Genomic DNA, 57671 nt, shown 5'->3' on the forward strand with positions numbered 1-57671 from the left:
GTAGATTTCCTCTACCGACTTACTGTAAACGGCCATGTTCAAACCAAACAGTCTCAAGTGAGTACCGGTCAGCATGATGCGTGCACGCAATGGTTGCCATCTGATGGCATGGTTGAATACTTTATTGAATGTTGCTAAAAAATCCACTGCCCGAAATCCGTCCCCCCCGTCGTGCAGATCGCCGAAACTCAGGTAACGTTCAACATCGCCAATGGTTTGTGGAAGTGCCAATCCGGCTGCTTCATACTTTCTAAGATCAATGATCTGTTTTTTGGTGAGCAACAACCCTGCCGGGCGAATAACCTCACTCGACGAGCCGCTCGACAAGGACAGCATGCCCTTGGGAACCGCCGCGGCAAAACTGGCAATTTCTTCCGTGGTTTTATCTTTTAACGAGGCTTCCCACAACTGCACGTCCATAACAACTCCTTTTGATATGAAAAACCAATCACTGGCTTAATTGTGCCCATCAAGTGAAGTAACGACTCCACTTAGCAGACACCATATTCAAAAGATTAGACAGCCAACACGACACTAAGCAAGCCAGAAAAAAAGCGCTTTGTATGCACATATTCCAGAAGCGCTAGCACAAACAAAATCTTAATATTCACACCAACTTAAACCGACATAAGTGGAATGCAGCAGGCTGGACAACAACCTGGCTAGCTCAGGTCGAGTCGAGCCTACTGCTTGTCCTTATACGCTGGCCGGCTCCAGCACCAGTTCGGTCGCCTCTGGACGCTTGAGCAGCGCATACACCACTGCCGTCAACAGGCTACCCGCGACAATTGCCAGCAAGTACAACAGGGCATGGTTGATCGCGTTGGGGATCAGCATCACGAACAGCCCGCCGTGGGGCGCCATCAGTTTGCAGCCGAAGTACATCGACAGCGCACCGGTCAGGGCGCCCCCGGCGATGCTCGCCGGGATCACCCGCAGCGGGTCCTTGGCGGCGAACGGGATCGCCCCTTCGGAAATGAAACACAGCCCCAGCACCAAAGCCGCTTTACCCGCCTCGCGCTCAGCCTGGGCGAACTTGCGCCGGGCGATGAAGGTGGCGATACCCAAGCCGATTGGCGGCACCATGCCGGCGGCCATGGTGGCGGCCATCGGTGCATAACTCTGCGAGGCCAACAGCCCCACCGAGAACGCATAGGCCGCTTTGTTGATCGGCCCACCGAGGTCAACACACATCATCCCACCCAGTAGTACCCCCAGCAGGATCGCATTGGTGGTACCCATGCTATCGAGGAAGTGGGTGAGTCCGGTGAGCATCCCGGCCACCGGCTTGCCCACCACGTAGATCATCACCAACCCGGTGAACAGGCTCGCCAGCAGTGGAATGATCAGGATCGGTTTCAGCGCTTCCAGGCTTTGCGGCAAACGAGCATAACGATTGATCGCCTGCGCGGCGTACCCGGCGATAAAGCCGGCAATGATCCCGCCGATGAAACCGGCGCCCAGAGTGCTCGCCAGTAAGCCGCCGATCATCCCCGGCGCCAGGCCCGGACGGTCGGCAATCGAATAGGCGATGTAACCCGCCAGCAAAGGCACCATCAACTTGAACGCGGTTTCGCCGCCGATCTGCATCAAGGCCGCCGCCAGGCTGCCCTGCTCCTTGAACGCCTCGATGCCGAACACGAAGGACAAGGCGATCATCAGGCCACCCGCCACCACCATCGGCAGCATGAACGAGACGCCAGTCAGCAAGTGTTTGTAGACGCCAGTCTTCTGCGTCTTGACCGGGCTACCCGCCGCGGCCGCTGCACTTTCCAGCTTGCCTTCGGCCAGCGCCTTGTTCAGGGTCGCCTCGGCTTGCTTGAGGGCGATGCTGGTGCCACAACGGTAGATTTTCTTACCGGCAAAACGCTCGGTTGGCACTTCAATATCTGCCGCCAGCAGCACCACGTCGGCCTCACTGATCGCCTGGGCGCTCAACGGATTGCGCGCTCCCACCGAGCCCTGGGTTTCCACTTGCAATTCGTAGCCCAGGCGCTTGGCCGCTTGCTGCAAGGCCTCGGCCGCCATGAACGTGTGGGCCACGCCCGTCGGGCAGGCCGTGACCGCTACCAGGCGCGGCGCTGACTGACTGGCGCTGACTGGCTCGGCAATGGTCAGCGGCGCGCTGTAGACCTGAGCCTCCTCGGCGCCCCGGCGCAGCACCCCATCGACATCCTGCAGGGCCTGGGACGGCGTGCTCTGGAACAGGCGCTTGCCGACGAACCGCGACAGGTCTACCGCACCGGTGCTGACCAGCAACACCCATTCGGCATCATCGATGACGGCAGCCGACAGCTGACGCTCCGGGTGCGCCCCATCGTGCACTTCGACACTGGTGCTCCAGCCCTGGCGCTGCGCCGCAGCGTCCAGCAGCCGGGCGCACAGCACACTGGTGACCATGCCATTGGGGCAGGCAGTAACAATGGCTAACTTCATGACCAACCCTCTTATTGTTCTGTCAGGGGGCGAACACGCACCGCCTGTTCAAGCTGCGCCAACTGCGCCGTGTCGTGGATGCCAAAACCGATCTGGGTCACCGCCTGCGCCGCAATCGCGGTGGCGGTTCGCAGTGTCTGCTCCGGGGTGTCGGCACTGAGCAGGCCGTGCAACATGCCCGCCAGCAAGGAATCGCCGGCCCCCACCGTGCTGGCCACGCTGACCCTGGGCGGTGTGGCATGCAGCGCCGAGCCGACACTGAACCAGTTGACCCCATCGGCGCCGTGGGAAATCACCACGTGCTCGATACCTTGCGCGTGCAAGCGGCTCGCCGCCTCGGCCTGGGCCGCCAGCGACAGCTCCGCGCAATCGAGCACCTCAGCCAGCTCTTCGCTGTTGGGCTTGATCAACCATGGTCCGGCTGCCAGCCCTGCGCGCAGCGCTTCGCCGCTGGTGTCCAGGGCGACTTTCAAGCCCTTGGCCTTGAGCCGGCGCAACAGTGCCTGCAACCACTGGGCGCTGACGCCACGAGGCAGGCTGCCGGCAACCACCACCGCAGCATGCCCGGGGGCAATCTGCTCCAGCCGATCAAGCAACGCTTGCTGCGCCACCGCACTGATCACCGGGCCTGGACCATTGAGGTCGGTGATGCGTCCGTCGTCTTCGGCCACCTTGATATTGCTGCGGGTTTCCCCTGGAACGCGGACAAAGGCATCGACAAAACCACGACGGGCGAACAACGCCTCGAACGCCTGCAGGTTGTCCTCGCCGAGAAAGCCGCTGACGGTCACTTGGTGCCCCAGGTCGGCCAGCACCTGCGCCACGTTCACGCCTTTACCGGCAGCGTGGGTGTGCATGGCGGTGCTGCGATTGACCTGGCCGGGCGCCAGCAGCGGCAACTGCACCGTGAGGTCCAGGGCCGGATTGAGGGTCAGGGTTAAGATGCGGGCCATTACAGCGTCTCCACTAATTCACGCACTTGCTGTGCGCTGCCCACGGCCAATGCCTGTTGGGCCAATTGTTGTACCTGCGCCAGGCTCAGTTCACGCACCCGCGCCTTGACCTCGGCGATGCTGCGCGCGCCGACGCTCAATTCGTCCACCCCCAGGCCGACCAGCACCGGTACCGCCAGCGGATCCGCCGCCAGCTCGCCGCACACCCCCACCCATTTGCCATGGGCATGGGCGGCACGCACGGTGATGTCGATCAGTTGCAGGACCGCCGGGTGCAGGCCATCAGCCTGGGCCGACAAGGTCGGGTGACCGCGGTCGATGGCCAGGGTGTATTGGGTCAGGTCGTTGGTGCCGATGCTGAAGAAGTCGACTTCGCGGGCCAGGACCGGCGCCAGCAACGCAGCCGACGGCACCTCGATCATGATCCCCAGTTGCAGGTCGGCTACCGGGATTTCCAGGCGCAGGCGCTCGGTCATGTCCCGCGCCTGCCGCCATTCGTCGACGCTGCCGACCATGGGGAACATGATCCGCAGCGGGCGGTTGTCGGCGGCGCGCAACAAGGCGCGCAACTGCCCCTCCATGATTTGCGGACGCTGCAGAGTCAGGCGAATGCCGCGCACGCCGAGGAAGGGGTTTTCTTCCTTGGCGATCGGCCAGTAAGGCAGCGGCTTGTCACCGCCGACATCGAGGGTGCGCACCACCAGCGGACGTGCGCCCAAACCATCGAGCACCCGCCGGTATTCTGCTTCCTGGGTGGCTTCATCAGGGGCTTGCGGGTGGGCCATGAAAATCAGTTCGGTGCGCAGCAAGCCGATACCTTCGGCGCCCTGCTCCACCGCGCTGGCCACTCCGGCGCTTTCGCCAATGTTGGCGAACACTTCCACGGCATGCCCGTCGCGGGTCAGTGCCGGTTGATGGCGTTGTTCGGCGGCAGCCTTGAGGCGTTGCTCACGGGTATCGCGCTCCTGGCTGGCGCGCTGCAAGGTTGCGGCATCGGCGTCGACATGCAATCGCCCACGCTGGCCATCGAGCAGCAACGGTGTGCCCGGGGCCAGCAGCAACACCGCCGCGCCGGCACCGACCAGCGCCGGGATTCCCAGTGCACGGGCGACAATGGCGCTGTGGGCGGTGGCGCCACCACGGGCGGTGAGAATGCCGGCCACGCGGGCCGGGTCCAGGCGGGCCACATCCGAGGGACCGACTTCATCCATTACCAGGATGTAGGGTTGCTCTGGCTCGCTTGGGGTCGGGATGCCACACAGTTGCGCCAGCACCCGGCGCCCGATGTCGCGCAAGTCCGCGGCCCGCTCGGCGAGCAAGGCATCCTGCAACGACTCCTGCTGCCGGGCCGCAGCCTCGATCACGGCCATCCAGGCCGCTTCGGCGCTTTCGCCCTGCTTCAGACGCGTATCGACTTCGTCCGTCAGCTCCGGGTCGTCGAGCATTTCCTGATGGGTAATGAAAATCTCGCGAATGGCCTTGGCCTTGCTGCGCTGGATCAGGCCTTCGATGTCGCGGCGCACCTCGGCCAGGGCGGCGTGCAGACGCTCGCGCTCTGTCGCCGTGGACTCGCCGCGCAACGGGTATTCGATGGTTTGCTGGACCTGGATATGGGCAGGACCGATGGCGATTCCGGGGGCGGCGGCGATCGCTTGGATCAGGCTGCCGGAAGCCGGTGCGACCAGCACCTCGGTGATATCGGCGATGACTTGCGGCTGTGCGCTGATGGCGGGCAAGGGTTCAACCTCTTCACCCAGGCCCTCTTCGATCGCCGCCAACAAGGCCGGTAGCGCGTCGCTGGCAATGCTCGGCTCGGCGATCAGCTCCAGCACCTGGCCACGACGGGCACCCAGGCTCAGCAACTTGCTCAGGCTTTTCACCGAGACGGCACTGTCCTGGCCATCGACGATGCGCACGCGAATCTCACCCTCAAAACTCTTCGCCAACTGCGCCAGGATCTTCGCCGGGCGGGCATGCAGGCCGTGGGCGTTGGCCAAGGCGATCCGAGCGCTCGGCCAATCGGCCGGCAGCTCGCCGCCCAGCACTTCCAGCACCGCGCGCCGGCTGGTAGCGCGGCCCAACTCGTGGCCACGACCTTCAATCAGCAACGCGCACAAGCGTTCCAGCAAGGCCTGGTGGGCCTCGCCGAGGCTGGCCAGGCAAAACAGCCCGCTCAGCGGTTGGCCCAGATAACGAATCGGCTTGTCCGGGGTGACAAACGCCAGGCCCGGACGCTTGACCGTTTGCTCACTGTGCAACCACCACAACCCATCGCCCAGCGGCAACGCCTCGACCTGTTGCAAGACCGCCGAGAAGCCGTTGCTCACGCAGTCGGCCTGGCGCAACAAGCGCGCGCCGCGCCATACCAGCTCTTCAAAATCGTCGGCGGACACGCCCAGGCCGATCATTTGCGCATCCAGCGCCAGTTCCTGCGGCGCCCCCTGCAGCAGTTTGAGCAACGCTTCGGCGCTACTGGCGCGGCGCAGGGCCTGGCCCAGGTCGGTTTCGCCGAGGGCGCGGGTGAGCAATTGCAACAGGCGCAGGTGCTCATCGGACTTGGCCGCAATACCGATCGCCAGGTACACGATCTGCCCATCGCCCCAGTCCACGCCTTCAGGGAACTGCAACAGGCGCACGCCGGTGGTGTGCACCAGCTCGCGGGTATCCGGGGTGCCGTGGGGGATGGCAATACCTTGACCGAGAAAGGTCGAGCCCTGGGCTTCTCGCGCCTGCAACCCGCTGAGGTAACCCTCGGCCACCAGGCCATCGGCGACCAGTTTGTCGGCCAGCAGGTGCAATGCAGCGGCTTTATCCACAGCGCTCTGGGCCATGGATATCTGCTCTATGGTGAGCTCGAGCATCGGGTCTCCTTTTTGGTGCCTTGGGGCACCAGGTATTGTTTTGAATGAATCAGCTTAGGCTTTTATCCGTGCACTTTTTCAGGGCATTGTTTGGCAGTTACGCGGCAGTCCGGACAAAAGAGCCAATAGTGCAGAAAATACGCCTGCTGAAACGTTTAATCTAGATTGGATGGCACGTTACTCGATAATCTCTCAGGCTTGAAGTCCAACCGGTCGGTTGCGTGCGACATTGGTCGGCTGCCTTATTCAGGTAGGATTGGCGAAAATGTCGGGGCACGCTCGAAAAAACAAGGAACTCCCGAGTTGAAACTCAGTGATATCGCCCAGCTCGCCGGTGTGTCCGTGACCACCGCCAGCTACGTCATCAATGGCAAGGCCGAACAGCAGCGCATCAGCAGTGCCACCGTCGAGCGCGTGCGCGCGGTGGTCGAACAGCACGGCTTCACCCCCAATCCGCAAGCGGCCGGGTTGCGCAGTCGACATACCCGCACCCTGGGTTTCATTCTGCCGGACCTGGAAAACCCCAGTTATGCACGCATCGCCAAGCTCCTGGAGCAAGGCGCGCGGGCCCGTGGCTACCAGCTGCTGATTGCCAGCTCCGACGACGCCCCGGACAGCGAGCGCCAGTTGCTCCAGCTGTTTCGCGCACGCCGCTGTGATGCGTTGTTTGTCGCCAGTTGCCTGCCGGCCAGCGACGACAGCTATCGCCAGTTGCAGGCCAAGGGTTTGCCGATCATTGCCATCGACCGGGTGATGGAGCCAGAGCATTTCTGTTCGGTGATCAGCGATGATCGCGAAGCCAGTCTGCAGCTCACCCGCAGTCTGCTGACACCGGCGCCCCGGCAGATCGTACTGATCGGCGCACGGCCCGAACTGAGCATCAGCCAGGAGCGTGCCGCCGGGTTCAAACAGGCGCTGGTCGACTTCCAGGGCCAGGTGCTGATCGAGCACAGCGAGTCGTTCAGCCGTGATGGCGGCCGGCAGTTGATGGAGGAGTTGCTGCAACGCCTCGGGCATTTGCCGGATGCACTGGTGACCACCTCCTACGTCCTGCTGCAAGGCGTGTTTGATGCCCTGCATGACTTCCCGCTGAAAAGCCGCCCGCTGCGCCTGGGCACCTTTGGTGACACCCAGTTGCTGGACTTCCTGCCCCTGCCGGTCAACGCCATGGCGCAGCAGCATCAACTGATTGCCGAAAAGGCCCTGCAACTGGCCCTCGCGGCCATCGAGGAAGCCCACTACCAACCCGGCGTCCAGGCCATCGCGCGGACTTTCAAGCAGCGTATTCATCAGGACTGAGCCGTGGAGCTGATCGACAGCCACACCCATCTGGACTTTGCCGACTTCGACGCCGACCGCCTGGCGCTCCTGGCGCAAAGCCGTGCGCTGGGGGTCAGGCGCATGGTGGTGCTGGGGGTGTACCAGGCTAATTGGCAGCGCGTCTGGGACCTGGTGCAAAGTGACCCGGACCTGCACGCCGCATTCGGCCTGCACCCGGTCTATCTCGATCAGCATCGTCCCACCGACCTCAACGAACTGGCGGACTGGCTGACCCGCCTCGCCGGTCATCGGCAACTGTGCGCAGTGGGCGAGATTGGCCTGGATTTTTTTCTGCCAAGCCTGGATCGCCAGCGCCAGCAAGTGCTGTTTGAAGCACAACTGCAACTGGCCAAGGATTTTGCGCTACCGGCGCTGCTGCACGTGCGCCGTAGTCACGCTGCGGTCATCGCCACCTTGAAGCGCTTCAAGTTACCCCGCGGCGGGATCATCCATGCCTTTGCCGGCAGCCGGGAAGAGGCCCGCGAATACCTGAAGCTCGGCTTCAAGCTCGGCCTGGGCGGGGCCGCCACCTGGCCACAAGCCCTGCGCATGCACAAGGTGATCGCCGGGTTGCCGCTGGATTCGGTGGTACTGGAAACCGATTCGCCGGACATGGCGCCCGCCATGTACCCCGGCCAACGCAATAGCCCGGCTCACTTGCCGGCGATTTGCGCGGCGCTGGCCGCAATCATGGCCATCAGCCCCGAACAACTGGCCGCGGCCAGCACCGCCAATGCCTGCCAACTCTTCAACTGGTAACCGGCTAAGCGTGTGCCCTGGCGGCCTGCAGCACCAACTTCAAGTGTTGCCGTTGCCGCGCATAACGCATCGCCACGAAATAGATGAACAGCGCCAGTAGCGACACATTCAGTTGCTCGATTCCCGTCAACAGCCCCAGCCATTCCATCACCAGGGCCACCAGCAAGGCGCTGGCGATCATCACCCGCAGACTCGCGCGCAGCATGGTCAGTGAATCCAGGGCCTTGAGGCGCTTGAGCTCGGCAGGACCGCTGAGCTGCAGGCTTTTCTGGCAGTGATGACAGGTAAACGTCTCGTTGATCGCCATGGCATTCAGTTGCCAAGGCTTGAGCATCAGGGTGACCTGGCAATGAACACATTGCCCGGTGATTCCCTGGGAGGTGGCCGTCATGAGTTTGATCCTCGAGGCAGTGGCACATTCGCGGGTGCCAGTAAGCGCGCGAGCCACTGCTTATTGAAGACTAAAACCGCAGGCGCGCATTGGTTTCGGACCGAAGCCACAGGCGGAAGGAACTTGTACTACAGAGCATTCGAAGTCAGGCCGCCCCAGTCGACCTGACTCTGAGCATCACACGCGAAAGGCACTGATCAGATGTTTCAACTGCACCACCTGGGCCGACAACGCACGGCTGGCGTCCTCGGTCTGGTGCGCCCCTTCGGCGGTGCGCTCGCCGGCGCGGTTGATCTCGACGATGTTGCGGTCGATATCGTGGGCCACCGCCGTCTGCTGCTCGACCGCCGCGGCAATCTGCTGGTTCTGATCGACAATCATACCCACCGCCCCAAGGATGTTGGCCAGGGCCTTCTGCACCTTGTCCGACTGCCCCACCGTGCCACTGGCCATCTGGTGACTGATCCCCATGGCCTTGACCGCCGCGCCCACGCCACTGTGCAACCTGGCGATCATCTGCTCGATTTCTTCGGTCGATTGCTGGGTACGCTTGGCCAGGGTGCGCACCTCATCGGCCACCACCGCGAACCCACGCCCCTGCTCCCCGGCACGAGCGGCCTCGATGGCCGCATTGAGGGCCAGCAGGTTGGTCTGCTCGGCGATGCTCTTGATCACTTCCAGCACCCGACTGATGGATTGGCTGTCACTCGCCAACTGGTTGATCACCAGCACCGACGCGTCGATCTCATGGGCCAGTTGCGCAATGCTGCCCTGCTGGGACTCCACCAGCCCACGGCCACTGATGGTTTCGTCGTTGACACTTTGCGCGCTGTTCACCGCTGTCGCGGCACTGCGGGCGACTTCCTGGGCGGTGGCTGACATCTGGTTCATCGCCGTGGCCACCTGCTCGATCTGCGAGCGCTGCCCGGCCACTGCCTGATTGCTGCGGGCCGAGACCGTCTCCACTTGGCCGGCCTGACGCTCGACTTCGTTGACGGTTTGCCCCACCAGCTGGATCAGGTCGTGAATTTTTGCCACGGTGGCGTTGAACACCTTGCCCAGCTCCCCCAACTCGTCGCGGCTGTGCGCGGTGAAGGTGACCGTCATGTCGCCTGCGGCGACTTTGTCCATCACCGCCCCGAGGCGCTTGAGGGTGGTGCGCGTGGAAACGTAGAAACCGCCGTAGAGGTAGAAAATCAGCACGAACACCACCGACAGGGCCACGGCCTGCAGGATCATGTGCGTGCGGTTCTGCTCCAGGCGTTGCTGCAACTGCACGCCGAGAAAGCTCAGGGTCGCGTCGTTGAGTTGATAGGTCTGTTGCATCAGGGCGCTGACCTGGTCGTAGAATCCCTGCCAGGGCGCATCGAGGGTATCGGCCATCACCACTTGCTCTTCGAACAGCTCGCTGGCTTGCTTGAGCGTGGCCTGGCTGGCAGTGGCTGCCGGCTCCAGCACCTCACGCGCGGCATTGCTGGCGCCCAGCGCATCCTGCAGCTTGAGGGCGTACTCGGCCTGGAGTTTTTCCATCTGCACCAGCAGCTCATCGAAGCGGGTGGAGGATGCCGAATTGAGGAACCCCTGCCCCAGGGAAAATGCGCCCATGGCCCGGCCGTCGCCGAGGATCTGGGTAATGCGGGGGGTGACGCTGGTCAGCAGTTCGCTCAGTTGGCGGATATCGCTCTGGTTATCGCGGCTAAGGCCCGCCTGGCTGCTGATGATCTGACCAAAGATCTGCGCGTTGCTCAGCAGCTTGGCGATCATCGCGCTTTTGCTCTGCAGGGACTTTTCCGTCTGCTGGGCCTTGAACGCGGCAAGCATTTCATCGCGCTTGGCCTCGAACACGCTGACGTGCTCCGGGTCGTCGCTCATGGCGCTCAGGCCCTGCAGGCGGGCCAGGACCTGTTGCTCCAGGGCGCTGATTTTCGTTTCGATATCGCCAGCCTTGCCGGACTGCCCCAGGGTCGAGTTGATCTGCACCAGGTTGTTCAGGGTCTCCAGGTCGCGCCGCAGAGCCAGGCCACTGCCCAGCAGGTCGAGACTCTGCAATTCAATGCGGGTGCCCTGGAATTCGCGATAGGAGTCGCGCACCAGGTAGAAGTTGGTCACCAGCATCGGCAGCAGGAACAGCACACTGATCAGGCTGAACTTCATGCCGAAGCTCAGGCGATTCATCAGTGCCACGGCGGGATAGAGCAAACTCTTCACAAGAAGTCCCCCTTTTCATTTCTTATTTTTATCGGCAGGCACGCAAAGAAAGCAGATAGCCACTACGGCGCGCTGCTTCTGTATAGCTTAAATCGGCAGGAGTTTTTGTAACTTAAGGTTAACGAGCCGCAGACTGGGTTGGCGACCGCTTCGCGATCGGACGCAGCCTGCGGGATCGAATTAGAGCAGGACGGTCCAGAGGGCGAACCCGGCGTACCAGACCACGGCTGCGCGCAGCAGCAATTCCCACAATTGGTCCAGGCTGTTGATGCCCTCGGGGCCCGCTACGGGTGCCGGGATTTCACCCGCGACCTTGCCGGTTTTCTCGATCAACTGCGCGGCGCCGATGTTCCAGTTGAGCAATTCATGCAGCATCACCCGGCTGACCGCGACAAAGTTGCCCACCAGGGCAAAACTCGCTGCCAGCAGGCGCACCGGCAACCAGTCGAAGGCATGGCGCAACTGCGCCGCACGCTCGGCCAGTGCCGGCTGCTTGCTGTGCTCGGCCGCCAGGGCCAGCAAGCGATAACTCAAGGCCGCGACCGGACCGAGCAGGAAATACCAGAAAATCACCGCAAAAAAGCTCTGGTAGGCCTGCCACAACAAGCGGGCTTGCACCAGTTGCAGCAACTGCTCACCGCTGTCGGCACAAATCCCCAGGTCACGCTGGGCGACATGGGCGGCTGCTTGCAGGTCTTCGCGGCGCCAGGCATCGCGAAACGGCCCAAGCTCACCCAGAATGTCGCCCCGGCCCAGGCTGTAGATCACCACCAGCAAATGCACCGGCAAGGCCAACAGGCCATAGGCGACCGGCTCCAGCACCAGCAACAGCAAGCCGAGCAAGGCCACCGGCAACAACACCAGCAGGGCCAGCACCAGCCAGGGTTGGCGGCTCAGCCGGGGATGGCTTTCAAGCTTGGCCAACTCGCGCAGCCAACCGCTGTCGCGTTGTACCCGGTGGCGCAGTGCCGAAAACTTCTCGATCCATACGGCCAGCAGTAACACCACAAAACTCATTGTCCTTCCCCTTGTGCCAGGGCGGCGCGGTATCGCGTCCAGTCGAACGCCGGCCCCGGGTCAGTCTTGCGTCCAGGCGCGATATCGCTGTGACCCTGGATACGTTCAGTGGAGATCGCCGCAAACGCGCCCTGCAACTGCAGGGTCAAGGCTGTCAGCGCCTGGTACTGGGTGTCGGTGAACGGCAGATCATCGGTGCCCTCCAGCTCGATGCCCAGGGAAAAATCATTACAACCTTCGCGCCCCTCGAACAGCGACACACCCGCGTGCCAGGCCCGCTCAAGACAAGAGACAAACTGGGTGACGCTGCCGTCACGTTCGATCAGGAAATGCGCAGACACGCGCAGGTGAGCGATCCCTGCAAAATAGGGATGTTCGGTGACATCCAGGCGGTTCTGGAAAAACTCCTGCACCTTGCCCGTGGCGAACTGCGCCGGCGGCAGGCTGATGTTGTGGATCACCAGCAGGGAAATTTCGCCCGAGGGGCGCGCATTGAAGTTGGGTGACGGGCAATGACGCACACCTTCAAACCAACCACTCGCGGGGTCCAGCTGCATACAGGTTCCTTCAACAACGGCTTTGACAGGCTCCAGTATGCCGCGATCACCCCACGGGTGCGATCACTTGCCGCGATTGAGGCGCTGTCTGCGGCGTAATGCCCCGGCCAGGCATTTGTGATCTTGGGTTCACTCCCGGCATGGCCCTATAATCGTGACACTTTGTTTGTGGAGCCCGTTATGCCGAATCTACGCCTCGCCGACCTGACTGCCGAAATCGAAGCCAATGTGCGCCGTGCGCTGCTGGAAGACATCGGTAGCGGCGACATCACTGCACAACTGATCCCGGCCGAGCGCCTGGCCAAAGCCACCATCATTACCCGTGACGCGGCCGTCATCAGTGGCACCGCATGGGTCGATGCCGTGTTTCGGCAACTGGACCCGCGCGTCGCGGTGCACTGGCAGGTGCGCGACGGTGAGCGGGTGAACCCCAATCAACCGTTGTTTCATCTCGAAGGCCCGGCCCGTTCGCTACTGACCGGTGAACGCAGTGCGCTGAACTTCCTGCAGTTGCTGTCGGGGGTCGCCACCCGCGCCCAGTACCTGGCCGACTTTGTCGCCCAGACCCAGGTCAAGCTGCTGGACACCCGCAAGACGCTGCCTGGCCTACGCCTGGCGCAAAAGTATGCGGTGACCTGTGGTGGTTGCCATAACCACCGTATCGGCCTGTACGACGCCTTCCTGATCAAGGAAAACCATATCGCTGCCAGTGGTGGCATCGCCCAGGCCATTGCCGCCGCACACAAGATCGCCCCGGGCAAACCGGTGGAGGTGGAAGTGGAAAGCCTGGCGGAGCTCAAGGAAGCGCTGGCGGCCGGTGCCGACATCATCATGCTTGATGAGCTGAGCCTGGATGATATGCGCGAAGCGGTACGCCTGAACGGCGGCAAGGCGAAACTGGAGGCCAGCGGTGGGATCAACGAAAGTACGCTGCTGCCCATCGCCGCGACCGGCGTTGACTACATTTCGATTGGTGCGCTGACCAAGGATGTGAAGGCGATCGACCTGTCGATGCGCTTGAGCCTCTGAACACAGGTACAAATTGTAGGAGCGAGCGCCCGCTTGCGGCCTGCTCGCGATGTACCCGAGAGCGCCACGTTTAATCAATAAGCTCGCGTAATCGTTAACGACCATCGCGAGCAGGCCGCAAGCGGGCGCTCGCTCCTGCATTTCGGGTCAAACCACCAGATTGTTCATCTCGCAGTACTCCTGCCACTCGACACCCAGCACTTCGGCAGCCTCCTTGTGCAGCACCAGGCGTGCAGCCTCGAACTCTTCAGGGGTTGAGGTGTACTTGAGCGTCAATTCCCACGGCTGCAAGCCCTGGGATTCTGCCTCGTCTTCGAAAGCCCACTGGATCTGGTCTTTTTGATCGTCGGCACTCAGGTCCTTGATCTCTTCAGCCAACTGGGGCGACTCCTGCAGATAGGACTGCAGCGCTTGTTCGTGCCTGGCTTCTTGGGTCAATGCGTTAACGGTCATGGCGTTCTCTTTGATCTGGGGAATGGAAGATGGATCTGGATCATCAAGGATCTCTCTGACGCAAATAAACCGCGTGTTGCTTGGTGTATCTGGCCTTCAGAACCATTCGGGATCATTGGAAAACAGGTACTGCCTGGTGCCCGAGACAGGAATCGAACCTGCGACCTTCGCGTTACGAGTGCGCTGCTCTACCGACTGAGCTACACGGGCGGTGGGCTAAACCTAGCACTGACTTTGGGGTCAGGCAACTTCCCCAGTGGTGTCAATTTCTTGCAGGCAAAAAAATGCCCCGCAGCTTTCACTGCGGGGCATTTCTCGGAACGTTGAAGCGGTCAGGCGCAGGGCGTGATTAAACGCCCGAAGCCTTGGCTGCTGCTACGTCTTTGATGGACAGCTTGATACGGCCGCGGTTGTCCACGTCCAGTACCAGTACTTCCACTTCCTGGCCTTCTTTGAGGATGTCGGTCACTTTCTCTACGCGAGCGTCGCTCAGCATCGAGATGTGAACCAGACCGTCCTTGCCCGGCAGGATGTTGACGAATGCGCCGAAGTCGACGATGCGCTCAACCTTACCGACGTAGATCTTGCCGATCTCGGCTTCTGCGGTGATGCCCAGGACGCGCTGACGAGCAGCTTCAGCAGCTTCCTTGGTTTCGCCGAAGATCTTGATCGAACCGTCGTCTTCGATGTCGATCGAAGCCTTGGTTTCTTCACAGATCGCACGGATGGTCGCGCCGCCTTTACCGATGACATCACGGATTTTGTCGGTGTCGATTTTCATCGCGATCATGGTCGGAGCATTTTCCGACAGCTCAGTGCGGGACTGACCAATGATCTGGTTCATCTGACCGAGGATGTTCAGGCGCGCTTCCAGGGCTTGGCCCAGAGCGATTTCCATGATTTCTTCGGTGATGCCCTTGATCTTGATGTCCATCTGCAGCGCGGTAACACCTTTGGCGGTACCGGCTACCTTGAAGTCCATGTCGCCCAGGTGGTCTTCGTCACCCAGGATGTCGGTCAGGACGGCGAATTTCTCGCCTTCTTTAACCAGACCCATGGCGATACCGGCAACCGGTGCCTTCATCGGTACACCAGCGTCCATCAGGGCCAGGGAAGCGCCGCAAACGGAAGCCATGGAGCTCGAACCGTTGGATTCGGTGATTTCCGATACCACGCGGATGGTGTACGGGAACACATCGGCAGCAGGCAGCATGGCAGCGATCGAACGACGAGCCAGACGGCCGTGACCGATTTCGCGACGACCAGCGCCACCCATGCGACCACACTCACCTACCGAGAACGGAGGGAAGTTGTAGTGCAGCATGAACGGGTCTTTTTTCTCGCCTTCCAGGGTGTCCAGCAGTTGTGCGTCACGGGCAGTGCCCAGAGTCGCGACTACCAGGGCCTGGGTTTCGCCACGGGTGAACAGAGCCGAACCGTGAGTCTTGGGCAGAACACCGACTTCGATGTTCAGAGGACGTACGGTCTTGGTGTCGCGACCATCGATACGTGGCTTGCCGTTGACGATGTTTTCGCGAACGGTGCGGTATTCGATTTCGCCGAAGGCCGCTTTCACTTCGCTGGAAGAAGGCTGGCCTTCTTCACCGGACAGCTTGGCTACAACCTGATCCTTCAACTCGCCCAGGCGAGCGTAACGGTCGGCCTTGACGGTGATGGCGTAAGCCTGGGAGATAGCGTCGCCGAACTCGGCACGGATAGCGCCCAGCAGTACAGTGGCTTCAGGCGCAGGAGCCCAGGTCCAGGTTGGCTTGGCAGCTTCGGCAGCCAGTTCTTTAACAGCGTTGATCACCACCTGGAACTCGTCGTGAGCAAACAGTACCGCGCCCAGCATCTGGTCTTCGGTCAGCTCTTTGGCTTCCGATTCAACCATCAACACGGCTTCCGAAGTACCGGCAACGACCATGTCCAGGCTCGAAGCTTTCTGTTGTTCGTAAGTCGGGTTCAGCAGGTAGCCGGTGCTTTCGTGGAACGCAACGCGGGCAGCGCCGATCGGGCCATCGAAAGGAATGCCGGAGATGGCCAGGGCAGCCGAGGTACCGATCATCGCAGCGATGTCCGGATCGGTCTTCTTGCTGGTGGAAACGACGGTGCAGACAACCTGCACTTCGTTCATGAAGCCTTCTGGGAACAGCGGACGGATCGGACGGTCGATCAGTCGGGAAGTCAGGGTTTCTTTCTCGGAAGGACGGCCTTCACGCTTGAAGAAACCGCCAGGGATCTTACCGGCAGCGTAAGTTTTTTCCTGGTAGTGAACGGACAGAGGGAAGAAGCCTTTGCCTGGATCGGCTTGCTTGGCACCGACTACAGTCACCAACACGCTGACGTCGTCGTCAACGGTGACCAATACTGCGCCGGAGGCCTGACGGGCGATACGGCCAGTCTCGAGGGTAACGGTCGACTGACCGAACTGGAATTTTTTGATTACCGGGTTCACGGTGTCCTACCTTCTTTGTGGCTCTTGGGGAACTTGTCTTCTTGCGAAATTCTTGGGCAATGTCGGGAATCGGCCCAACGCCTGTCCAGGGTAAAACGTGTATCCAGATAAAACTTGAGGCTGGGAGCCTGCCATGCGCCAGCGGGAATCCCACTGACGTACGACAGACAACCAACCTCTAGCGCAATCGCTTATTAGCGACGCAGACCCAGGCGACCGATCAGAGTCTGATAACGACCCAGATCCTTGCCTTTCAGGTAGTCCAGCAGCTTACGACGCTGGTTTACCATGCGGATCAGACCACGACGGGAGTGGTGATCTTTACCGTTGGCCTTGAAGTGACCTTGCAGCTTGTTGATGTTGTGGGTCAGCAGTGCAACTTGCACTTCTGGCGAACCAGTGTCACCAACAGCTTGCTGGTAGTCAGCTACGATTTGTGCTTTTTCTTGAACGTCGAGAGCCATGAGGCAATCCTTTTATCAGGAAACCACCCAAAGGGCAGTTTCAACAGGCCAGGGACAAATCCCTGTATCTAAAAATGAGTAGTGACCGTGCCTGTTAACAGCCACCCTCGTCCGGTCATTCTGACCGAATCAGTCGACGTGGCGCGATGCGCCCGTCTTCGCTCACTTCACCGATACCGATGAAGCGACCGTTGTGATCCTGTACCCGTACCATGCCGAACTTCGGTGCATCCGGGGCGCGAACCGGCTGGCCGTTGAGCCAGTAGAACGAGCTGTGCTCCGAAAACTGCAGCAGCGGCCAATCCAGCAAGCCGCTGTCCGATGGCATCAGGAAACGGTCAACCGCTTCGTTGCCGCCTTCGGCATGTACCGCTTCCAACTCTTCCAGCGTGACCGTCTGGGCCAGGCTGAATGGACCGGCCTGGGTACGTCGCAGTTCTGCCACGTAAGCGCCACAGCCGAGCTGTTCACCAATATCCTCCACCAGGGTACGGATATAGGTGCCTTTGCTGCAATCTACGGCAAAGCGCGCAGTGTCACCTTCAAAGGCCAGCAATTCCAAGCGCGCAATAGTAACAGATCGCGGTTCGCGCTCCACCACTTCGCCTGCTCGTGCCAGCTTGTACAACGGCTGGCCATCGCGTTTGAGTGCCGAGTACATCGGCGGTATCTGACTGATTTTCCCGCGAAAACTGGGCAATACAGCTTCGATATCGGTGCGACCAACGGTCACCGGGCGTTCCTGCAAAACGTCACCCTCGGCATCCGCCGTGGTGGTGGTCTTGCCCAATTGCGCCAGGGTTTCATAACCCTTGTCGGAATCAAGCAGGTATTGCGAGAACTTGGTCGCCTCACCGAAGCACAGCGGCAACACGCCGGTGGCCAACGGGTCGAGACTGCCGGTGTGGCCAGCCTTTTCGGCATTGAGCAACCAGCGCACCTTCTGCAAGGCAGCGTTGGAGGTGAACCCCAACGGCTTGTCGAGCAGGATGATGCCGCTGACGTTACGACGGATACGTTTGACCTGAGCCACCGATTACTCCTTGGTGTCTTCGGTTTCTGCCGCGACCGGGTGCTGATTGTCTTCAGCCACGGCGCGCTCGATCAATGCCGACAGATGAGCACCACGTACGACACTTTCGTCATAGTGGAAGTGCAGTTGCGGAACGCTACGCAGCTTCATCTCGCGAGCCAGCTGCATGCGCAGGAAGCCTGCAGCCGAGTTCAGCACCTTGATGCTTTGTGCGATGTCCTCGGCACTGTCCTGGCCCATCACGGTGATGAAGATCTTGGCGTGACCGACGTCACGGCTGACTTCAACAGCGGTAATGGTGACCAGACCAACACGCGGGTCTTTGACTTCACGACGGATCAGTTGTGCCAGCTCACGCTGCATCTGATCGCCGATACGTTGGGTACGGCTGTATTCTTTTGCCATGTCTTGTTACCTGTTACTGCCTCACGGTGAAACCCGTGTGGTCTGAAAGCGGCAAACGCCCGGCCTGACAGAAGCCAGACCGGGCGTTGCGTTTAGAGTCCGGGCGATGCGCCGTGCATTTGCATGCGGCTGCCCATCACGGCTCTTGAAGTGCGCGAGTTAGAGGCTGCGAGCAACCTGAACCTTCTCGAAGACTTCGATCTTGTCACCGACTTTGACGTCGTTGTAGCTCTTCACGCCGATACCGCATTCCATGCCAGCACGTACTTCGGAAGCGTCATCCTTGAAGCGGCGCAGGGATTCCAGCTCGCCTTCGAAGATAACGATGTCTTCACGCAGTACACGGATTGGACGGTTACGGTGCACGATACCTTCAACAACCATGCAACCGGCGATCGCGCCAAACTTCGGCGAACGGAACACGTCGCGGACTTCAGCAATACCCAGGATGTTCTCCCGGACGTCGCTGCCAAGCATGCCGGTCAGGGCCTTCTTGACGTCTTCGATGATGTCGTAGATCACGTTGTAGTAACGCATATCCAGGCCTTCCTGCTCGACGATCTTGCGCGCGCCAGCATCGGCACGCACGTTGAAGCCGAACAGTACAGCGTTGGAGGCCAGTGCCAGGTTGGCGTCGGACTCGGTGATACCACCGACACCGCCACCCACTACACGCACTTGCACTTCGTCGTTACCCAGGCCGTTCAAGGCGCCGTTCAACGCTTCCAACGAACCACGAACGTCAGATTTGAGGACGATGTTAAGCGTCTTCTTCTCTTCCTGGCCCATGTTCTCGAAGATGTTTTCCAGCTTGCCTGCGTGAGCACGAGCCAGTTTGACTTCACGGAACTTGCCTTGACGGAACAGAGCCACTTCACGGGCTTTCTTCTCGTCGGCAACCACGCTCATCTCGTCGCCAGCGTCCGGGGTACCGTCCAGGCCGAGGATCTCGACAGGGATGGAAGGACCGGCTTCCTTGATTGGCTTGCCGTTCTCGTCGAGCATGGCACGTACACGGCCATAGTTCGAACCGACCAGGACCATGTCGCCTTGGCGCAGGGTACCGTCTTGAACCAGAACGGTTGCAACCGGGCCACGACCTTTGTCGAGACGCGATTCAACCACAACACCGCGACCTGGGGCCGATGGGGTTGCTTTCAGTTCGAGAACTTCGGCTTGCAGCAGGACGGCTTCAAGCAGTTCGTCTACACCGGTACCGACTTTCGCCGAAACCGAAACGAATGGCGTATCACCGCCCCACTCTTCGGACGTCACGCCGTGAACCGACAGTTCGCTACGGATGCGATCGAGATCGGCGCCCGGCTTGTCGATTTTGTTCACTGCAACGACCAGAGGAACACCAGCGGCCTTGGCGTGCTGGACAGCTTCAACGGTCTGCGGCATCACGCCGTCGTCCGCTGCAACTACCAGGATCACGATGTCGGTCGCCTTGGCACCACGGGCACGCATGGCGGTAAACGCGGCGTGACCTGGGGTGTCAAGGAAGGTGACCATGCCGCGTTCGGTTTCAACGTGGTATGCACCGATGTGCTGGGTGATACCGCCGGCTTCGCCTGCAGCTACCTTGGCACGACGGATGTAGTCGAGCAGCGAGGTCTTACCATGGTCAACGTGGCCCATTACGGTCACGACTGGCGCACGGGAGAAGGTCTCGCCTTCAAACTTCAGGGACTCAGCCAGGGAATCTTCCAGGGCGGTGTCGCTGACCAGGGTCACTTTGTGGCCCAGCTCTTCAGCAACCAGTTGAGCAGTTTCCTGATCAAGCACTTGGTTGATGGTCGCTGGAGTACCCAGTTTGAACATGAACTTGATGATTTCAGCAGCCTTGACCGACATCTGCTGGGCGAGATCGCCCACAGTGATGGTCTCGCCGATCTTCACTTCACGCACGACAGGGCCGGTTGGGCTCTGGAAACCGTGGGCGTTGCGTTTTTTCAGCTTGGCCTTGCCGCGACCACCACGACGGAAGCTGTCGCTTTCTTCGTCGGTAGTACGTGGCGCAACACGTGGAGCAGGCGCTTTTTCCTTGACCGAAGCACGATGCGGAGCGTTTTTGCGCTCACCATCGCCACTGCCACGACGACTGTTGTCGTCTGCACGTGGTTTGTCCGGACGGCGCTGTTCGTTCTGCTTGTTGCGAACGTCAGCAGACGGTGCTGGAGCAGCAGCCACCGGTGCGCTCTCACGCACTGGCTCGGCAGCCGCAGCAGGCGCTGCAACAGCGCCGGAAGTAGCGGTTTGCGCAGCAGCAGGCTGGCGACGCGCTTCTTCTTCGGCGCGACGCTTGGCTTCTTCTTCAGCCTTCTGACGTGCAGCATTTTCTACTGCGCGACGTTCTTCCAGTTCGCGTTTGCGCTCGGCTTCGATTTCTTCCGGGCTGCGCTGTACGAAGACTTTCTTCTTGCGTACTTCAACGCTGATGCTTTTGCTGCCAGCAACACGCAGGGTGCTGGTGGTTTTACGCTGCAACGTGATCTTGCGCGGTTCTTCCACTTTCGCCTTGTGGCTGCTTTTCAAGTGAGTCAGCAAAGATTGCTTCTCACTGTCGGTCACATGTTCCTCGGCGGCGGTGTGCGGCAGACCTGCCTCACGCATCTGCTGCAGCAGGCGCTCTACCGGTGTTTTGACCTCATCGGCCAGTTGTTTCACCGTGACTTGCGTCATGCACTTCTCTCCTCAGGCCGCGCCTATTACTCGAACCAATGGGCTCGGGCGGCCATGATCAACTTGCCGGCACGATCATCGTCAATGCCGTCGATGTCGAGCAGGTCGTCAATAGACTGCTCGGCCAGGTCTTCGCGGGTAATTACGCCGCGCACCGCCAGTTCCATCGCCAAATCCTTGTCCATACCCTCAAGCGAGAGCAGGTCTTCGGCCGGATGGGCGTCTGCCAGCTTTTCCTCAGTAGCGATGGCTTTAGTCAACAAACGATCCTTGGCCCGAGCGCGAAGCTCGTTGACGGTGTCTTCGTCAAAGCCGTCGATGTTGAGCATTTCTTCCAACGGTACGTAGGCAATCTCTTCCAGGCTAGTGAAGCCTTCATCTACCAGCACCTGTGCCAGGTCTTCGTCGACTTCCAGCTCGTCGATGAAGTTGCGCAGGATATCGCCGGTTTCTGCTTGCTGCTTAGCCTGGATGTCCGATTCGGTCATCACGTTCAGGGTCCAGCCAGTCAGCTGGCTAGCCAGACGCACGTTCTGACCACCGCGACCGATGGCCTGAGCCAGATTGTCTGCGCCAACGGCGATGTCCATTGCATGGGCATCTTCGTCAACGATAATTGCCGCAACCTCAGCCGGGGACATGGCGTTGATCACGAACTGCGCTGGGTTGTCGTCCCACAGGACGATATCCACACGCTCACCGCCCAACTCACCGGACACTGCCTGGACACGCGAACCGCGCATACCAATGCAAGCGCCCTGCGGGTCGATGCGTTTGTCTTTCGAGCGGACTGCGATCTTGGCACGCGAACCCGGGTCACGGGAGGCAGCCATTACTTCGATCAGGCCTTCAGCGATTTCCGGCACTTCAATGCGGAACAACTCGATCAGCATTTCCGGCGCGGTACGCGACAGGATCAACTGCGGGCCGCGGTTTTCAGTGCGGATTTCCTTGAGCAGCGCACGCAGACGCACGCCCACCCGGAAGGTTTCGCGAGAAATGATGTCTTCACGGGCCAGCAACGCCTCGGCGTTGTTGCCCAGATCGACGATCACGTTGTCGCGGGTGACTTTCTTCACGGTCCCGGAGATGATTTCCCCCAGGCGCTCGCGATAGGCATCAACCACTTGTGCGCGTTCTGCTTCGCGAACTTTCTGCACAATGACTTGCTTGGCAGTCTGTGCCGCGATACGGCCGAACTCGATCGACTCGATCTTCTCTTCGACGACATCGCCTACCTGGGCGCCCGGATGCGTTTGCGCAACCTTGCTCGGCCAGGTTTCGATGGCCGGGTCGTCCAGGTCTGCTTCTTCGACGACCGTCCAGCGACGGAAAGTCTCGTAAGCACCGGTGTGGCGATTGATTTCCACACGCAGATCGACTTCGTCCTCGAACCGCTTCTTGGTAGCAGTGGCCAGGGCCAGCTCCAGCGCTTCAAAAATTACGTTAGCCGGTACGCCCTTTTCATTGGATACCGACTCAACAACCAGCAGTACTTCTTTGCTCATCGTACGCCTCGCCTTTCGCAAGCCATTGGATCCGCGGGATCCGCAGTTTCTGGCACGTCTCAGTCAAAACTGGGAATAATGTTGGCCTTGTCGATCATATCGATCGGCAACAGGAACTCATGGTCTTCAACCTGCACCACGACGTCCTGCTCTTCTACGCCGCGCAGAAGGCCCTGAAAGTTGCGTCGACCTTCAAAAGGCGAGCGCAGCTTGATCTTCACTTGTTCACCGGCAAATTTTGCAAACTGCTCAATAGTGAACAGCGGGCGTTCCATGCCAGGCGAGGAAACTTCAAGGGTGTACTCAACGGCGATTGGATCTTCAACATCCAGCACACCGCTGATCTGACGGCTGACGATGGCGCAATCGTCCACCAGCACGCCGCCCTCTTTATCGATATAAACGCGCAACATGGAGTGACGACCTTGAGCCGAAAACTCAATACCCCAGCATTCATAGCCTAGGGCCACGACCACCGGGGCCAGCAAGGCCTGCAACTGTTCTAGCTTGCTCGACACCTGAACCCCCTCGTGCATGTATGTGCATGCTTTGCAAAATAAAAAAATGGGCGAAAAGCCCATCCCTGAAACGCCGTCGAATAGCGGCGTTGAAAGTGTCCAGCTAACAAAAAGCCCCTTAAAAGGGGCTCCTGAAACTGGTTGCGGGGGCCGGATTTGAACCGACGACCTTCGGGTTATGAGCCCGACGAGCTACCAGACTGCTCCACCCCGCGACAAAGCTGGGGCGGAAGTATACGACCGATCCCTGACAGGGTCAATGTAACCTTCCACCTACAAGAAAGCCCGCAACAGCGGGCTCTCCTGATAATTGGTACCGAGAAGGGGACTCGAACCCCTACACCCTATGGGCACAACCACCTCAAGGTTGCGTGTCTACCAATTCCACCACCTCGGCAATACTACGTTTGAAACCCTTCTTACTTTTGCTCTTGAGCTGGAGGTACGTCAGTCGCATTGGTTGCCGACTTTTGCTCTTCAAGCACCGGTACATCATCAGAAGCCGGTTTTTGCACTGGTACTTCAAGAACCGCTGGGTTTGGCAAACCTACCTGAGTCAGCTGTTGAGCTTTCTCTTTAGCAAAGTAACCTAACCCTAAGCTGGTTATGAAGAAACCTGCGGCAAGTATAGCAGTAAACTTACTAAGAAAGGTAGAGGAACCTTGGCTTCCGAACACAGTATTTGAAGCACCTGCTCCGAAAGACGCGCCAGCGTCCGCACCCTTACCCTGCTGCAGCAATACCAGAGCAACTACGCCCAATGCACCCAGCAGATGAAAAACGACTACGACTGTTTCCAGCATTTTCTCAGTTTCCCGCGGCACGAATAATCGCACCGAACTCATCTGCATTCAGGGAAGCTCCACCAATGAGCCCCCCATCGATATCCGGCATGCCGAACAGTTCGACCGCATTGGCCGCCTTCACGCTGCCGCCGTATAGAAGCCGCACACCTTGTGCGACTTCAGAATTCTTTGCCGCCAACTGCGCGCGAATGGCTGCATGCACATCCTGCGCTTGTTGCGGCGAAGCAGTCAGCCCGGTGCCAATGGCCCAGACCGGCTCGTAAGCAATGACTGCCTTGGCAAAGACACCAACACCCAGCTCCTCGATGATGCTGTCCAGCTGACGCCCGACAACTTCAAGAGTTTGTCCGGCTTCACGCTGCTCGAGGGTTTCCCCTACACACAACACCGGAGTCAAGCCACATGCCTGTGCCGCTGCGAACTTGCGAATCAGCATCTCGTCGCGCTCGCCCATTATCTGGCGGCGTTCGGAGTGCCCTACAAGCACCAGGGAACACCCTGCATCCACCAACTGACTCGGCGCAACTTCACCCGTCAGTGCACCTTGCATGGCTTCCACCGCAGAATTCTGCGCGCCGACCGAAATCGACTTGCCTTCCAGGCCATCAACCACTTGGTTGATAAACAAGCAAGGTGGGAATACCGCGACATCAACACCGCTCGGCAAGGCCAGACCACCGAGACCTTCGATCAGCTCAGCGACGCTGGCGCGGGTACCGTGCATCTTCCAGTTACCAGCTACCATAGGGCGACGCATGCTTTACCTCGTCGGTCAAAGTGGGCGCAGATGTTACCCAACCACATCATTGCTGGCAAGCCGAATTCAGGCAGAAACTTCACCAACCAGTTTTGCCAGCTCTTCAGCGTATCCACGAACCAGAGTTTCATCCTCGCCTTCGACCATCACACGCACCAGCGGCTCGGTGCCGGACTTGCGCAGCAAGACCCGACCACGCCCTGCCATTGCCTTGGTAACACGGGCGCTCGCCTCCTTGACGGCCGCGTGCTCGACAGGATTTACCCCGCCCGCAAAGCGCACATTGATCAATACTTGAGGGCATTTGCGCAGCGCCTGGCGCGCCTGGGCGAGACCTTCGTCGCGATCTTTCAAGGCCATCAACACCTGCAACGCAGCAATGATCGCATCACCGGTGGTGGTGTGATTGAAGCAAACGATATGCCCGGAGTTTTCACCCCCGACCTTCCAGCCGCGCTCCAACAGGTCGGCAATCACGTAGCGGTCACCGACATTGGCCCGCACAAACGGGATCTTCAGCTCTTCCAGGGCCAGCTCCAGCCCCAGGTTACTCATCAGCGTGCCCACTACCCCGCCCTGCAGGATTCCACGCTCGTGCAGATCGCGGGCAATGATGAACAACAGCTCATCGCCGTCGACGATCGCACCCGTGTGATCAACCATCAGCACCCGATCGCCATCACCGTCGAAGGCGATACCCAGGTCGGCTTGCTCGGCCAGGACCGCAGCCTGCAACTGCCCCATATGGGTCGAGCCGCAGTTGTCATTGATGTTCAGGCCATTGGGTTGTGCAGAGAGCACCACCACTTCGGCGCCCAGCTCGCGAAAGACACTCGGCGCGACCTTGTACACCGCGCCATGGGCGCAATCGATGACAATCTTCAGCCCGGAAAAACTGGTACCGGTCGGCACACTGCTTTTGCAGAACTCAATGTAGCGGCCGGACGCATCGTTGATGCGCGACACTTTGCCGATCTTGCTGGACTCGACTACCACCATCGGGGTGTCGAGCAGCTCTTCGATCATCAGCTCGATGTCGTCCGGCAGCTTGGTGCCCTGTCCGGAGAAAAACTTGATGCCGTTATCGTCATGAGGATTGTGCGAAGCACTGATCACGATGCCGGCTTCAGCATGAAAGGTACGCGTCAGGTAGGCGATGGCGGGCGTAGGCATCGGCCCCAGCAGCATCACATCCGCCCCGGCAGACGTCAGTCCAGCCTCGAGCGCCGATTCGAACATGTATCCGGAGATACGCGTGTCCTTGCCCACCAGGACTTTGCAGGCGCCCATTTTCCGGAACGCCATGCCAGCAGCCCAGCCGAGCTTGAGCATGAAGTCAGGAGTAATCGGGTAGGTACCGACCCGACCACGGATACCGTCGGTGCCAAAATATTTTTTAGTCATAAGTACTCCAACATTCTTATTCGGCTGATTCTACCGCTGCGATCATTCGCACTACGTCCACAGTTTCGGCGACGTCATGCACGCGCAGGATTCGCGCGCCCTTGACCATCGCCAGCGCTGCGAGCGCGAGGCCGCCATGCAGTCGCTCGCCCACCGGGCGATTAAGCGCCTGCCCTATCATGCTTTTGCGAGACACCCCAACCAGCAGCGGGCGCCCCAATGCATGCAGGGCCTCCATATGCTTGAACAGACTCAAGTTGTGCTGCAGGTTCTTGGCGAATCCGAAGCCGGGATCCAGAATAATCCGCTCGACCGGGATACCGACTGCAACACACTGCGCCATGCGCTCGGCGAGAAATCCTGCGACTTCGCGCGTTACATCAGCATAGTGGGGGTTGTCCTGCATATCTCCCGGCTCGCCGAGCATATGCATCAGGCATACCGGCAGGCCGGTAGCTGCTGCAGCGTCCAGCGCACCGTCTCGCCGCAGCGAGCGAACATCATTGATCAACCCCGCACCCAGGCGCGCAGTTTCACGCATCACCGCAGGCGTGGAGGTATCGACCGAGATAATCACATCTAGTTCACGGTGCAGGCGCTCGACAATCGGCGCTACGCGCTCCAGTTCCTCCAGCGGCGAGACCGCCCGCGCACCTGGCCGAGTCGACTCACCGCCGACGTCGATCAAGGTAGCGCCCGCGGACACCATCGCCTCGGCGTGCTTCAGGGCAGCATCGAGCTGACTGAAACGACCGCCGTCGGAGAAAGAATCAGGAGTGACATTGAGAATGCCCATGACATGCGTATGGGCCAAATCAAGAACCCGGTTGCCGCAAGGCAACCGGGTTGAGGACTGTACAAGAGTCATTTCAAACCTTAAACGTCAGCAGCCGGGCCGCCGATAGGGGTTTGCGGACGCTCATCCTGGACTACAGGAGGAGTACCGGAAGTGCCCGTGCCACCAGACCAGTCACGCGGTTCACGCGGCGAGCGGCCCGCCATGATGTCGTCGATTTGATCGGCATCGATGGTTTCGTACTTCATTAGTGCGTCGGCCATCGCGTCGAGCTTGTCGCGGTTGTCCGTCAGGATCTGCTTGGCGGTGCCATAGCACTGGTCAATGATGCTGCGCACCTCGGAGTCGATCAGCTTCGCCGTCTCGCCCGAGAAACTGGCGTGCTGACCGCCGCCGCCACGACCGAGGAATACCTCACCCTCTTCTTCGGCGTACATCAGAGGACCGAGTTTTTCCGACAGACCCCACTTGGTCACCATGTTCCGTGCAATCTGGCTGGCACGCATGATGTCGTTCGAAGCACCGGTGGTGACACCGTCGAAGCCCAGGGTCATTTCCTCGGCGATACGGCCACCATACAGCGAGCAGATCTGGCTGATCAGCGCACGCTTGGACAGGCTGTAGCGATCTTCTTCCGGTAGGAACATGGTCACACCCAGCGCACGACCACGGGGAATGATCGAAACCTTGTAGACCGGATCGTGCTCAGGCACGACACGACCGACAATTGCGTGACCCGCTTCGTGATAAGCAGTGTTGCGCTTCTCTTTCTCGGACATGACCATGGATTTGCGCTCGGCGCCCATCATGATCTTGTCCTTGGCCAGTTCGAATTCCTTCATCTCGACGATGCGCTTGCCAGTACGGGCAGCGAACAGCGATGCCTCGTTCACCAGGTTGGCCAGGTCGGCACCGGAGAAACCCGGGGTACCACGGGCGATCACCGCTGGAGCGACGTCGTCACCCATTGGCACTTTACGCATGTGAACCTTGAGGATCTGCTCGCGACCACGGATATCTGGCAGGCCGACCACCACCTGGCGGTCGAAACGGCCCGGACGCAGCAGCGCCGGGTCGAGTACGTCCGGACGGTTGGTCGCGGCAATGACGATGATGCCGTCATTCATTTCGAAGCCGTCCATCTCTACCAGCAACTGGTTGAGAGTCTGCTCACGCTCGTCGTGACCACCGCCCATGCCAGCACCACGATGGCGACCGACAGCGTCGATTTCGTCGATGAAGATGATGCAAGGTGCGTGCTTTTTCGCCTGTTCAAACATGTCACGAACACGGCTGGCACCCACACCCACGAACATTTCGACGAAGTCGGAACCAGAGATGGTGAAGAACGGCACCTTGGCTTCGCCAGCAATGGCCTTGGCCAACAGGGTCTTACCGGTACCTGGCGGGCCAACCATCAGCACACCACGGGGAATGCGGCCACCCAGGCGCTGGAACTTGCCCGGATCACGCAGGAACTCGACCAACTCGCCGACTTCTTCCTTGGCTTCGTCGCAACCAGCAACGTCAGCCAGGGTGGTTTTCACCTGATCTTCGGAGAGCAGGCGCGCCTTGCTCTTGCCGAAGCTCATCGGCCCGCCCTTGCCGCCTGCACCGCCTTGCATCTGGCGCATGAAGAACATGAACACGGCAATGATCACCAGGATCGGGAAGCTGGCAACCAGCAGTTGGGTCCAGATACTTTGCTGTTCCGGCTGCTTGCCTTCGACTACCACGTGGTTATCCACGAGGTCGCCGATCAGACCGTTGTCCTGAATGGCCGGACGAATGGTCTTGAAGCTGTCGCCATCATTGCGCTTGCCAGTGATGACATAACCGTCCACGGCTACGCGCTCGACCTTGCCATCCTTGACCTGCTGGATGAAGTCGGAATAGTTGAGGGTCTGTGGCTCGTTAGGGCTGGAGAAGTTGTTCATCACCGTCACCAGGACAGCCGCGATGATCAACCACAGGATAAGATTCTTTGCCATATCGTTCAATTAACTACCCTCTGAAGCAAGCTCCGCAACTGGCGCGCGCTTCGCATGATATTCACCGGCCTAACTTACTACATTACCTACAGCTCTGGCAGGCGCCGTCTGTAACCCTTTGTGAAACATTGACTACACAATATTCGCTATTGCTTGTGGGGCGAAATACTAAAAACCTATCGCCCCGCAAAAAAACCTCGTTTTACTCACTACGGCCGCGGTAGCCCCAAGCCAGCATATATTGCTCGCGGGAACTGCCACGGGAAGAGTCCGGCTTGATCATCTGGACCTTGTCGAACTTCTGACGAGCGTCCTTCACGTAAGCGTCAAACCCTTCACCCTGAAAAACCTTGATCACGAAATTGCCACCGGGCTTGAGTATCCGGGCGGCCAAATCAAGCGCCAGCTCACAAAGAAACATGGCTTTTGGCATGTCTACCTCAGGCGTACCACTCATATTGGGGGCCATATCGGAAATCACAAGGTCCACCTGCGAATTACCCACGGCCTCAAGGATCTGCGCGAGCACTGCGTCCTGAGTGAAGTCACCCTGAATGAAGGTCACGTCCGGAATGCTGTCCATTTCCAGGATGTCCGAGGCGATCAGGCGCCCCTGACCACCGATCAGCCGACTGGTGACCTGCGACCAGCCACCGGGCGCCGCACCCAGGTCGACAACGCTCATGCCCGGACGGATCAGCTTGTATTTCTCCTGGACCTCCAGAAGCTTGTAACTGGCACGCGAACGGTAGCCATCCTTCTGCGCCTGCTTCACATAGGGATCATTGACATGTCTTTTCAGCCAACCAAGGCTTGTCTTGGAACGCGCCATTGGGCACCTCGATGATAAGGGTCGTGATTAATTGGGCGGATCCACGCACCCTCGGGTAAAATGGCCGCCATTTTACAGAATCCAGACTAAAGGGTCAGATTATGCCGCTCACTCAAGAGCAGAAGAAACAGTACAAATCCATTGGCCACCATCTGAAACCAGTTTTGACGGTGGCTGACAACGGTTTGACTGAAGGTGTGTTAGCCGAACTGGAACGCGCATTGGGCGATCACGAGCTGATCAAGATCAAGCTCAACATCCTCGATCGCGAATCGCGCCTGGCTGCCATTGCCGAACTGTGCAAGGTCGGCAAGGCGGACCTGGTACAGGTCATCGGCAAGATGGCGCTGATTTACCGCAAGAACTTCAGCGTAAACAAGCAACTGTCGAACGTCCACCGCTTCAAGTGATGAAACGGGTCAAGGGTGTGCTTCGCGCACCCTGCCACCCCATCCTGGCACCGGCTGCAGCACCAGCAGCAAACCGGAAAACCCCAGCACCAGGTAGCTGAACAACAGCCAATGCTCCGCCTCCGGCCATTGCATGCGTACCACCAGGTACATCGTGCTTGCATACAACGCCATCAACAGCAGTTGCCCGCGAATATCGCGCCATAGACTGACAAGGCCCTTGGCCTGAACCAGCACCAAAACCTGAGAAACCACGCACGCCGCTGAAAAACCCACCAGCAGCGTACTCAGCATGCTTGAAATTTCATTGATCAGCAGCGGCGCCAGGCCAATCTGGCCCAGCACCGGCAGCAAACCCAAATGCAGCAGCCACAGGCCGCCAACCCACAACATCTGGGTCAGCTGCCAGAGCATGGCGCCCGCACGCAGCGGGCGCCAGCCTTCAGATATGGCGGACTTCGACAATCTCATACTCGATCACGCCACCAGGCGTCTTGACCGCCACCACATCACCCTCTTCCTTGGCAATCAAGGCGCGGGCCAAGGGCGAACCGACGGAAATCTTGCCGAGTTTGAAGTCAGCCTCGTCCTCACCCACGATGTGGTAAGTAACGCGCTCATCCGTCTCGACGTTGGCGATTTCCACGGTAGTGCCGAAAATCACTTTGCCGGTGTGCGGGATGCTCGTGACATCGATGATGACCTGGTTCTGAATCCGGCCTTCAATGTCACGAATCCGCGCCTCGACCATACCCTGCTGCTCGCGGGCAGCGTGGTACTCGGCGTTTTCCTTCAAGTCACCCAGCTCGCGGGCCGTACCGATGTCCTGGCTAAGCTTTGGACGTACGACCTTGGTCAGGTGAGTGTGCTCTTCTTCCAGGGCGCGCGCGCCCTGGACGGTCATTGGGTATTTGATCATGCCTTCAATCCTGCGTGTAGATCCTGCAAGCGGCGCACGGTCTTCTCGGGACCGAACTTCAACGCTTCGCAGATGGCTTCGCCAGCAGCAATGGTAGTGGTGCAGTAGATCTTGTGCTGCAAGGCATTACGACGAATGGAATAGGAATCAGCGATCGACTGACGGCCTTCGGTGGTGTTGATGATCAGCGTGACTTCGTCATTCTTGATCATGTCGACCACGTGCGGACGACCTTCGGTCACCTTGTTCACACGACGCACTTTCAGGCCAGCAGCTTCGATCAGCTTGGCTGTCCCGGCAGTGGCAACCACTTCAAAGCCCAGGCTGATCAGATCACGCGCTACGCCGGCAACCAGTGGCTTGTCGTCGTCACGCACGCTGATGAACGCGGTACCGCCGGTCGGCAGCACTTCGCTGGCGCCCATCTGGGCCTTGGCGAACGCTTCACCGAAGGTGTCACCCACGCCCATCACTTCACCAGTGGACTTCATCTCTGGGCCCAGGATCGGGTCAACGCCAGGGAATTTGGCGAATGGGAACACCGCCTCTTTCACGCTGTAGAAGTTAGGAATGATTTCCTTGGTGAAGCCGATTTCCTTCAGGGTCTTACCGGCCATCACGCGAGCCGCGATCATGGCCAGGGAAACACCGATGCACTTGGACACGAACGGCACGGTACGCGAAGCGCGTGGGTTGACTTCGATCACGTAGATGTCGTCGCCTTGCAGCGCCAACTGTACGTTCATCAAGCCGACCACCCCCAGTTCCAGGGCCATTTTCTTGACCTGTTCGCGCATCTCGTCCTGGATGTGCGCCGGCAGCGAGTACGGCGGCAGCGAGCACGCGGAGTCACCGGAGTGAACGCCGGCCTGCTCGATGTGCTGCATGATCGCGCCGATCACCACGTCGGTGCCGTCACAGACCGCATCCACGTCCATTTCGATGGCGCAGTTGAGGAAGTGGTCGAGCAGCACTGGGCTGTCGTTGGACACTTTCACCGCGTCACGCAGGTAGCGCTTGAGCTCTTCTTCTTCGTAGACGATTTCCATCGCACGGCCGCCCAGTACGTAGGACGGACGCACCACCAGCGGGTAACCGATCTTGCCGGCGGCGCGAATGGCTTCGTCTTCGCTGCGCACGGTAGCGTTAGGCGGCTGACGCAGATTCAGGCGCTCGACCATCTGCTGGAAGCGCTCACGGTCTTCGGCGCGGTCGATGGCGTCAGGGCTGGTGCCGATGATCGGTACGCCAGCCTCTTCAAGAGCACGCGCCAGTTTCAGCGGGGTCTGGCCGCCGTACTGGACGATCACGCCTTTAGGCTTCTCGACGCGGACGATTTCCAGCACGTCTTCCAGGGTCACCGGTTCGAAGTACAGGCGATCGGAAGTGTCGTAGTCAGTGGAAACAGTTTCCGGGTTGCAGTTGACCATGATGGTCTCGTACCCGTCGTCGCGCAGCGCCAGTGCCGCGTGAACGCAGCAGTAGTCGAACTCGATGCCCTGGCCGATACGGTTTGGACCGCCGCCCAGGATCATGATCTTGTCGCGACCCGATGGCGCAGCCTCGCACTCCTCCTCGTAGGTCGAGTACAGGTAGGCGGTGTCGGTGGCGAACTCGGCCGCGCAGGTATCAACGCGCTTGTAGACCGGGTACACCTCGAGCTTGTGGCGGTGACGGCGCAGGGCCTTCTCGGTCACACCCAGCAGCTTGGCCAGGCGCATGTCGGAGAAGCCTTTGCGCTTGAGACGGAACATCAGGTCGCGGTCGATGCTGGTCAGACCCAGGGTCTTGACCTTCTCTTCGTCCTTGATCAGATCTTCCATCTGCACCAGGAACCAACGATCGATCATGGTCATGCTGAAGATATCGTCAACACTCATGCCGGAGCGCATTGCGTCCGCCACGTACCAGATACGCTCGGCACCCGGCACGGTCAGCTCGCGCTTGAGCACGCTCATGCTTTCCGGGTTGCTCAGGTCAACTTTCTCGTCCAGGCCGCAGACGCCGACTTCCAGGCCGCGCAGGGCTTTCTGCAGGGATTCCTGGAAGGTCCGGCCGATGGCCATGACTTCACCAACCGACTTCATCTGAGTGGTCAGGCGCGCGTCAGCCTTGGCGAATTTCTCGAAGGCGAAACGCGGCAGCTTGGTCACGACGTAGTCGATGGACGGCTCGAAGGACGCCGGGGTCTTGCCGCCGGTGATGTCGTTCGACAGCTCGTCGAGGGTGTAGCCAACCGCCAGCTTGGCCGCGACCTTGGCGATCGGGAAGCCGGTAGCCTTGGAAGCGAGTGCCGAGGAACGGGACACACGCGGGTTCATCTCGATGACAACCATGCGGCCTGTGTCCGGGCAGATACCGAACTGTACGTTGGAACCACCGGTTTCCACGCCGATCTCGCGCAGTACCGCCAGGGAGGCGTTACGCAGGATCTGATATTCCTTGTCCGTCAGGGTCTGTGCTGGCGCAACAGTGATCGAGTCACCGGTGTGCACGCCCATCGGGTCGAAGTTTTCGATCGAGCAGACGATGATGCAGTTGTCCTTCTTATCGCGGACAACCTCCATTTCGTACTCTTTCCAGCCGATCAGGGATTCGTCGATCAGCAGTTCCTTGGTCGGCGACAGGTCCAGGCCACGGGCACAGATTTCTTCGAACTCTTCACGGTTGTAAGCGATACCGCCACCGGTGCCGCCCATGGTGAAGGACGGACGGATGATGCACGGGAAGCCCAGCTTCTCGAGGACCGCATTGGCCTCTTCCATGCTGTGGGCGATACCGGAGCGCGGGCAGTCCAGGCCGATGGATTTCATCGCCTTGTCGAAACGCGAACGGTCTTCAGCCTTGTCGATGGTGTCGGCGTTGGCGCCGATCATTTCCACACCAAATTTTTCCAGAACGCCTTCGCGCTCCAGGTCCAGGGCGCAGTTCAGCGCGGTCTGGCCGCCCATGGTTGGCAGCAGTGCATCTGGACGCTCTTTCTCGATGATCTTGGCAACGGTCTGCCACTTGATCGGTTCGATGTAGGTGGCGTCAGCCATGGCCGGGTCGGTCATGATGGTGGCTGGGTTGGAGTTCACCAGGATGACGCGGTAACCCTCTTCGCGCAGGGCTTTGCAGGCCTGGGCGCCGGAGTAGTCGAATTCGCAGGCCTGGCCGATAACGATCGGGCCAGCGCCGAGAATCAGGATGCTTTTAATGTCTGTACGTTTTGGCATGGGTTTGTCACTCAAATCCGCAGGTCAGTCGGCAAGCCGTCTTGTTCAATCTGTGAAGCCTTGAGGGGGTCACCGCAGCGGTGGCCACCCTCAGGCTTTGCTACATCTAGGCCCGCGCTCAGCGACGCTTGGCCATCTCGTTGATGAAGCGATCGAACAGTGGCGCTACGTCGTTCGGGCCAGGGCTGGCTTCAGGGTGACCCTGGAAGCTGAAGGCGCTCTTGTCGGTACGCTCGATACCTTGCAGGGTGCCGTCGAACAGCGATTTGTGGATCGCACGCACGTTGGCTGGCAGGGTCGCTTCGTCCACGGCAAAACCGTGGTTCTGGCTGGTGATCATCACCACACCGCTGTCCAGGTCCTGGACCGGGTGGTTGGCACCGTGGTGGCCGTGGCCCATTTTCAGGGTCTTGGCACCGGAGGCCAGGGCCAGCAGTTGGTGACCGAGGCAGATACCGAACACCGGGATCTCGGTTTCAAGGACTTCCTTGATCGCCTGGATCGCGTAGTCGCAAGGCTCCGGGTCACCCGGGCCGTTGGACAGGAACACGCCGTCTGGCTTGAGGGCCAGGACGTCGGCCGCCGGGGTTTGCGCCGGCACCACGGTGACGCGGCAGCCGCGCTCGACCAGCATGCGCAGGATGTTCAGCTTGACGCCGTAGTCGTAAGCCACCACGTGATGGGGCAGCTCGCTGGCTTCGATGGTCGCGTGGCTGTCGGTTTTCAAGTCCCAGACAGTCGAGCGCCATTCATATTGCTCTTTGGTGCTGACGACTTTCGCCAGGTCCATGCCCTTCAGGCCTGGGAAACCGCGCGCTGCTGCCAGAGCGGCTTCTTCAGAGATATTGTCACCAGCCATGATGCAGCCGTTCTGCGCGCCTTTCTCACGCAGGATGCGTGTCAGGCGGCGGGTGTCGATACCAGCAATAGCCACCACATTGTTGGCTTTCAGGTAGTCGGACAGGGACATGGTGTTACGCCAGTTGCTCGCAACCAGAGGCAGGTCACGGATGACCAGGCCGGCAGACCATACGCGGTCGGACTCGGCATCTTCTGGCGTGGTGCCAGTGTTGCCGATATGCGGGTAAGTCAGGGTAACGATCTGTTGGGCGTAGGAAGGATCGGTAAGGATTTCCTGATAGCCGGTCATGGCGGTGTTAAACACCACCTCTCCAACGGTTTGACCGTCGGCTCCAATGGCTTCGCCGCGAAAAATGCTGCCATCAGCAAGGGCGAGTATGGCTGGCTTAGTCAAGAAGACCTCCCGTAAATAAAGCCTGAAGGGGCGATCGCAGGTTGTAAAAAAGCGGAGTGACGTATGGACACGTCACCCCGCTTCTTCACTGAATTATTCTGCGCGCTTTTAGTGGACACACTAAAGCTGTAGCTTACAGAAAAAGGCATTTTTGGTCTACCGCCAATGAGCCTGAAAGGCTAGAGAATGCGACAGGGCGTCGCTTGGCGGGGAAAAACGGGCTCGAACGCAGGGCTCGAACCCGATTTCGGGCACATCTTAACGCAAATCGAGCACGTCTTGCATGTCATACAGGCCCGGCTCGCGACCATCGAGCCATAGCGCAGCACGCACCGCGCCCTTGGCGAAGGTCATGCGACTGGAAGCCTTGTGAGTCACCTCCAGGCGCTCACCCTCGCAGGCGAACAGCACTGTGTGATCACCCACCACATCACCACCGCGCACGGTGGCAAAGCCGATGGTCTCGCGCTCACGAGCGCCGGTATGGCCTTCACGACCGTAGACCGCGACTTTCTGCAGGTCACGCCCCAGCGCATCGGCAATCACCTCGCCCATGCGCAGCGCCGTGCCGGATGGCGCATCGATCTTGTGCCGGTGATGAGCCTCGATGATCTCGATATCGGCATCATCACCCAACACCCGCGCCGCCATATCCAGCAGCTTGAGCGACAGGTTGACCCCGACGCTGAAGTTGGCCGCAAACACGATCGGAATATCCTTGCCCGCCTCGGCCAGCACCTGCTTCTGCGCGGCGTCCAGGCCCGTCGTGCCGATGACCATGGCCTTGCCTGCCTTGCGGCAGAACGCCAGGTTCTTGAGCATGACTTCCGGCAGCGTGAAGTCGATCAACACATCGAACTCCTGCGCCACGACCTCCAGGTTGCCCACCAGCGACACCCCGATCCGACCCAGCGACGCCAGCTCACCGGCATCCACGCCGATCAGCGTGCTGCCAGGGCGCACGATGGCCGCCGTCAGGCCAGTGAGCGGTGCGCGCTGCTGCACCGCCTCCACCAGAATCTTGCCCATGCGCCCAGCAGCGCCCATCACAGCTATACGTCGCATACCAGATTCCTTACAGGTCGCCGAAGAAACGCTTCACGCCTTCGAACCAACCCGTGGTTTTCGGCGAGTGGCTGTTGTCATCCGCCAGGGAGCTGCGGAACTCTTCCAGCAATTCACGCTGACGACGACTCAGGTTGACCGGAGTCTCGACCGCCACACGGCACATCAGGTCGCCAGCACCACCGCCACGCACCGGCGCAACGCCTTTGCCACGCACGCGGAACTGCTTGCCGGTTTGCGTACCCTCAGGGATCTTCAGCTTGACCCGACCATCGAGAGTCGGAATCTCCAGCTCGCCGCCCAAGGCAGCATCGACAAAGCTGATTGGCACTTCACAGAACAAGTGCTTGCCGTCGCGCTGGAAGATCGAGTGCTCGCGCACGTTGATCACCACGTACAGGTCGCCGGTCGGCCCACCCTGGGTCCCCGCCTCACCCTCACCCGACAGGCGGATGCGATCACCAGTATCAACGCCCGCCGGCACTTTCACCGACAGGGTCTTGTACTCTTCGACACGCCCTTCGCCATTGCAGGAGTTGCACGGGTCGGAAATGATCTTGCCCTGGCCGTGGCAACGCGGGCAGGTTTGCTGCACCGAGAAGAACCCTTGCTGCATGCGCACCTGGCCGATACCGCCGCAGGTTGGGCACGTCACGGGCGAGGAGCCCTTCTTCGCGCCCGAACCGTCGCACGGCTGGCAGTTGACCAGCGTCGGAACCCGGATATTCACGGTCGTGCCGCGCACCGCTTCTTCCAGGTTCAGTTCCAGGGTGTAGCGCAGGTCGCTGCCGCGCTGCGCGCCGCCACGGGAACCGCCACGACCACCACCAAAGAAATCACTGAACACATCACCAAAGATGTCAGAGAAGTTCTGCCCGCCGAAACCGGCACCGCCGCCACCCATGCTTGGGTCGACACCGGCATGACCATACTGGTCGTACGCCGCGCGCTTGCTGGAATCGGACAGTACTTCGTAGGCCTCGTTGGCCTCCTTGAACATTTCTTCCGACGCTTTGTCGTCAGGATTACGGTCCGGGTGATGCTTCATCGCCAAGCGACGGTAGGCCTTCTTCAGGTCTGCTTCGCTCGTGCCACGCTCGACACCCAACACTTCGTAATAGTCACGCTTTGCCATAAGTCTTTGCACTCTTAAGGACGTCCGGCAAACCCCTCCTGAGCCTTGCCAAACTCGTTGAGCCCCAATACAGGCCCGGACCCAACTCACGTCAATTCAACGATCCTGGTCTTTGATTCGATACGGTACTTGCGGCTCGAAAAGCAGGAGCATTCCCGGCCATACCATCCGCAGGCGAACGTTGTCGCACGCGGTAAAAATTCGTGTACTCCAGACACGCCAACGCGGGAGCAAGCTCCCGCGCGGCGACATCCTACCAGTCACCGCACAAAGGCAGTCAACCGGCCGACCAACAACTTACTTGTGGTCTTTAACTTCTTCAAACTCAGCATCGACAACGTCGTCAGCCTTTTGCGCCGATTCACCTTGTGGTGCTGCGCCTTCAGCTGGCTGAGCCTGTTCGGCGTACATCTTCTGCGCCACTGGCGCGGAGACTTTCGACAGCTCCTCGACCTTGGCGTCGATGGCAGCCTTGTCGTCGCCTTTGACGGCGGCTTCCAGGGCAACCACTGCAGCTTCGATGGCAGCCTTCTCTTCGGCAGTCACTTTGTCGCCAGCATCTGCGACCATCTTGCGAGTCGAGTGCACCAGCGCATCACCCTGGTTGCGGGCGGACGCCAGCTCTTCGAACTTGCGGTCTTCGTCGGCGTTGGTTTCAGCATCACGAATCATCTGCTGAATTTCTTCCTCGGACAGACCGGAGTTGGCCTTGATCACGATCGACTGGGTCTTGCCGGTGGCCTTGTCCTTGGCGCCTACGTGCAGGATGCCGTTGGCGTCGATGTCGAAGGTCACTTCAATTTGTGGCACGCCACGTGGTGCTGGTGGAATCTCAGCCAGGTCGAACTTGCCCAGGGACTTGTTCTGGGCAGCTTGCTTACGCTCGCCTTGCAGCACGTGAATGGTCACAGCGCCCTGGTTGTCGTCGGCAGTCGAGAACACTTGCGATTTCTTGGTAGGAATCGTGGTGTTTTTCTCGATCAGCGCGGTCATCACGCCACCCATGGTTTCGATACCCAGGGTCAGCGGGCTGACGTCGAGCAGCAGAACGTCTTTCACGTCACCGGCCAGTACCGCGCCCTGGATAGCAGCACCCATGGCAACCGCTTCGTCCGGGTTCACATCTTTACGGGCTTCTTTACCGAAGAAATCGGTAACAGCCTTCTGCACCAGAGGCATACGGGTCTGACCGCCGACCAGGATCACGTCGTTGATCGCGCCAACGTCGATACCCGAGTCTTTCAGCGCAATGCGGCAAGGCTCGATGGTGCGTTGAACCAGGTCTTCTACCAGCGCTTCCAGCTTGGCGCGGGAGATTTTCACGTTCAAGTGCTTAGGACCGGTCGCGTCTGCAGTGATGTACGGCAGGTTGACGTCGGTCTGCAGGCTCGAAGACAGCTCGATCTTGGCTTTTTCAGCGGCTTCTTTCAGGCGCTGCATGGCCAGCGGGTCACCCTTGAGGTTCATGCCGCTTTCTTTCTTGAATTCGTCGACGAGGTAGTCGATCAGACGAATGTCAAAGTCTTCACCGCCCAGGAACGTGTCACCGTTGGTGGCCAGTACTTCGAATTGGTGCTCGCCATCGACTTCAGCGATTTCGATCACCGAAACGTCGAAAGTACCGCCGCCCAGGTCATAAACGATCACGGTGTGATCGCCCTTGGCCTTGTCCATACCGTAAGCCAGTGCAGCTGCGGTTGGTTCGTTGATGATGCGTTTTACGTCCAGGCCAGCAATACGGCCGGCGTCTTTGGTCGCCTGACGCTGGCTGTCGTTGAAGTAGGCTGGAACGGTGATCACCGCCTCAGTCACTGCTTCGCCGAGGTAGTCTTCGGCGGTTTTCTTCATTTTCTTGAGGATTTCAGCCGAGATCTGTGGCGGCGACATTTTCTGGCCGTTCACTTCAACCCAAGCGTCGGCATTGTCTGCCTTGACGATCTTGTAAGGGACCATCTGGATGTCTTTCTGAACCACTTCTTCTTCGAAGCGACGACCGATCAAACGCTTCACCGCGTACAGGGTGTTATGCGGATTGGTCACTGCCTGACGCTTGGCCGACTGGCCAACCAGGATTTCGCCATCGTTGGCGTAGGCCACGATCGACGGAGTGGTACGCGCGCCTTCGGCGTTCTCGATAACTTTTACGTTGCCGTTTTCAAGGATGGAGACGCAGGAGTTGGTAGTCCCCAGGTCGATACCGATAATTTTGCCCATGTTAACTCTCCCGAAACTTTGGATTTGGTTGCCGCAGCAGTGGTGGCTAACTGCGGTAGCACTTAAACGCTTGACTTATAAATGGGGGCCTTGCGGCGGATTTCAAGCCTGCTCGTCAATCGAGGGCGAAACCGGCGCCGGGGCCTTGCTGACCACAACCATGGCCGGGCGCAGCAGGCGACCATTGAGCACGTAGCCCTTCTGGAACACCTTCAGCACGCTGTTGGGTTCCATGTCGGCGCTTTCCTGCATCGCCATCGCCTGATGGTGCTCGGCGTTGAACGGCTCACCTTCCGGATCGATCGCTTCCAGCTGATAACGTTTCAGGGTGTCCTGGAACATTTTCAGGGTCAGCTCGATCCCTTCACGCATCGGACGAATGCTTTCGTCGTCCGGATTGGACAACTCCAGGCCGCGCTCCAGGCTGTCGATGATCGGCAGCAGGTCGCCAGCGAATTTTTCCAGCGCGAACTTGTGAGCCTTTTCTACATCCTGCTCGGCGCGACGGCGGACGTTCTGCAGATCAGCTGCAACACGCAAAGCCTGATCCTGAGCGCCAGCCAGTTGCTCTTCGAGCACTTGTACACGAGCCACCAGGTCTTCACCCGATGCTTGGGGAGCCTGATTGGCGTCTAGATTTTGCGTATCCAGCGTCTGTTCGTCAGCCATAGATTTCTCCTTTCAAAATCGTGCGCGAACTCGACTCGCGCTTCTGTTCCGGTATATGGGGTCGCAATTTGCAGGTTCAAGGGCCTGCCGTGTGCAGAAGCGCATTACCCACACAAAAACCGCTGAATTGGCCTGGCGCCAGGTTTTAAAAAAACACCGACACCAAGCAAATCGAGCTAAACGAGGGCATTGTCAGGGGTAAATAAACTACTGTATAAATAACCAGACCTTAAGCCTGGGAGCGGCCTTTATGCTGGTGCACCTGTCCGTACACAACTACGCCATCGTTGAACATCTCGATCTCGAACTGGATCGCGGGATGAGCGTGATCACAGGGGAAACCGGCGCCGGCAAGTCGATCATGCTCGACGCCCTGGGCCTGACCCTGGGCGATCGCGCCGACAGCGGCGTGGTACGCCCGGGCGCGGAAAAGGCCGACATCCTCGCCACCTTCGACCTGGTTGATATCCCCGAAGCCCGCACCTGGCTCGCCGAGCGCGACCTGGACAACGACGGCCCGTGCATCCTGCGCCGGGTCATCACCGCCGAGGGTCGCTCGCGCGGCTACATCAACGGCACGCCCTGCCCCCTTGGCGACCTCAAGGCCCTCGGCGAACTGCTGATCGACATCCACAGCCAGCACGAACACCAGTCACTGCTCAAGACCGATACCCATCGCCGCCTGCTGGACGAGTATGCCGGCGCCACCGACCTGGCCCGCCAGGTCCAGCTCGCCGCCCAGCGCTGGCGCCAGACCCGCCAGGAACTCGAACGCCTGTCCAACTCCGGCGACGAACAGCGCGCTCGCCACCAGTTGCTCAGCTATCAACTCGAAGAGCTGGAAAACCTCGGCCTCGGCGACAACGAGCTGGAGCAGCTTGAGCAAGAGCATAAAAACCTGACCAACGCAGAAACCCTGCTGGGCATTTGCCGACAGGTGGTCGAGCAGTGCAGCGAAAGTGACTCCGGTAATGTGCTAAACGCCCTGACTGCCAGCCTCAATCGCCTGTCCAGCGTCAACAACTCGGTCAACGCCCTGGGTGAAGCCACCAACTTGCTCACCAGTGCGCAGATCCAGGTCGAAGAAGCAGTCGGCGAACTGAACCGGTTCCTCGACAACTTCGACGCCGATCCAGCACGCCTGCAGCAACTCGAAGAGCGCCTGGACACCATCTATACCCTGGCACGCAAACACCGGATCCAGCCGACCGAGGTAGCCGACCTCCAGCAACGCCTGCTGGACGAGCTCGAAACCCTGAATGCCAACGATGAGTCCATCGAGCGCCTCAGCGAAGAACTGGGGGCTTTCGCCCGCCACTACCAAGAGAAAGCCCGGGAACTGAGTGACTTGCGCCACCAGGCTTCTTCCAGCCTGGCCCACGCCGTCGAACAGGAAATCCAGCGCCTGGGCATGCCGGGCGGGCGTTTCAGCATCGAACTACGCGCCAACACCAGCGCCGAGCTGCTGCCCAATGGCCTGGAACAGGTAGAACTGCTGGTCAGCGCCAACCCCGGGCAACCGCTCAAGGCGCTGGCGAAAGTCGCCTCGGGGGGCGAGCTGTCGCGCATCAGCCTGGCCATCCAGGTGATCACCGCGCAAACCTCGCGCATACCGACCCTGGTGTTCGACGAAGTGGACGTGGGCATCGGCGGCCCGACCGCGGAAATTGTCGGCCAACTGCTGCGCCGCCTTGGCGAGCGCGGCCAGGTCCTGACGGTCACGCACCTGCCGCAGGTGGCCTCCCAGGGGCATCAACACCTGTTTGTGCACAAGGTCCGCGGCGACCAAGCCACGCGCACTGCTGTATCCAAACTGAGCAAGAACGAGCGAATAGAAGAAGTAGCACGAATGCTGGGGGGTATCGACCTGACCAAGGAATCCCTGGCTCACGCGAAAAAAATGGTGGTAACGGCCAAAAGTTGAATCGGCCAGACAGCACGAAGGCGACCCTTGGGTCGCCTTCGTTCGTTTCGCGGACCTGAGTCCGCGCGACATGCTTACTTTTTAGTACGTACGTACAGCACCAAGTTGTGATCCACCAACTCGAAACCGTGCTTCTCGACGATCGCCTTCTGAAGCTTTTCGATTTCTTCGTCGAAGAATTCGATCACTTCACCGGAATCCACGTTGACCATATGGTCGTGGTGACCGCCGTCAGCCAGTTCGAAGACCGCGTGGCCGCCGTCGAAGTTATGACGGACCACAAGACCAGCGGCTTCGAATTGAGTCAGTACACGGTAAACCGTGGCCAGACCGACATCCTCGCCAGCTTCCATCAGTGCCTTGTAGACATCCTCGGCACTCATGTGACGCTGCTCGGCGGAATCGAGCATTTGCAGAATTTTGACCCGTGGCAGGGTCACTTTAAGGCCGGCTTTGCGTAGTTCGCTATTTTCAACCATGGTCAGCTTTCTCGCGATGCTGCTTCGCAGCTTCTCTTAATGCGGGTATGATCGGCGTTTACGTTGTCCCAGCCAAGATAGTGGAAGTCGCCCACCGATGCAAAACACCAAGCTCTTGCTAACCAGTTTCACCTTCGTGGGACTGCTCGCACTCGCCGGTTGTTCATTCCCCGGGGTTTACAAAATCGACATCCAGCAGGGCAATGTCGTCACGCAGGACATGATAGACCAGTTACGCCCGGGAATGACCCGTCGGCAAGTACGGTTTATCATGGGCAACCCTCTGCTGACCGACACGTTCCATGCCAATCGCTGGGATTACCTGTACAGCCTGCAGCCTGGCGGCGGTGAACGCCAACAGGAACGCATCAGCGTTATCTTCAATCCAGACGACCAACTCGTCAGCTTGTCGGGCGACTTCATGCCTGGCGTAAGCCGTGATGAAGCCCTGATGGGCAAGGACAGCGGCACCAGCGTGTCCGCCCCAGTGGAAAACGTCGAACAGCCAAAACCAGAGAAACCGGTCAAGCCGGGCTCACTACTGGACCAGATCCAGAAAGACGTCGACGGCGTAGAAACCGTACCCGTACCAACACCAGAGCCGTTGGACACCACGCAGTAACATTATGCGACACAAGAAAAAGCCCGGCATGCCGGGCTTTTTTATTGCGTGTCAAAAGTGCCTCGCCGTAAGGGCGAAGCCCTAGGTGGCCGTTACCGCAACAACGAATATACCCCCCAAAAAAACCTCAATCCCCCCTAGCCCGCGCCGCCTTAGCCGCCCGCAACCGACGAACCTCCTTGGGATCAGCCAACAACGGCCGATAAATCTCAATCCGATCCCCCGCCCGAACCAGGCAGTGCTCAGGATCAACCACCACCTTGCCAAAAATACCCACGGCGCAACTCGCCAGATCCAGCTCCGCAAACTCCCCGGCTATCCCCGACAACTGCAGTGCCGAACGCACGCTACACCCCGCAGGTACCTGAACCGCCAGCAACACCTGACGATCAACGGCGGCATACACCACCTCGACGTCCATCATCGACTCAACCATGCAGTTGCTTGGCCCGCTGACAGAACGCATCCACCAGGGTATTGGCAGCCTGATTGAACAGCGGCCCCAGTGTCGCCCGCACAATCGGCCCGGCGTAGTCGAACGTCAGGTCCAGGCTGATCTTGCAGGCCTTCTCGCCCAAGGGCTTGAACACCCAGAGACCATGCAGCTGGGTGAAAGGCCCTTCCTCAAGGTTCATCTCGATCGAATGCCCAGGCACCAGCGTGTTACGCGTAACAAAATGCTGGCTGAGCCCACCCTTGGCCACCCCGACGCTGGCACGCATATGCTCGGCGGAGCTTTCCATCACCTTGGCCTCGGAACACCAGGGCAGGAACTCCGGATAACGCGCCACGTCATTGACCAGGTCATAAAGCGCTTGCGCCGGATACGGCAACAGGGCCGAACGTTGAATATGGGTCGTCATGTCAGCGTCACTTCCACAGCTGGGCGGCAAACACTACAAGAATGCCGATGGGCGCCACATAGCGCATCAAAAACAAGGTCAGGGCAAACAGCGCCGGATTGCGGATCGACAATTCGTCGCGCACCGCTCCCCGATTCATGACCCAACCCGCAAACACCACAAAACACAAACCACCGAGCGGCAACATGATCCGCGAGGTGAAGAAATCGATCACGCCAAAGAAGTCCAGGCCGCTGTGCGCACCCCATTGGTAGAGGTGGAACCCGGCGCCGTCGTTCACAAAAAACTTGGCCTGCTTCCAGATATTGAAGGAAAACACCGTCCCCAGGCCAACAAACCAGCAACTGAAGGCCAGCCAGAACGTCACCCAGCTCCGGCGGATTTTCGTCCGCTCAACCAGATACGCGACCATCGGTTCAAGCAGCGAGATCGCCGAACTCCAGGCGGCAATGGCCACCAGGACAAAAAACACCACCCCCATCACCTGGCCGAACGCCACATTACCAAAGGCAAAAGGCAGGCTGACAAACATCAGCCCAGGCCCCTCACTCGGGTTCAAACCGCCGGCAAACACAATCGGAAACAACGCCAGGCCGGCCAGCAGCGAAACAAAGGTGTCCAGCAGGGCAACCCCGACCACGGTGCCGGAGATCGACGAATCCTTGGGCATATACGCACCGTAGATCATGATCGAGCCCACGCCCACGCTCAGGGAAAAGAACGCATGTCCCATGGCGGGCAACAGGCCGCCAAGGACTTTCGCCGAATCGAAGTCGAACATGAAATGCACGCCCTCCATGAAATGCCCGGTGGTCATGCTGTAGCCCAGCAACACCAGGAGCATCACGAACAGCAGCGGCATCATGATCCGCAGGCTGCGCTCCAGCCCCGCCACCACCCCCTTGGCAATGACCGCCGCCGACAGCAGCATGAACAGGCTATGCCAGAGTGTCAGGCGCCACGGGTTGGCGATCACCCCCTCAAAGTAGGCGCCGACCTGATCGGCCGCCACACCCTGGAAATCCCCCCGACCCATGCTGATGATGTAATCCAGGGACCAGCCACCGACCACGCTATAAAAAGACAGGATCAGCAACGCCGTGATCATCCCGGCAAATGCCCCCCAGGACCATTTCGCCGAATGCCCCGCCTCCAACGCCAGCACCTTCAAGGCGTTCGCCGGACTTTGCCGGGCTCGGCGGCCAATCAGGGTTTCCGCCAGCATCACCGGCAGGCCGATCAACGCGATACACGCCAGGAACACCAGGACAAACGCACCGCCGCCATAGACGCCGACCATGTAGGGGAATTTCCAGATGCTTCCCAGGCCCACGGCCGAGCCGGTTGCAGCGAGTATGAATACCCAACGGCTCGCCCAACTACCGTGGACTGAAACCTTGTCTGACGACATCGACACTACGCCCAACCACTAAAAAAGAGGGCGCATTGTCCGGGATTCACTCAATGCGCTCAAGCACGCAGGATCCCCGTAGCCGACTCGCGCGCAACTGCCTATAATGCCGCCCCTATGGCTAAACAGAAGAAACACCCAACAGGGACCATCGCGCAGAATAAAAAGGCGCGACACGATTACTTCATCGAACATCGGTTCGAGGCTGGTCTGGTCCTGGCCGGCTGGGAAGTAAAAAGTCTGCGGGCGAGCAAGCTGCAACTGGTCGACAGTTATGTGCTGCTCAAGGATGGCGAGGCCTGGCTGCTCGGCAGCCACATCACGCCCCTGATGACCGCCAGCACCCACGTCATTGCCGACCCGGTGCGCACTCGCAAATTGCTGCTCAACCGGCGCGAGCTGGAAAAGCTGGCAGCTGCCGTGCAGCAAAAAGGCTATGCGTGCGTATGCCTGTCCTGGTACTGGAGCAAGCACATGGTCAAGTGCGAGATCGCTCTGGGCAAGGGCAAGAAGGAATACGACAAGCGCGATACCGAGCGCGAACGTGATGCCGGCCGCGAGCTGCAGCGCGCGGTGCGCAACAAGGGCAAGGAAGACTAACTTCTTGCCTTGAATTGATCGTGCCCACGCCCTGCGTGGGAACGATCATGATCACATCCCCTTGCGCCGCTCCGCCCGGGCTTCGCGCTGCACTTGCTGCCGCACCTCTTCCAGCACCTCCTGCACATACAGGATATGGCGACTGGAAACCTCTCTTGCCTGTTCGGCGCGCCCTTCGATAATCGCCAGGTACAACTCCCGGTGCTGAGTGATCAGCATGTCGCGGGTTTCCGTGCGTTGCTGGTACATACCGCCGATGTTGGTCACCACGTTGCGCTTGAGCAGATCAAACAGCCCACGAATGGTGTGCAGCAACACCGCGTTGTGGCTGGCCTCGGCAATCGCCAGGTGAAACCTGGCGTCCGCAGCCCCCTCCTCCGCCCGACTCACTTCATCGTGACGGGTGTAGCAGTCCTGCAACTCATCGAACGCCGCCGTCAATCGCTGACGGTCGACCTCAGTCGCCCGCAACGCCGCGTAGTAGGCGCATGAAGCTTCCAGGGTGTGACGAAATTCCAGCAAGTCACGCTGGGCTTCGGGGTTGCTCTCCAGCAGGTGCAGCAGGGGATCGCTGAAGGTCGAGCCCAGGGATTCGACCACATAATTGCCGCCGCCCTGGCGACTGACCAGCAAGCCCTTGGCTGTCAATTTCTGGATCGCCTCGCGCAGCGAAGGCCGCGACACCCCAAACTGTTCAGCCAGGGCGCGCTCTGCCGGCAGCCGCTCCCCAGACTTCAGCGTGCCCTCGAGAATCATCCCTTCGAGCTGCTCGACAATATCGTCAGACAAACGGCGCTGACGAACCTGATCAAACCCCATAACTCATTCTCCACCATCCCGACGGCTCGCCGGGCTCTCTATTCTGGCCTATTGACGCCGCGCCAGCACCTACCAGAGCACATTTGATCGAGCGGATCAGATGGCCCCTGCACCGCTCATTCGACAAAAGTTTTAGGGCGGCAAATTGACACACCACCCACAAGGCTTTTAACCTAGCCCACAGCGATTGTAAATTGGTCTTACCAATTATCCAAGTACGCGTTCAGTGCCTGACCAACAACAATTAGGGGCCACCCCATATGCAAACCTGGCAACAGCTCTACAGCCCGCTCGGCAGTCTCGGCTTGTCCGCGCTCGCGGCCGTTATCCCCATCGTATTTTTCTTCCTGGCCCTGGCCGTGTTCCGCCTCAAAGGACACGTCGCCGGCAGCATCACTCTGGCGTTGTCGATCCTGGTGGCAATCTTTGCCTTCCAGATGCCGGTCGATATGGCCTTCGCCGCCGCCGGTTATGGCTTTGCCTACGGACTGTGGCCGATTGCCTGGATCATCGTGGCCGCCGTGTTCCTCTACAAACTGACGGTCAAGAGTGGCCAGTTCGAAGTGATCCGCAGCTCCGTGCTGTCGATTACCGATGACCAGCGCCTGCAAGTGCTGCTGATCGGCTTCTGCTTCGGCGCTTTCCTCGAAGGCGCGGCAGGCTTCGGTGCACCGGTGGCCATTACCGCTGCCCTGCTGGTGGGCCTTGGCTTCAACCCGCTGTACGCCGCCGGCCTGTGCCTGATTGCCAACACCGCACCCGTGGCGTTTGGCGCACTGGGCATCCCGATCATCGTCGCCGGCCAGGTTACGGGCATCGACGCCTTCAAGATCGGCGCCATGACCGGCCGCCAGCTGCCGCTGCTGTCGCTGTTCGTGCCGTTCTGGCTGGTGTTCATGATGGACGGCATGCGCGGCGTGCGGGAAACCTGGCCAGCCGCCCTGGTGGCCGGCCTGAGCTTCGCCATCACCCAGTATTTCACCTCCAACTTCATCGGCCCGGAACTGCCGGACATCACCTCGGCCCTGGCCAGCCTGATTTCCCTGACCCTGTTCCTCAAGGTCTGGCAGCCTAAACGTACCGCTGGCGCGCAGATCGCCGGTGTCACTTCGGACGCCGTAGTCACCGCCAGCGTCGGTGGTTTCGGGCAGAAACGCAGCAGCGTGGCTTCGCCCTACAGCCTGGGTGAAATCATCAAGGCCTGGTCGCCGTTCCTGATCCTCACCGTGCTGGTGACCATCTGGACCCTCAAGCCCTTCAAGGCGATGTTTGCCGCTGGCGGCTCGATGTACAGCTGGGTGTTCAACTTCGCCATCCCGCACCTGGACCAGATGGTGGTCAAGGTCGCCCCGATCGTCACCAACCCGACGGCCATTCCTGCGGTGTTCAAGCTGGACCCGATTTCGGCGACCGGCACGGCGATTTTCTTCTCCGCACTGATCTCCATGTGGGTATTGAAGATCAATTTCAAAACTGGTCTGACCACTTTGAAAGAGACCTTCTACGAACTGCGCTGGCCGATTCTTTCGATCGGCATGGTGCTGGCGTTTGCCTTCGTCACCAACTACTCGGGCATGTCGTCGACCATGGCCCTGGTCCTGGCAGGCACCGGCGCGGCGTTCCCGTTCTTCTCGCCGTTCCTCGGCTGGCTGGGCGTGTTCCTGACCGGCTCGGACACCTCCTCCAATGCCCTGTTCAGTTCGCTGCAAGCGACCACCGCGCACCAGATCGGCGTCAGCGACACCTTGCTCGTGGCCGCCAACACCAGCGGCGGCGTAACCGGCAAAATGATCTCGCCACAATCGATCGCCGTAGCCTGCGCCGCGACCGGCCTGGTGGGCAAGGAATCGGATCTGTTCCGCTTCACCCTCAAGCACAGCCTATTCTTTGCAACCATCGTCGGCCTGATCACACTGGCCCAGGCCTATTGGTTCACTGGCATGCTGGTGCACTAAACAAAAGCGAAAGAACCGACGCCGTGGCCCGCCTGCGGCGTCTGCAACTCACAACCCGGTCTGCAAGGTTGCTGAAAGCTTGTCGCTTTACAGTCAGCAACCGCAGCAGACGGATAACCGGGCCCACCCGGAGACACGCCTGATGAGCGAGCTTTTCTACAACGCGGTGCCGAACGCGACGCGGGTTGCCCCGCCACTGCCTGAACCGCGCCAGTACCCCAGCGTAAAACCGCCACGGGTCTACCTGTTCGGCACCTGCGTGGTCGACCTGTTCTATCCCGAAGCCGGGATGGACGCGATTCACCTGCTGGAGCGCGAAGGCATTCGCGTGGAGTACCCGCAAGGCCAAAGCTGCTGCGGACAACCGGCCTACACCTCGGGTTACACCGAGCAGGCACGGACCGTGGCGCGCTCGCAACTGGCGTTGTTTGCCGGGGATTATCCGGTGGTGGTGCCGTCGGGTTCCTGCGCCGGCATGCTGCGCGAACACTACGCCGACTTGTTCAAGGACGAGCCGGACACTTTGCTGCACGTCCAGGCGCTCGCCGCCCGGACATATGAATTGGCCGAGTTCCTGCTGTTTGTCTGCAAGGTGCAGCTCAAGGACAGCGGCGCACCGGTCAAAGTGGCCCTGCACACGTCGTGCTCGGCACGCCGCGAGATGAACACCCACCTGCACGGTCGCGAGTTGTTGGCGCAACTGAGCAACGTGGAACGGGTCAACCACGATCACGAAAGCGAATGTTGTGGCTTTGGCGGGACGTTCAGCGTCCGTATGCCAGACATTTCCGGCGCGATGGTGGCGGACAAGACCCGGTCGTTGAAGGAATCCGGCGCCCACCAGGTACTCAGTGCCGACTGCGGTTGCTTGATGAACATCAACGGCTCGCTCGAGAAACAGCAGGCAGCGCTACGTGGCCAACACTTGGCCAGCTTCCTCTGGCAGCGAACCGGAGGTGCCCGATGAGCACTTCCACGATTATTCCGACGGTCAGCGTCGACGAAGATTTTCGCGCCCGGGCTCACAAGGCTTTGGACGACCAGCAACTGCGAAACAACTTTCGCACTGCGATGGATTCACTGATGACAAAACGGGCAGCGTCCTTCAGCGATGCCCACGAAAGAGAACATTTGCGCGCGCTGGGCAATGCTGTCCGCGCCCGCGCGTTATCCAAGCTGCCCGACCTGCTCGAGCAACTTGAACAGAACCTGACCCGCAACGGTGTGACAGTGCACTGGGCGGAAACGGTGGACGAGGCCAATGGCATCGTCCTCAAGATCATCCGCGCTCACGAGGCGCGGCAAGTGATCAAGGGCAAATCGATGGTCAGCGAAGAGATGGAGATGAACCATGTCCTCGCTGAACAGGGCATTGAATGCCTGGAATCGGACATGGGCGAGTTCATCGTCCAGCTCGACCACGAGAAGCCTTCACACATTATTATGCCGGCGATCCACAAGAATGCCGGTCAGGTCGCGTCCTTGTTCCACGACAAACTTGGCGTGGAGTACACCAAGGACGTTGACCAACTCATTCAGATCGGGCGCAAAGTCTTGCGCCAGAAATTCTTCGAAGCCGACATCGGCGTCTCCGGCGTCAATTTCGCCGTGGCTGAAACCGGCACCCTGCTGCTGGTGGAAAACGAAGGCAACGGCCGCATGTCGACCACCGTACCGCCGGTGCATATCGCCGTCACCGGGATCGAGAAAGTCGTCGAGAACCTGCGCGACGTGGTCCCGCTGCTGTCGCTGCTGACCCGCTCGGCCCTCGGCCAGCCGATCACCACCTACGTCAACATGATCTCCGGTCCGCGCCAGGCCCACGAGCTCGACGGCCCGCAGCAAGTGCACCTGGTGCTGCTGGACAACGGCCGCAGCCAGGCCTTCGCCGACAGCGAACTGCGCCAGACCCTCAACTGCATCCGCTGCGGTGCCTGCATGAACCACTGCCCGGTCTACACCCGCATCGGCGGCCACGCCTATGGCGAGGTCTACCCTGGGCCGATCGGCAAGATCATCACCCCGCACATGGTCGGCCTGGCGAAAGTCCCCGACCACCCGAGCGCGTCCTCCCTGTGCGGCGCCTGCGGTGAAGTGTGCCCGGTGAAAATCCCGATCCCGGCCCTGCTGCGCCGCCTGCGCGAAGAGAACGTCAAGGCACCCGACACCCCGCACCAGGTCATGCGCGGCCAGGGCAGCAAGTACTCGCGCAAAGAGCGTTTCATCTGGAACGCCTGGGCCAGGCTCAACAGCTCGCCAACCCTGTATCGGTTGTTCGGCTTCTTCGCCACCCGTCTGCGCGCCCTCACGCCGAACAACCTTGGCCCCTGGACGCAAAACCACAGCGCGCCAAAACCGGCCGCCCGCTCACTGCATGACATGGCCCGCGAGCATCTGGGCAAACAGGGGGATCGCTGATGAGTGCCAAACAGAACATTCTCGCCAAGCTGCGCCACAGCCTGACGGGCACCACACCCGTGCCCGACAACTTTGATGAAGCGCTGGTGACCGAGCCCTACACCTACACCGCCGAACAACGCATCCCACAACTGCGCAAGCTGATGGAAGCGGTGCACACCGAAATCCACCTGACCTCGGCTGACGGCTGGCCGGCATTGCTCGCGCAGCTGTTGGCCGAGCGCCAGTTACCCAGCCTGTTGATCGCCCCGACCACCGCCCACGGGCAACGCGTCACCCAGCACTGGGCGCAACATCCCGGGTTGCCGACGCTGAAAGCCTACGACCGACCGGTAGAGGAATGGAAAGCCGAGTTGTTCAACGACACCCCGGCCAGCCTGACCGCCACCCTCGGCGCCATCGCTGCCACCGGTAGCCTGATCCTCTGGCCGACCCGCGAAGAACCGCGCTTGATGAGCCTGGTGCCGCCGGTGCATTTCGCCCTGCTCAAGGCCAGCGAAATCCGCGACAACTTCTATCAGGTACAACGCGAGTTCAACTGGGCCCAAGGCATGCCGACCAACGCGCTGCTGGTGTCCGGCCCATCGAAGACCGCCGATATCGAGCAAGTCCTGGCGTACGGCGCCCACGGTCCGAAAGACCTGGTGGTACTGATCCTGGAGGACCAATGACCCTACCGACGGCTTTCCTGCGCGATGTGCAGCAACTGATTCCCCGCGAGCGACGTTTCGACGACCCGCTGTCGACCCTGGCCTTTGGCACTGACGCCAGCTTCTACCGACTGATCCCGCAACTAGTGATCCGCGTCGAGTCCGAAGACGAAGTGGTCAGCCTGCTGCAATTGGCCCAGCGCGACCGCGTCCCGGTAACCTTCCGCGCGGCCGGCACCAGCCTGTCCGGCCAGGCCATCAGCGACTCGGTACTGATCGTGCTGGGGGATAATTGGAACGGCCGCGAGATTCGCGGCCAGGGTACCCAGATCCGCCTGCAGCCGGGCGTCATCGGCGCTCAGGCCAACGCCTGGCTGGCTCCTTTCGGGCGCAAGATCGGCCCGGACCCGGCCTCGATCAACGCCTGCAAGATCGGCGGCATCGTCGCCAACAACGCCAGCGGCATGTGCTGCGGCACCGCCCAGAACACCTACCACACCCTGGCCGGGATTCGCCTGGTGCTGGCCGACGGCAGTCGCCTGGACAGCGAGGACCCCGCCAGCGTCGCGGCTTTTCGTGTCAGTCACGCCGACCTGCTGGAGCGCCTGGCGACCCTGGGTCGCGAGACCCGGGCCAATGCCAGCCTGGCGGCGAAAATTCGCCATAAATACCGTCTGAAAAATACCACCGGCCTGTCACTCAATGCCCTGGTGGACTACGACGAGCCTGTGGATATCTTGAGCCACCTGCTGGTGGGCTCCGAAGGCACCCTGGGCTTCATCAGCGCGGTGACCTACGACACGGTGATCGACCATCCGCACAAAGCTTCGGCGCTGATCGTCTTCCCCGACGTGGAAACCTGCTGCACCGCCGTCACCGTGCTGAAAAGCCAGCCGGTCTCGGCGGTGGAACTGCTGGACCGCCGCAGCCTGCGCTCGGTGCAGGACAAACCCGGGATGCCGGCGTTCGTCCAACAACTGTCGAGCCAGGCTTGCGCCTTGCTGATCGAGTCCCGCGCCGCCACGTCGGCGCTGCTGGAGGAACAGTTGGCGCAGATCATGAGCTCGTTGGCGCCCTTCCCGGTGGAAAAGCAGGTCGACTTCACCCAGGACCCCGCGGAAAACGCCAAGCTCTGGGCGATCCGCAAAGACACCTTCCCCGCCGTCGGCGCGGTCCGCAAAACCGGGACCACGGTGATCATCGAAGACGTCACCTTCCCGGTGGAGCAACTGGCAATCGGCGTCAACCGCCTGATCGAGCTGTTCGACAAACACCACTACGACGAAGCGATCCTGTTCGGCCACGCCCTGGAGGGCAACCTGCACTTCGTCTTCACCCAGGGCTTCAACAGCCCGCAAGAAGTCGCCCGCTACCAGGCGTTCATGGACGACGTGGCGCAACTGGTGGCCGTGGAATTCGGTGGCTCGCTCAAGGCCGAACACGGCACCGGGCGCAACATGGCACCCTTCGTCGAGCTGGAATGGGGCAGCGATGCCTACCAGTTGATGTGGCAGCTCAAACGCCTGCTCGATCCCAACGCCATCCTCAACCCGGACGTGGTCCTCAGCGAAGACCCGCAGATCCACCTCAAGCATCTCAAGCCCTTGCCGGCTGCCGACGAGATCGTCGACAAATGCATCGAGTGCGGCTTCTGCGAGCCGGTCTGCCCGTCCAAAGGCCTGACCCTGAGCCCGCGCCAGCGCATCGTCATTTGGCGCGACATCCAGGCGAAAAAACGCGCCGGCATCGACACCCGCGAACTGGAAGAAGCCTACCAATACCAAGGCCTCGACACCTGCGCGGCGACCGGCCTGTGCGCGCAACGCTGCCCGGTGGGCATCAACACCGGCGAGCTGGTGAAAAAACTGCGCAGCCGCAGCGCCACCCATGTGAAAACCGCTAGTTGGCTGGAAGGACACTTCGCCACGGCCCTGCAAGGCGCGCGCTTCACCCTGCACGTGGCCAACGGCGCGCGGATGCTGCTCGGCGCGCCACGCCTGAGCAAACTCTCGGCCCGCCTCAGCCAACTGTCGAAAGGGCAGATTCCGCAGTGGAGCAACGCCATGCCCCAGCCGGAACGGGCGATCCGTTTCAGCCCGACGGTCAGCGATGCACGCCCGCGAGTGGTCTACCTGGCGGCCTGCGTCTCACGCGCCATGGGCCCGGCAGCGGGCGACAAGGAGCAGACCTCGCTGTACGACAAAACCCGCGGCCTGCTGGAAAAAGCCGGCTACCAAGTGGTGTTTCCGGACAACCTCGACAACCTCTGCTGCGGCCAGCCGTTCGCCTCCAAAGGCTATGCCGAACAAGCCGAACACAAACGCCAGGAACTGCTCGGCGCCCTGCTCCACGCCAGCCGCGGCGGGCTCGATCCAATCTACTGCGACACCAGCCCCTGCACCCTGCGCCTGATGCAGGACCTGGGCGACACGCGCCTGGACCTCTACGACCCGGTGCGTTTCATCCGCAGCCACCTGCTGGAGCGCCTCGACTTCACCCCGCAAGACGCCCCAATTGCCGTGCACGTGACCTGCAGCACCCAGCACCTGGGCGAAAGCCAGGCGCTGATCGACCTGGTCCGGCGTTGCAGCAACAACGTGGTGATCCCCGAAGGCATCCACTGCTGCGGGTTTGCCGGCGACAAAGGCTTCACCACCCCCGAGCTGAACGCCCACTCACTGCGTACCCTCAAGGACGCCGTGCAGCATTGCAGCGAAGGCATCTCCACCAGCCGAACCTGTGAAATCGGCCTCAGCCAGCACGGCGGGATCGACTACCACGGCCTGGTCTACCTGGTAGACCGAGTGACCCAGGCCCGCCCGGCATAGGGCCTACCTGGGGTGGGTGTCTGTAATGTGGGAGCGAGCCTGCTCGCGATGAACTCAACAAAAAACCGGTGCTGACTGATTCAACCCACCAGCCCCGAGTTCATCGCGAGCAAGCCGCCAGCGGGCACCCGCCCCTACCGTCTCGGCAAAACCGCAAAAAAAAACCGAATTCCTGCGTGCGTCTATAGTCATCTAGCTAAGCCCTGCAAAAGAGCTTAACCCCCTCGGCCAGCAGCCCCATCGACCGGCAGCACCGAGCCCTCATGCACAAGGAGATACCCATGAAGCACTCTGCAATTGCTGGATTGTTCATCACCGCTGCACTGTTGGCCTCGCCGGTGTTTGCAGCGGATGAAGACCTGTGCGATGGCAATATCCAGAAACTCCAGGATGCCATCGCCACCGCGCCCGCCACCTCGGAGAACGCCATGGACAACGCCAAGGCGGCGCTGAAGAAAGCACAGGAAGCCAAGGCTGCCGGTAACACCAAAGATTGCATCGACATCACCACCGGGACCCTGACCAAAATCCAGACCCGTACCCCCGACAAGGGCTGATGCGCGCTCAAGGCCAACCTTCGGGTTGGCCTTATCGAACGCGTTGGCGTACACTGCACAGGCTTGCTGCTCAAATTGATCCACAGAGCAGTGGGCTCGGGGCCGTTTAGGATTCGACGCCGGTTGCGAAACTTTAGGTGCATGCCGAGTTGGTAACAGAACTCGTAAATCCACTGTTGCAACTACTTATAGTTGCCAATGACGAAAACTACGGCCAGGAATTCGCTCTCGCTGCGTAAGCAGCCTTAGCCCTGAGCTTCTGGTACCTTCGGGTCCAGCAATCACCAGGGGATGTCTGTAAACCCAAAGTGATTGTCATATAGAACAGAATCGCCGTGCAGTACGTTGTGGACGAATCGGCTAAAACTTACACAACTCGCCCAAAGCACCCTGCCCTTCGGGTCGCTGAGGGTTAACTTAATAGAAACGGCTACGCATGTAGTACCGACAGCGGAGTACTGGCGGACGGGGGTTCAAATCCCCCCGGCTCCACCACTTCATCATCTAAAGACGTCCACGGACGTCTTTTTTTGTGCCTAAAATCCAGTGAAATCAAGGGTTTGAGCGCTACTTGGCTCCATAGAACGTTTTTGAGTTCCAGCCGACTTGGTATTCCCAGTGGTATTCCCGGCTACCCAGCGCTAATCTTGGGAATACCAAAAGGTGACATGGAGTACTTCTCATGTGCGCTCAAACCGCTCGCCTCTCGGACCGTCAGCTCAAGGCTGTCAAACCCAGAGACAAGGACTACGTCCTCACCGATGGTGACGGGCTTCAGCTGCGAGTCAGGGTCAATCGCTCGATGCAGTGGAATTTCAACTACAGGCATCCAGTAACGAAGAACCGAATCAACATGGCACTCGGTACCTATCCCGAGCTTTCTCTTGCACAAGCCAGAAAGAAAGCGGTTGAGGCCCGAGAGCTGTTGGCGCAAGGCATCGACCCGAAAGCTCAACGCAACGAGCTGGTGCAAGCCAAACGAGCGGAGACAGAACACACGTTCGAGAACGTAGCCACGGCCTGGTTCGAACTGAAGAAAGATTCCGTCACACCGGCATATGCCGAGGACATCTGGCGCTCACTTACGCTGCATATTTTTCCGAGCATGAAATCGACACCCCTCTCGGAAGTCAGCGCCCCGATGGTCATCAAGCTCCTTCGCCCAATCGAAGCCAAAGGCAGTCTCGAGACAGTGAAGCGGTTGAGCCAACGGCTCAACGAGATCATGACTTACGGGGTGAACTCCGGGCTGATTTTCGCTAACCCTCTCAGTGGCATTCGGGCGGTCTTCAAGAAGCCCAAAAAAGAGAACATGGCCGCGCTACGACCCGATGAGCTTTCCGAGCTCATGATCGAAATCGCGAACGCCAGCATCAAGCGGATCACCCGCTGCCTGATCGAATGGCAACTGCACACCATGACCCGCCCTGCCGAAGCGGCTACCACCCGATGGACAGACATCGACTTCGACAAACGCATCTGGACCATCCCGCCCGAGCGCATGAAAAAGCGTCGTCCGCACACCATCCCGCTGACCGAACAGGCACTCGCGTTACTGGAGGCGCTCAAGCCCCTCAGCGGCCACAGGGAATACGTGTTCCCGGCAGATAGAAACCCGCGCACCCACGCCAATAGCCAGACCGCCAACATGGCGTTGAAACGCATGGGCTTCCAGGACCGCTTGGTCAGCCACGGCATGCGCTCCATGGCCAGCACCATCCTGAACGAGCATGGGTGGGATCCGGAGCTAATCGAAGTCGCGCTGGCGCATGTCGACAAGGACGAAGTCCGAAGCGCTTACAACCGAGCGGACTACATCGAGCGCCGGCGTCCGATGATGGCTTGGTGGAGTGAGCACATCCAGAAAGCGGCCACTGGCAACCTGTCGGCATCTGCGATCAATCAAACCAGGGACCACAACGTCGTGCCGATACGGTGAGCACTCGCCGGACGCCGCCGGTAACCGAAAATGACTCCTCAAATGGAGTGATGGTTGATTTGGCGACAGCGGCGACACCGGCG

Annotated in this window: 48 protein-coding genes, 3 tRNA genes, 1 other RNA gene and 1 pseudogene; 15 read left to right on the forward strand and 38 right to left on the reverse strand. The window is 60.1% G+C overall.

Annotated features, from left to right (window positions below; genetic code table 11):
* The 4 genes and pseudogenes from ACM6IP_RS12330 to ptsP form a co-directional block, all read right to left on the reverse strand.
* A pseudogene (locus tag ACM6IP_RS12330) lies at window positions 1-420 on the reverse strand (DNA-binding protein); the annotation flags it as partial.
* Between the two features lie 276 nt (window positions 421-696).
* Window positions 697-2436: a PTS fructose-like transporter subunit IIB gene (locus ACM6IP_RS12335; RefSeq protein ID WP_414861593.1), complete on the reverse strand. Its 1740-nt coding sequence runs from the start codon at window positions 2434-2436 to the stop codon at window positions 697-699.
* 11 nt (window positions 2437-2447) lie between these two features.
* Window positions 2448-3389 (reverse strand): 1-phosphofructokinase, encoded by a 942-nt coding sequence (gene pfkB, locus ACM6IP_RS12340; RefSeq protein ID WP_401129345.1) that lies wholly within the window; start codon window positions 3387-3389, stop codon window positions 2448-2450.
* Complete coding sequence (gene ptsP, locus ACM6IP_RS12345) at window positions 3389-6250, reverse strand: phosphoenolpyruvate--protein phosphotransferase (protein ID WP_414861594.1); 2862 nt, start codon at window positions 6248-6250, stop codon at window positions 3389-3391. Before ptsP ends, pfkB begins: the two co-directional genes overlap by 1 nt.
* Window positions 6251-6553: 303 nt before the next feature.
* Here ptsP and cra point away from each other — a divergent pair, with 303 nt between their 5' ends.
* Both cra and ACM6IP_RS12355 read left to right on the forward strand, forming a co-directional pair.
* Complete coding sequence (gene cra, locus ACM6IP_RS12350) at window positions 6554-7549, forward strand: catabolite repressor/activator (RefSeq protein WP_095169451.1); 996 nt, start codon at window positions 6554-6556, stop codon at window positions 7547-7549.
* 3 nt (window positions 7550-7552) lie between these two features.
* Window positions 7553-8329, forward strand: a complete 777-nt coding sequence (locus tag ACM6IP_RS12355; protein ID WP_414861595.1) for a TatD family hydrolase — start codon at window positions 7553-7555, stop codon at window positions 8327-8329.
* Between the two features lie 4 nt (window positions 8330-8333).
* On the opposite strand, the gene ACM6IP_RS12360 is transcribed toward ACM6IP_RS12355, so the two are convergent.
* The 4 genes from ACM6IP_RS12360 to ampD all read right to left on the reverse strand — a co-directional run bounded on the left by ACM6IP_RS12360 (window position 8334) and on the right by ampD (window position 12502).
* Complete coding sequence (locus ACM6IP_RS12360; RefSeq protein ID WP_095169453.1) at window positions 8334-8720, reverse strand: hypothetical protein; 387 nt, start codon at window positions 8718-8720, stop codon at window positions 8334-8336.
* 177 nt (window positions 8721-8897) lie between these two features.
* Window positions 8898-10928, reverse strand: coding sequence for a methyl-accepting chemotaxis protein (locus tag ACM6IP_RS12365; RefSeq protein WP_414861596.1), 2031 nt, complete (start codon window positions 10926-10928; stop codon window positions 8898-8900).
* A 180-nt stretch (window positions 10929-11108) separates the two neighbouring features.
* Window positions 11109-11945, reverse strand: a complete 837-nt coding sequence (ampE, locus tag ACM6IP_RS12370) for a regulatory signaling modulator protein AmpE (protein WP_414861597.1) — start codon at window positions 11943-11945, stop codon at window positions 11109-11111.
* Complete coding sequence (gene ampD, locus ACM6IP_RS12375) at window positions 11942-12502, reverse strand: 1,6-anhydro-N-acetylmuramyl-L-alanine amidase AmpD (RefSeq protein WP_095169456.1); 561 nt, start codon at window positions 12500-12502, stop codon at window positions 11942-11944. The genes ampE and ampD overlap by 4 nt, the downstream gene beginning before the upstream one ends.
* A 180-nt stretch (window positions 12503-12682) precedes the next feature.
* Between ampD and nadC the strand changes: the two genes are divergently transcribed.
* Window positions 12683-13531: a carboxylating nicotinate-nucleotide diphosphorylase gene (gene nadC / locus ACM6IP_RS12380; protein WP_095169457.1), complete on the forward strand. Its 849-nt coding sequence runs from the start codon at window positions 12683-12685 to the stop codon at window positions 13529-13531.
* Window positions 13532-13678: 147 nt separating this feature from the next.
* On the opposite strand, the gene ACM6IP_RS12385 is transcribed toward nadC, so the two are convergent.
* From ACM6IP_RS12385 to rlmE, 17 genes are all read right to left on the reverse strand, one after another.
* Window positions 13679-13984, reverse strand: a complete 306-nt coding sequence (locus ACM6IP_RS12385; RefSeq protein WP_095169458.1) for a DUF6388 family protein — start codon at window positions 13982-13984, stop codon at window positions 13679-13681.
* A 134-nt stretch (window positions 13985-14118) separates the two neighbouring features.
* Window positions 14119-14194: transfer RNA gene (locus ACM6IP_RS12390), tRNA-Thr, on the reverse strand.
* A gap of 139 nt (window positions 14195-14333) precedes the next feature.
* The gene (gene pnp, locus ACM6IP_RS12395) at window positions 14334-16439 is read right to left on the reverse strand and encodes a polyribonucleotide nucleotidyltransferase (RefSeq protein ID WP_414861598.1); all 2106 of its coding nucleotides are present in this window, start codon (window positions 16437-16439) and stop codon (window positions 14334-14336) included.
* 194 nt (window positions 16440-16633) lie between these two features.
* Entirely contained in the window at window positions 16634-16903 is a 270-nt protein-coding gene (gene rpsO, locus ACM6IP_RS12400) for a 30S ribosomal protein S15 (protein WP_003177875.1), read from the reverse strand.
* A 115-nt stretch (window positions 16904-17018) separates the two neighbouring features.
* Entirely contained in the window at window positions 17019-17936 is a 918-nt protein-coding gene (gene truB, locus ACM6IP_RS12405; protein ID WP_095169460.1) for a tRNA pseudouridine(55) synthase TruB, read from the reverse strand.
* Between the two features lie 3 nt (window positions 17937-17939).
* Window positions 17940-18341 (reverse strand): 30S ribosome-binding factor RbfA, encoded by a 402-nt coding sequence (gene rbfA / locus ACM6IP_RS12410; protein WP_095169461.1) that lies wholly within the window; start codon window positions 18339-18341, stop codon window positions 17940-17942.
* 159 nt (window positions 18342-18500) lie between these two features.
* A complete protein-coding gene (gene infB, locus ACM6IP_RS12415; RefSeq protein ID WP_414861599.1) occupies window positions 18501-21026 on the reverse strand; it encodes a translation initiation factor IF-2 in 2526 nt (841 codons plus the stop codon).
* Between the two features lie 26 nt (window positions 21027-21052).
* Window positions 21053-22534 carry a transcription termination factor NusA gene (gene nusA, locus ACM6IP_RS12420; RefSeq protein WP_071485563.1) on the reverse strand — a complete coding sequence of 494 codons (1482 nt, stop codon included), beginning with the start codon at window positions 22532-22534 and terminating at the stop codon, window positions 21053-21055.
* Between the two features lie 59 nt (window positions 22535-22593).
* On the reverse strand, window positions 22594-23052 hold the full coding sequence (gene rimP, locus ACM6IP_RS12425; RefSeq protein ID WP_159987310.1) for a ribosome maturation factor RimP: 459 nt from the start codon (window positions 23050-23052) through the stop codon (window positions 22594-22596).
* Between the two features lie 138 nt (window positions 23053-23190).
* Window positions 23191-23267: transfer RNA gene (locus ACM6IP_RS12430), tRNA-Met, on the reverse strand.
* 96 nt (window positions 23268-23363) lie between these two features.
* Window positions 23364-23449: transfer RNA gene (locus ACM6IP_RS12435), tRNA-Leu, on the reverse strand.
* Window positions 23450-23471: 22 nt separating this feature from the next.
* The gene (gene secG / locus ACM6IP_RS12440; protein ID WP_095081642.1) at window positions 23472-23855 is read right to left on the reverse strand and encodes a preprotein translocase subunit SecG; all 384 of its coding nucleotides are present in this window, start codon (window positions 23853-23855) and stop codon (window positions 23472-23474) included.
* 4 nt (window positions 23856-23859) lie between these two features.
* Window positions 23860-24615: a triose-phosphate isomerase gene (gene tpiA, locus ACM6IP_RS12445; RefSeq protein ID WP_095169464.1), complete on the reverse strand. Its 756-nt coding sequence runs from the start codon at window positions 24613-24615 to the stop codon at window positions 23860-23862.
* Between the two features lie 66 nt (window positions 24616-24681).
* A complete protein-coding gene (gene glmM / locus ACM6IP_RS12450) occupies window positions 24682-26019 on the reverse strand; it encodes a phosphoglucosamine mutase (protein ID WP_159993704.1) in 1338 nt (445 codons plus the stop codon).
* Between the two features lie 16 nt (window positions 26020-26035).
* Window positions 26036-26887, reverse strand: coding sequence for a dihydropteroate synthase (gene folP / locus ACM6IP_RS12455; protein WP_414861600.1), 852 nt, complete (start codon window positions 26885-26887; stop codon window positions 26036-26038).
* A gap of 8 nt (window positions 26888-26895) precedes the next feature.
* Window positions 26896-28806: an ATP-dependent zinc metalloprotease FtsH gene (gene ftsH, locus ACM6IP_RS12460; protein WP_414861601.1), complete on the reverse strand. Its 1911-nt coding sequence runs from the start codon at window positions 28804-28806 to the stop codon at window positions 26896-26898.
* Between the two features lie 202 nt (window positions 28807-29008).
* Window positions 29009-29638 (reverse strand): 23S rRNA (uridine(2552)-2'-O)-methyltransferase RlmE, encoded by a 630-nt coding sequence (rlmE, locus tag ACM6IP_RS12465; RefSeq protein ID WP_095169468.1) that lies wholly within the window; start codon window positions 29636-29638, stop codon window positions 29009-29011.
* A 101-nt stretch (window positions 29639-29739) separates the two neighbouring features.
* On the opposite strand from rlmE, the gene ACM6IP_RS12470 reads away from it, so the two are divergent.
* The gene (locus tag ACM6IP_RS12470; RefSeq protein WP_095169469.1) at window positions 29740-30048 is read left to right on the forward strand and encodes a YhbY family RNA-binding protein; all 309 of its coding nucleotides are present in this window, start codon (window positions 29740-29742) and stop codon (window positions 30046-30048) included.
* A 9-nt stretch (window positions 30049-30057) separates the two neighbouring features.
* Here the strand turns inward: ACM6IP_RS12470 and ACM6IP_RS12475 are convergent, their stop codons facing one another.
* The 8 genes from ACM6IP_RS12475 to grpE all read right to left on the reverse strand — a co-directional run bounded on the left by ACM6IP_RS12475 (window position 30058) and on the right by grpE (window position 40523).
* Entirely contained in the window at window positions 30058-30462 is a 405-nt protein-coding gene (locus ACM6IP_RS12475; protein WP_320334528.1) for an MFS transporter, read from the reverse strand.
* A gap of 28 nt (window positions 30463-30490) precedes the next feature.
* Window positions 30491-30967 carry a transcription elongation factor GreA gene (greA, locus tag ACM6IP_RS12480; protein WP_095169471.1) on the reverse strand — a complete coding sequence of 159 codons (477 nt, stop codon included), beginning with the start codon at window positions 30965-30967 and terminating at the stop codon, window positions 30491-30493.
* The gene (gene carB, locus ACM6IP_RS12485; protein WP_095169472.1) at window positions 30964-34185 is read right to left on the reverse strand and encodes a carbamoyl-phosphate synthase large subunit; all 3222 of its coding nucleotides are present in this window, start codon (window positions 34183-34185) and stop codon (window positions 30964-30966) included. Before carB ends, greA begins: the two co-directional genes overlap by 4 nt.
* Window positions 34186-34303: 118 nt before the next feature.
* A complete protein-coding gene (carA, locus tag ACM6IP_RS12490) occupies window positions 34304-35440 on the reverse strand; it encodes a glutamine-hydrolyzing carbamoyl-phosphate synthase small subunit (RefSeq protein ID WP_095169473.1) in 1137 nt (378 codons plus the stop codon).
* 258 nt (window positions 35441-35698) lie between these two features.
* Window positions 35699-36505 (reverse strand): 4-hydroxy-tetrahydrodipicolinate reductase, encoded by an 807-nt coding sequence (gene dapB / locus ACM6IP_RS12495; protein ID WP_095169474.1) that lies wholly within the window; start codon window positions 36503-36505, stop codon window positions 35699-35701.
* Window positions 36506-36515: 10 nt separating this feature from the next.
* Entirely contained in the window at window positions 36516-37640 is a 1125-nt protein-coding gene (dnaJ, locus tag ACM6IP_RS12500) for a molecular chaperone DnaJ (protein ID WP_095169475.1), read from the reverse strand.
* Between the two features lie 297 nt (window positions 37641-37937).
* Complete coding sequence (gene dnaK / locus ACM6IP_RS12505) at window positions 37938-39854, reverse strand: molecular chaperone DnaK (RefSeq protein WP_095169476.1); 1917 nt, start codon at window positions 39852-39854, stop codon at window positions 37938-37940.
* 102 nt (window positions 39855-39956) lie between these two features.
* Window positions 39957-40523, reverse strand: coding sequence for a nucleotide exchange factor GrpE (grpE, locus tag ACM6IP_RS12510; protein ID WP_095169477.1), 567 nt, complete (start codon window positions 40521-40523; stop codon window positions 39957-39959).
* 250 nt (window positions 40524-40773) lie between these two features.
* Between grpE and recN the strand changes: the two genes are divergently transcribed.
* Window positions 40774-42447 carry a DNA repair protein RecN gene (recN, locus tag ACM6IP_RS12515; protein WP_095169478.1) on the forward strand — a complete coding sequence of 558 codons (1674 nt, stop codon included), beginning with the start codon at window positions 40774-40776 and terminating at the stop codon, window positions 42445-42447.
* 74 nt (window positions 42448-42521) lie between these two features.
* On the opposite strand, the gene fur is transcribed toward recN, so the two are convergent.
* Window positions 42522-42926: a ferric iron uptake transcriptional regulator gene (fur, locus tag ACM6IP_RS12520; protein WP_007920840.1), complete on the reverse strand. Its 405-nt coding sequence runs from the start codon at window positions 42924-42926 to the stop codon at window positions 42522-42524.
* 97 nt (window positions 42927-43023) lie between these two features.
* Between fur and ACM6IP_RS12525 the strand changes: the two genes are divergently transcribed.
* Window positions 43024-43548: an outer membrane protein assembly factor BamE gene (locus ACM6IP_RS12525; RefSeq protein WP_095169479.1), complete on the forward strand. Its 525-nt coding sequence runs from the start codon at window positions 43024-43026 to the stop codon at window positions 43546-43548.
* A gap of 127 nt (window positions 43549-43675) precedes the next feature.
* On the opposite strand, the gene ACM6IP_RS12530 is transcribed toward ACM6IP_RS12525, so the two are convergent.
* From ACM6IP_RS12530 to ACM6IP_RS12540, 3 genes are read right to left on the reverse strand one after another with little or no spacing between them, the layout of a single operon-like run.
* On the reverse strand, window positions 43676-43984 hold the full coding sequence (locus ACM6IP_RS12530) for an RnfH family protein (protein ID WP_095169480.1): 309 nt from the start codon (window positions 43982-43984) through the stop codon (window positions 43676-43678).
* Window positions 43977-44411 (reverse strand): type II toxin-antitoxin system RatA family toxin, encoded by a 435-nt coding sequence (locus tag ACM6IP_RS12535; RefSeq protein WP_095169481.1) that lies wholly within the window; start codon window positions 44409-44411, stop codon window positions 43977-43979. Before ACM6IP_RS12535 ends, ACM6IP_RS12530 begins: the two co-directional genes overlap by 8 nt.
* 7 nt (window positions 44412-44418) lie before the next feature.
* On the reverse strand, window positions 44419-45822 hold the full coding sequence (locus tag ACM6IP_RS12540) for a sodium-dependent transporter (protein ID WP_414861602.1): 1404 nt from the start codon (window positions 45820-45822) through the stop codon (window positions 44419-44421).
* 117 nt (window positions 45823-45939) lie between these two features.
* Between ACM6IP_RS12540 and smpB the strand changes: the two genes are divergently transcribed.
* Complete coding sequence (gene smpB / locus ACM6IP_RS12545; RefSeq protein WP_095169483.1) at window positions 45940-46422, forward strand: SsrA-binding protein SmpB; 483 nt, start codon at window positions 45940-45942, stop codon at window positions 46420-46422.
* Between the two features lie 51 nt (window positions 46423-46473).
* Here the strand turns inward: smpB and ACM6IP_RS12550 are convergent, their stop codons facing one another.
* On the reverse strand, window positions 46474-47241 hold the full coding sequence (locus ACM6IP_RS12550; RefSeq protein WP_095169484.1) for an FCD domain-containing protein: 768 nt from the start codon (window positions 47239-47241) through the stop codon (window positions 46474-46476).
* Window positions 47242-47501: 260 nt separating this feature from the next.
* On the opposite strand from ACM6IP_RS12550, the gene ACM6IP_RS12555 reads away from it, so the two are divergent.
* From ACM6IP_RS12555 to ACM6IP_RS12590, 8 genes are all read left to right on the forward strand, one after another.
* Entirely contained in the window at window positions 47502-49196 is a 1695-nt protein-coding gene (locus tag ACM6IP_RS12555; protein WP_320333625.1) for a lactate permease LctP family transporter, read from the forward strand.
* A gap of 142 nt (window positions 49197-49338) precedes the next feature.
* Window positions 49339-50163, forward strand: coding sequence for a (Fe-S)-binding protein (locus ACM6IP_RS12560; protein ID WP_095169486.1), 825 nt, complete (start codon window positions 49339-49341; stop codon window positions 50161-50163).
* Window positions 50160-51614, forward strand: a complete 1455-nt coding sequence (locus ACM6IP_RS12565) for a LutB/LldF family L-lactate oxidation iron-sulfur protein (protein WP_095169487.1) — start codon at window positions 50160-50162, stop codon at window positions 51612-51614. Before ACM6IP_RS12560 ends, ACM6IP_RS12565 begins: the two co-directional genes overlap by 4 nt.
* The gene (locus ACM6IP_RS12570) at window positions 51614-52285 is read left to right on the forward strand and encodes a LutC/YkgG family protein (RefSeq protein ID WP_414861603.1); all 672 of its coding nucleotides are present in this window, start codon (window positions 51614-51616) and stop codon (window positions 52283-52285) included. The genes ACM6IP_RS12565 and ACM6IP_RS12570 overlap by 1 nt, the downstream gene beginning before the upstream one ends.
* Window positions 52282-55092, forward strand: a complete 2811-nt coding sequence (locus ACM6IP_RS12575) for an FAD-binding and (Fe-S)-binding domain-containing protein (RefSeq protein ID WP_414861604.1) — start codon at window positions 52282-52284, stop codon at window positions 55090-55092. Before ACM6IP_RS12570 ends, ACM6IP_RS12575 begins: the two co-directional genes overlap by 4 nt.
* Window positions 55093-55373: 281 nt before the next feature.
* The gene (locus ACM6IP_RS12580; protein ID WP_095169490.1) at window positions 55374-55649 is read left to right on the forward strand and encodes a hypothetical protein; all 276 of its coding nucleotides are present in this window, start codon (window positions 55374-55376) and stop codon (window positions 55647-55649) included.
* A gap of 98 nt (window positions 55650-55747) precedes the next feature.
* Window positions 55748-56144, forward strand: a transfer-messenger RNA (tmRNA) gene (ssrA, locus tag ACM6IP_RS12585).
* A gap of 187 nt (window positions 56145-56331) precedes the next feature.
* Window positions 56332-57588, forward strand: a complete 1257-nt coding sequence (locus ACM6IP_RS12590) for an integrase domain-containing protein (protein ID WP_414861605.1) — start codon at window positions 56332-56334, stop codon at window positions 57586-57588.
* The last annotated feature ends 83 nt before the right edge of the window (window positions 57589-57671 follow it).

Source organism: Pseudomonas sp. IT-P176 (assembly GCF_949767245.1).
Classification (GTDB): Bacteria; Pseudomonadota; Gammaproteobacteria; order Pseudomonadales; family Pseudomonadaceae; genus Aquipseudomonas.

Excerpts from the sequence above, each read along its gene's own strand:
- ACM6IP_RS12335 (WP_414861593.1), bottom strand. The coding sequence starts at position 2,436 with ATGAAGTTAGCCATTGTTACTGCCTGCCCCAATGGCATGGTCACCAGT.
- pfkB (WP_401129345.1), bottom strand. The coding sequence starts at position 3,389 with ATGGCCCGCATCTTAACCCTGACCCTCAATCCGGCCCTGGACCTCACG.
- ptsP (WP_414861594.1), bottom strand. The coding sequence starts at position 6,250 with ATGCTCGAGCTCACCATAGAGCAGATATCCATGGCCCAGAGCGCTGTG.
- ACM6IP_RS12360 (WP_095169453.1), bottom strand. The coding sequence starts at position 8,720 with ATGACGGCCACCTCCCAGGGAATCACCGGGCAATGTGTTCATTGCCAG.
- ampE (WP_414861597.1), bottom strand. The coding sequence starts at position 11,945 with ATGAGTTTTGTGGTGTTACTGCTGGCCGTATGGATCGAGAAGTTTTCG.
- ampD (WP_095169456.1), bottom strand. The coding sequence starts at position 12,502 with ATGCAGCTGGACCCCGCGAGTGGTTGGTTTGAAGGTGTGCGTCATTGC.
- nadC (WP_095169457.1), top strand. The coding sequence starts at position 12,683 with ATGCCGAATCTACGCCTCGCCGACCTGACTGCCGAAATCGAAGCCAAT.
- ACM6IP_RS12385 (WP_095169458.1), bottom strand. The coding sequence starts at position 13,984 with ATGACCGTTAACGCATTGACCCAAGAAGCCAGGCACGAACAAGCGCTG.
- rpsO (WP_003177875.1), bottom strand. The coding sequence starts at position 16,903 with ATGGCTCTCGACGTTCAAGAAAAAGCACAAATCGTAGCTGACTACCAG.
- rbfA (WP_095169461.1), bottom strand. The coding sequence starts at position 18,341 with ATGGCAAAAGAATACAGCCGTACCCAACGTATCGGCGATCAGATGCAG.
- infB (WP_414861599.1), bottom strand. The coding sequence starts at position 21,026 with ATGACGCAAGTCACGGTGAAACAACTGGCCGATGAGGTCAAAACACCG.
- nusA (WP_071485563.1), bottom strand. The coding sequence starts at position 22,534 with ATGAGCAAAGAAGTACTGCTGGTTGTTGAGTCGGTATCCAATGAAAAG.
- secG (WP_095081642.1), bottom strand. The coding sequence starts at position 23,855 with ATGCTGGAAACAGTCGTAGTCGTTTTTCATCTGCTGGGTGCATTGGGC.
- tpiA (WP_095169464.1), bottom strand. The coding sequence starts at position 24,615 with ATGCGTCGCCCTATGGTAGCTGGTAACTGGAAGATGCACGGTACCCGC.
- glmM (WP_159993704.1), bottom strand. The coding sequence starts at position 26,019 with ATGACTAAAAAATATTTTGGCACCGACGGTATCCGTGGTCGGGTCGGT.
- folP (WP_414861600.1), bottom strand. The coding sequence starts at position 26,887 with ATGACTCTTGTACAGTCCTCAACCCGGTTGCCTTGCGGCAACCGGGTT.
- ftsH (WP_414861601.1), bottom strand. The coding sequence starts at position 28,806 with ATGGCAAAGAATCTTATCCTGTGGTTGATCATCGCGGCTGTCCTGGTG.
- rlmE (WP_095169468.1), bottom strand. The coding sequence starts at position 29,638 with ATGGCGCGTTCCAAGACAAGCCTTGGTTGGCTGAAAAGACATGTCAAT.
- ACM6IP_RS12470 (WP_095169469.1), top strand. The coding sequence starts at position 29,740 with ATGCCGCTCACTCAAGAGCAGAAGAAACAGTACAAATCCATTGGCCAC.
- ACM6IP_RS12475 (WP_320334528.1), bottom strand. The coding sequence starts at position 30,462 with ATGCTCTGGCAGCTGACCCAGATGTTGTGGGTTGGCGGCCTGTGGCTG.
- greA (WP_095169471.1), bottom strand. The coding sequence starts at position 30,967 with ATGATCAAATACCCAATGACCGTCCAGGGCGCGCGCGCCCTGGAAGAA.
- carB (WP_095169472.1), bottom strand. The coding sequence starts at position 34,185 with ATGCCAAAACGTACAGACATTAAAAGCATCCTGATTCTCGGCGCTGGC.
- dapB (WP_095169474.1), bottom strand. The coding sequence starts at position 36,505 with ATGCGACGTATAGCTGTGATGGGCGCTGCTGGGCGCATGGGCAAGATT.
- dnaJ (WP_095169475.1), bottom strand. The coding sequence starts at position 37,640 with ATGGCAAAGCGTGACTATTACGAAGTGTTGGGTGTCGAGCGTGGCACG.
- dnaK (WP_095169476.1), bottom strand. The coding sequence starts at position 39,854 with ATGGGCAAAATTATCGGTATCGACCTGGGGACTACCAACTCCTGCGTC.
- grpE (WP_095169477.1), bottom strand. The coding sequence starts at position 40,523 with ATGGCTGACGAACAGACGCTGGATACGCAAAATCTAGACGCCAATCAG.
- recN (WP_095169478.1), top strand. The coding sequence starts at position 40,774 with ATGCTGGTGCACCTGTCCGTACACAACTACGCCATCGTTGAACATCTC.
- fur (WP_007920840.1), bottom strand. The coding sequence starts at position 42,926 with ATGGTTGAAAATAGCGAACTACGCAAAGCCGGCCTTAAAGTGACCCTG.
- ACM6IP_RS12525 (WP_095169479.1), top strand. The coding sequence starts at position 43,024 with ATGCAAAACACCAAGCTCTTGCTAACCAGTTTCACCTTCGTGGGACTG.
- ACM6IP_RS12530 (WP_095169480.1), bottom strand. The coding sequence starts at position 43,984 with ATGGTTGAGTCGATGATGGACGTCGAGGTGGTGTATGCCGCCGTTGAT.
- ACM6IP_RS12535 (WP_095169481.1), bottom strand. The coding sequence starts at position 44,411 with ATGACGACCCATATTCAACGTTCGGCCCTGTTGCCGTATCCGGCGCAA.
- ACM6IP_RS12540 (WP_414861602.1), bottom strand. The coding sequence starts at position 45,822 with ATGTCGTCAGACAAGGTTTCAGTCCACGGTAGTTGGGCGAGCCGTTGG.
- smpB (WP_095169483.1), top strand. The coding sequence starts at position 45,940 with ATGGCTAAACAGAAGAAACACCCAACAGGGACCATCGCGCAGAATAAA.
- ACM6IP_RS12550 (WP_095169484.1), bottom strand. The coding sequence starts at position 47,241 with ATGGGGTTTGATCAGGTTCGTCAGCGCCGTTTGTCTGACGATATTGTC.
- ACM6IP_RS12555 (WP_320333625.1), top strand. The coding sequence starts at position 47,502 with ATGCAAACCTGGCAACAGCTCTACAGCCCGCTCGGCAGTCTCGGCTTG.
- ACM6IP_RS12560 (WP_095169486.1), top strand. The coding sequence starts at position 49,339 with ATGAGCGAGCTTTTCTACAACGCGGTGCCGAACGCGACGCGGGTTGCC.
- ACM6IP_RS12565 (WP_095169487.1), top strand. The coding sequence starts at position 50,160 with ATGAGCACTTCCACGATTATTCCGACGGTCAGCGTCGACGAAGATTTT.
- ACM6IP_RS12570 (WP_414861603.1), top strand. The coding sequence starts at position 51,614 with ATGAGTGCCAAACAGAACATTCTCGCCAAGCTGCGCCACAGCCTGACG.
- ACM6IP_RS12575 (WP_414861604.1), top strand. The coding sequence starts at position 52,282 with ATGACCCTACCGACGGCTTTCCTGCGCGATGTGCAGCAACTGATTCCC.
- ACM6IP_RS12580 (WP_095169490.1), top strand. The coding sequence starts at position 55,374 with ATGAAGCACTCTGCAATTGCTGGATTGTTCATCACCGCTGCACTGTTG.
- ACM6IP_RS12590 (WP_414861605.1), top strand. The coding sequence starts at position 56,332 with ATGTGCGCTCAAACCGCTCGCCTCTCGGACCGTCAGCTCAAGGCTGTC.